Annotated in this window: 48 protein-coding genes (1 of these 48 cut by a window edge); 30 read left to right on the top strand and 18 right to left on the bottom strand. The window is 32.3% G+C overall.

Annotated elements, in window-relative coordinates:
• On the bottom strand, positions 1–597 hold the 5' portion of the coding sequence (locus D1815_RS15380) for a proprotein convertase P-domain-containing protein (protein WP_118388031.1). The gene continues 2,367 nt to the left of window position 1, outside the view; 597 of the gene's 2,964 nt are visible here — the first part of the coding sequence; the start codon lies at positions 595–597; its stop codon lies beyond the left edge, outside the window.
• Between the two features lie 295 nt (positions 598–892).
• Here D1815_RS15380 and D1815_RS15375 point away from each other — a divergent pair, with 295 nt between their 5' ends.
• Complete coding sequence (locus D1815_RS15375; RefSeq protein WP_118388029.1) at positions 893–3,883, top strand: GEVED domain-containing protein; 2,991 nt, start codon at positions 893–895, stop codon at positions 3,881–3,883.
• Here D1815_RS15375 and D1815_RS15370 read toward each other — a convergent pair.
• Positions 3,880–4,251: a hypothetical protein gene (locus D1815_RS15370; RefSeq protein ID WP_118388027.1), complete on the bottom strand. Its 372-nt coding sequence runs from the start codon at positions 4,249–4,251 to the stop codon at positions 3,880–3,882. The two genes, D1815_RS15375 and D1815_RS15370, sit on opposite strands and share 4 nt — an antisense overlap.
• Before the next feature lie 65 nt (positions 4,252–4,316).
• Positions 4,317–7,733 (bottom strand): hypothetical protein, encoded by a 3,417-nt coding sequence (locus D1815_RS15365; protein WP_118388025.1) that lies wholly within the window; start codon positions 7,731–7,733, stop codon positions 4,317–4,319.
• Positions 7,734–7,893: 160 nt separating this feature from the next.
• Here D1815_RS15365 and D1815_RS15360 point away from each other — a divergent pair, with 160 nt between their 5' ends.
• From D1815_RS15360 to D1815_RS15350, 3 genes are all read left to right on the top strand, one after another.
• Positions 7,894–8,322, top strand: coding sequence for a cytochrome c oxidase assembly factor Coa1 family protein (locus tag D1815_RS15360; protein ID WP_118388023.1), 429 nt, complete (start codon positions 7,894–7,896; stop codon positions 8,320–8,322).
• A gap of 113 nt (positions 8,323–8,435) precedes the next feature.
• Positions 8,436–9,200, top strand: coding sequence for an exodeoxyribonuclease III (locus D1815_RS15355; RefSeq protein WP_118388021.1), 765 nt, complete (start codon positions 8,436–8,438; stop codon positions 9,198–9,200).
• A 42-nt stretch (positions 9,201–9,242) separates the two neighbouring features.
• Positions 9,243–10,202, top strand: a complete 960-nt coding sequence (locus tag D1815_RS15350; protein WP_108804802.1) for an OmpA family protein — start codon at positions 9,243–9,245, stop codon at positions 10,200–10,202.
• 62 nt (positions 10,203–10,264) lie between these two features.
• Here the strand turns inward: D1815_RS15350 and D1815_RS15345 are convergent, their stop codons facing one another.
• A complete protein-coding gene (locus tag D1815_RS15345; protein WP_118388019.1) occupies positions 10,265–10,669 on the bottom strand; it encodes a hypothetical protein in 405 nt (134 codons plus the stop codon).
• A gap of 282 nt (positions 10,670–10,951) precedes the next feature.
• Here D1815_RS15345 and D1815_RS15340 point away from each other — a divergent pair, with 282 nt between their 5' ends.
• Together D1815_RS15340 and D1815_RS15335 are read left to right on the top strand one after the other, a co-directional pair.
• Positions 10,952–11,485 (top strand): hypothetical protein, encoded by a 534-nt coding sequence (locus tag D1815_RS15340; protein WP_108804803.1) that lies wholly within the window; start codon positions 10,952–10,954, stop codon positions 11,483–11,485.
• 106 nt (positions 11,486–11,591) lie between these two features.
• A complete protein-coding gene (locus D1815_RS15335) occupies positions 11,592–11,888 on the top strand; it encodes a hypothetical protein (RefSeq protein ID WP_211059837.1) in 297 nt (98 codons plus the stop codon).
• A gap of 334 nt (positions 11,889–12,222) precedes the next feature.
• Here D1815_RS15335 and D1815_RS15330 read toward each other — a convergent pair whose 3' ends face one another.
• Positions 12,223–12,441 (bottom strand): hypothetical protein, encoded by a 219-nt coding sequence (locus tag D1815_RS15330; RefSeq protein ID WP_027394753.1) that lies wholly within the window; start codon positions 12,439–12,441, stop codon positions 12,223–12,225.
• A 514-nt stretch (positions 12,442–12,955) separates the two neighbouring features.
• Here D1815_RS15330 and D1815_RS15325 point away from each other — a divergent pair.
• Positions 12,956–13,987: an aldo/keto reductase gene (locus D1815_RS15325; protein ID WP_118388017.1), complete on the top strand. Its 1,032-nt coding sequence runs from the start codon at positions 12,956–12,958 to the stop codon at positions 13,985–13,987.
• 10 nt (positions 13,988–13,997) lie between these two features.
• On the opposite strand, the gene radA is transcribed toward D1815_RS15325, so the two are convergent.
• The 5 genes from radA to panC form a co-directional block, all read right to left on the bottom strand.
• The gene (radA, locus tag D1815_RS15320; protein WP_118388015.1) at positions 13,998–15,365 is read right to left on the bottom strand and encodes a DNA repair protein RadA; all 1,368 of its coding nucleotides are present in this window, start codon (positions 15,363–15,365) and stop codon (positions 13,998–14,000) included.
• Between the two features lie 121 nt (positions 15,366–15,486).
• Complete coding sequence (locus D1815_RS15315; protein WP_118388013.1) at positions 15,487–16,635, bottom strand: alpha/beta hydrolase; 1,149 nt, start codon at positions 16,633–16,635, stop codon at positions 15,487–15,489.
• A 115-nt stretch (positions 16,636–16,750) separates the two neighbouring features.
• Positions 16,751–17,728, bottom strand: coding sequence for a lysylphosphatidylglycerol synthase transmembrane domain-containing protein (locus tag D1815_RS15310; RefSeq protein ID WP_255420140.1), 978 nt, complete (start codon positions 17,726–17,728; stop codon positions 16,751–16,753).
• A gap of 4 nt (positions 17,729–17,732) precedes the next feature.
• Positions 17,733–18,083 carry an aspartate 1-decarboxylase gene (gene panD, locus D1815_RS15305; RefSeq protein WP_118388009.1) on the bottom strand — a complete coding sequence of 117 codons (351 nt, stop codon included), beginning with the start codon at positions 18,081–18,083 and terminating at the stop codon, positions 17,733–17,735.
• A 19-nt stretch (positions 18,084–18,102) separates the two neighbouring features.
• Positions 18,103–18,951, bottom strand: coding sequence for a pantoate--beta-alanine ligase (gene panC / locus D1815_RS15300; RefSeq protein ID WP_027394759.1), 849 nt, complete (start codon positions 18,949–18,951; stop codon positions 18,103–18,105).
• A gap of 108 nt (positions 18,952–19,059) precedes the next feature.
• Here panC and D1815_RS15295 point away from each other — a divergent pair, with 108 nt between their 5' ends.
• The 6 genes from D1815_RS15295 (at position 19,060) to D1815_RS15270 (ending at position 31,050) form a co-directional block, all read left to right on the top strand.
• Positions 19,060–19,869 (top strand): glycogen/starch synthase, encoded by an 810-nt coding sequence (locus D1815_RS15295; RefSeq protein WP_118388007.1) that lies wholly within the window; start codon positions 19,060–19,062, stop codon positions 19,867–19,869.
• 14 nt (positions 19,870–19,883) lie between these two features.
• Positions 19,884–21,587, top strand: a complete 1,704-nt coding sequence (locus D1815_RS15290; RefSeq protein ID WP_027394761.1) for a DUF4270 domain-containing protein — start codon at positions 19,884–19,886, stop codon at positions 21,585–21,587.
• 19 nt (positions 21,588–21,606) lie between these two features.
• Entirely contained in the window at positions 21,607–23,454 is a 1,848-nt protein-coding gene (gene glmS, locus D1815_RS15285) for a glutamine--fructose-6-phosphate transaminase (isomerizing) (RefSeq protein WP_118388005.1), read from the top strand.
• A gap of 202 nt (positions 23,455–23,656) precedes the next feature.
• A complete protein-coding gene (locus D1815_RS15280; RefSeq protein ID WP_118388003.1) occupies positions 23,657–26,332 on the top strand; it encodes a TonB-dependent receptor in 2,676 nt (891 codons plus the stop codon).
• 332 nt (positions 26,333–26,664) lie between these two features.
• Positions 26,665–29,430, top strand: a complete 2,766-nt coding sequence (locus D1815_RS15275; RefSeq protein WP_118388001.1) for a TonB-dependent receptor domain-containing protein — start codon at positions 26,665–26,667, stop codon at positions 29,428–29,430.
• A gap of 33 nt (positions 29,431–29,463) precedes the next feature.
• Positions 29,464–31,050, top strand: coding sequence for a G-D-S-L family lipolytic protein (locus D1815_RS15270; RefSeq protein ID WP_118387999.1), 1,587 nt, complete (start codon positions 29,464–29,466; stop codon positions 31,048–31,050).
• A gap of 57 nt (positions 31,051–31,107) precedes the next feature.
• Here D1815_RS15270 and D1815_RS15265 read toward each other — a convergent pair whose 3' ends face one another.
• Complete coding sequence (locus tag D1815_RS15265) at positions 31,108–32,382, bottom strand: sterol desaturase family protein (protein WP_118387997.1); 1,275 nt, start codon at positions 32,380–32,382, stop codon at positions 31,108–31,110.
• Positions 32,383–32,646: 264 nt separating this feature from the next.
• Between D1815_RS15265 and atpD the strand changes: the two genes are divergently transcribed.
• The 6 genes from atpD (at position 32,647) to D1815_RS15235 (ending at position 40,578) form a co-directional block, all read left to right on the top strand.
• Positions 32,647–34,155, top strand: coding sequence for a F0F1 ATP synthase subunit beta (atpD, locus tag D1815_RS15260; protein ID WP_118387995.1), 1,509 nt, complete (start codon positions 32,647–32,649; stop codon positions 34,153–34,155).
• Between the two features lie 86 nt (positions 34,156–34,241).
• A complete protein-coding gene (locus tag D1815_RS15255; protein ID WP_027394768.1) occupies positions 34,242–34,517 on the top strand; it encodes a F0F1 ATP synthase subunit epsilon in 276 nt (91 codons plus the stop codon).
• Positions 34,518–34,593: 76 nt separating this feature from the next.
• On the top strand, positions 34,594–35,406 hold the full coding sequence (locus tag D1815_RS15250; RefSeq protein ID WP_118387993.1) for a LytTR family DNA-binding domain-containing protein: 813 nt from the start codon (positions 34,594–34,596) through the stop codon (positions 35,404–35,406).
• A gap of 130 nt (positions 35,407–35,536) precedes the next feature.
• Positions 35,537–36,394, top strand: a complete 858-nt coding sequence (locus D1815_RS15245) for an alpha/beta hydrolase (protein WP_118387991.1) — start codon at positions 35,537–35,539, stop codon at positions 36,392–36,394.
• Positions 36,395–36,546: 152 nt separating this feature from the next.
• Positions 36,547–37,548 (top strand): hypothetical protein, encoded by a 1,002-nt coding sequence (locus tag D1815_RS15240; protein WP_118387989.1) that lies wholly within the window; start codon positions 36,547–36,549, stop codon positions 37,546–37,548.
• Between the two features lie 177 nt (positions 37,549–37,725).
• Positions 37,726–40,578 carry a S9 family peptidase gene (locus D1815_RS15235; protein ID WP_118387987.1) on the top strand — a complete coding sequence of 951 codons (2,853 nt, stop codon included), beginning with the start codon at positions 37,726–37,728 and terminating at the stop codon, positions 40,576–40,578.
• On the opposite strand, the gene D1815_RS15230 is transcribed toward D1815_RS15235, so the two are convergent.
• Entirely contained in the window at positions 40,556–41,104 is a 549-nt protein-coding gene (locus D1815_RS15230; RefSeq protein ID WP_118387985.1) for a GNAT family N-acetyltransferase, read from the bottom strand. The genes D1815_RS15235 and D1815_RS15230 overlap by 23 nt on opposite strands.
• Before the next feature lie 66 nt (positions 41,105–41,170).
• Between D1815_RS15230 and D1815_RS15225 the strand changes: the two genes are divergently transcribed.
• Entirely contained in the window at positions 41,171–42,511 is a 1,341-nt protein-coding gene (locus D1815_RS15225) for a DEAD/DEAH box helicase (protein WP_118387983.1), read from the top strand.
• Between the two features lie 154 nt (positions 42,512–42,665).
• Here D1815_RS15225 and D1815_RS15220 read toward each other — a convergent pair whose 3' ends face one another.
• The 4 genes from D1815_RS15220 to D1815_RS15205 form a co-directional block, all read right to left on the bottom strand.
• Positions 42,666–43,979 (bottom strand): metallophosphoesterase, encoded by a 1,314-nt coding sequence (locus tag D1815_RS15220; RefSeq protein ID WP_118387981.1) that lies wholly within the window; start codon positions 43,977–43,979, stop codon positions 42,666–42,668.
• 188 nt (positions 43,980–44,167) lie between these two features.
• On the bottom strand, positions 44,168–44,371 hold the full coding sequence (locus D1815_RS15215; protein ID WP_027394774.1) for a helix-turn-helix transcriptional regulator: 204 nt from the start codon (positions 44,369–44,371) through the stop codon (positions 44,168–44,170).
• 2 nt (positions 44,372–44,373) lie between these two features.
• The gene (locus D1815_RS15210; RefSeq protein ID WP_035086146.1) at positions 44,374–44,892 is read right to left on the bottom strand and encodes a DUF2975 domain-containing protein; all 519 of its coding nucleotides are present in this window, start codon (positions 44,890–44,892) and stop codon (positions 44,374–44,376) included.
• Between the two features lie 2 nt (positions 44,893–44,894).
• Entirely contained in the window at positions 44,895–45,416 is a 522-nt protein-coding gene (locus D1815_RS15205; protein WP_118387979.1) for a DUF2975 domain-containing protein, read from the bottom strand.
• Between the two features lie 150 nt (positions 45,417–45,566).
• On the opposite strand from D1815_RS15205, the gene D1815_RS15200 reads away from it, so the two are divergent.
• The 4 genes from D1815_RS15200 to D1815_RS15185 all read left to right on the top strand — a co-directional run bounded on the left by D1815_RS15200 (position 45,567) and on the right by D1815_RS15185 (position 49,526).
• Positions 45,567–46,730 (top strand): pyridoxal phosphate-dependent aminotransferase family protein, encoded by a 1,164-nt coding sequence (locus D1815_RS15200; RefSeq protein ID WP_118387977.1) that lies wholly within the window; start codon positions 45,567–45,569, stop codon positions 46,728–46,730.
• A gap of 14 nt (positions 46,731–46,744) precedes the next feature.
• Positions 46,745–47,386 (top strand): dethiobiotin synthase, encoded by a 642-nt coding sequence (gene bioD / locus D1815_RS15195; protein ID WP_118387974.1) that lies wholly within the window; start codon positions 46,745–46,747, stop codon positions 47,384–47,386.
• Entirely contained in the window at positions 47,383–48,648 is a 1,266-nt protein-coding gene (bioA, locus tag D1815_RS15190; protein WP_118387972.1) for an adenosylmethionine--8-amino-7-oxononanoate transaminase, read from the top strand. The genes bioD and bioA overlap by 4 nt, the downstream gene beginning before the upstream one ends.
• A gap of 116 nt (positions 48,649–48,764) precedes the next feature.
• Positions 48,765–49,526 (top strand): hypothetical protein, encoded by a 762-nt coding sequence (locus D1815_RS15185; protein ID WP_118387970.1) that lies wholly within the window; start codon positions 48,765–48,767, stop codon positions 49,524–49,526.
• Between the two features lie 77 nt (positions 49,527–49,603).
• On the opposite strand, the gene D1815_RS15180 is transcribed toward D1815_RS15185, so the two are convergent.
• Positions 49,604–50,041 (bottom strand): cytochrome c oxidase assembly factor Coa1 family protein, encoded by a 438-nt coding sequence (locus tag D1815_RS15180; RefSeq protein WP_118387968.1) that lies wholly within the window; start codon positions 50,039–50,041, stop codon positions 49,604–49,606.
• Positions 50,042–50,104: 63 nt separating this feature from the next.
• Complete coding sequence (locus D1815_RS15175) at positions 50,105–51,052, bottom strand: hypothetical protein (protein ID WP_199726750.1); 948 nt, start codon at positions 51,050–51,052, stop codon at positions 50,105–50,107.
• 118 nt (positions 51,053–51,170) lie between these two features.
• Between D1815_RS15175 and D1815_RS15170 the strand changes: the two genes are divergently transcribed.
• From D1815_RS15170 to D1815_RS15145, 6 genes are all read left to right on the top strand, one after another.
• Positions 51,171–52,352, top strand: coding sequence for a sensor histidine kinase (locus tag D1815_RS15170; RefSeq protein WP_233557611.1), 1,182 nt, complete (start codon positions 51,171–51,173; stop codon positions 52,350–52,352).
• Complete coding sequence (locus D1815_RS15165) at positions 52,342–53,052, top strand: LytTR family DNA-binding domain-containing protein (RefSeq protein WP_118387964.1); 711 nt, start codon at positions 52,342–52,344, stop codon at positions 53,050–53,052. Before D1815_RS15170 ends, D1815_RS15165 begins: the two co-directional genes overlap by 11 nt.
• An 86-nt stretch (positions 53,053–53,138) precedes the next feature.
• Complete coding sequence (locus D1815_RS15160; RefSeq protein WP_027394785.1) at positions 53,139–54,299, top strand: beta-ketoacyl synthase N-terminal-like domain-containing protein; 1,161 nt, start codon at positions 53,139–53,141, stop codon at positions 54,297–54,299.
• Between the two features lie 102 nt (positions 54,300–54,401).
• Positions 54,402–55,505, top strand: a complete 1,104-nt coding sequence (gene bioB, locus D1815_RS15155; protein ID WP_118387962.1) for a biotin synthase BioB — start codon at positions 54,402–54,404, stop codon at positions 55,503–55,505.
• Between the two features lie 54 nt (positions 55,506–55,559).
• Positions 55,560–56,426 (top strand): cupin-like domain-containing protein, encoded by an 867-nt coding sequence (locus tag D1815_RS15150; protein ID WP_027394787.1) that lies wholly within the window; start codon positions 55,560–55,562, stop codon positions 56,424–56,426.
• Positions 56,427–56,494: 68 nt separating this feature from the next.
• Positions 56,495–57,634 (top strand): AraC family transcriptional regulator, encoded by a 1,140-nt coding sequence (locus D1815_RS15145; protein ID WP_118387960.1) that lies wholly within the window; start codon positions 56,495–56,497, stop codon positions 57,632–57,634.
• Positions 57,635–57,671: the final 37 nt, after the last annotated feature.

The following is a 57,671-nucleotide window of genomic DNA, read 5'->3' as shown; positions in this document are numbered from 1 at the left end:
AATAGGATCTGGTCCTTGAGATACAGCGACTTCTACTGATCCATCAAAAAATAATATAGACATAACCCATCGATCAGCTGCGTTGTCATAGGATATAGTAAGGTCACAACAAACATTAGCTGCTGTAAAAATATTATTAGAAGATAAGTTACCTGTAAGTGGATTACCATCTTTATCAAAAATTCGATAACCAGTATTAAATACAGCAAGTACATGATTAGGTCCAACTGCTAGAGATGGGTCTGTAGGTTGACTATTTTGTTCTGTGGTATCAAAAACAATCTCAGGATCAAATCCAGGAACACGGGTTGTGTTGGATTTTTGTGCTTTAGCTAAGATGTCATCTCCTGTAGATCCTTTACCGATAATGATTTTACCTTTAGAAGATCTGTTATCCTTGGAATATCTACCATCTCTAATCTCTTCATTTGAGTCTTTAGCTGGGATAAGTGTTTTTTTTGATCCAATAGGGGACACCACTCTCATAGAGGTGGATTTTGAATAAAAGTTAGGTTTTGCACTAGGTTTTGTTTGTGCAAAAGTCCCAAAACTAAAAAGTACGAGTAATGGGATTAATAAGAGTGAATTTTTAAACATGATTTATATTTCGTTTGATTTGTTATATAATAAACACGTATGTTGTTAAAATCCCTACCCTAGTTTTGGTTTTCATTGAAAAAATATTCTCATTCTATAATGTTTGATTATAATTATTAGGAATATGATTATTACGAGTTTTTTACATTGATAATTATAGGGTGTGGTGAAAATATTTGCACTAATGTATTCGTTAAATAAAATAGAGGCTTTATATTATTAATATCAAATATTGCAGTATTAGTTGTATTTTGACTTAAAAATTAGGATATTCCGTCATTCAAATCTTGTTATTATGCTATTGAAAAGGATCATTTTCTTTTCTTTTTTCTTTTTTTGTATAGTTGGTTTTTCTCAAAATAAAAAGACCGCTAAGGCAACTTTGGTTACTTCTTCTAATTATATGAAAGAAGTAGAGCCTTTGATTGGTAAAAAACTAATTCCTGAGATACCAAGAGAAGGAGAAGTAAATCCTAAGAGAACGGATGCGAATAAAATTGTACCCGGTAAAGGACTTCCAAAAGGACAAGACGCGCTAATAGTAAACCAAAAAAGTGCAAGTAATACTAGAAGTAATAGATCACCTTCATTGGTTTTTGAAACCAATTCTAGTACAACTTCACCATCAGATCCTACGGGAGCAATCGGTCCTAATCATTATATAAGTGCTAAAAATTCTGCTTTTGCTATTCATGATAGAAATGGAAATGTATTAGTACCTTCTACTTCTTTAGCAAATATTTTTCCAGGAGAATCACTGGGAGATCCAATAGTATTTTATGATAATTTTGCCGATCGATTCGTTATTACTCAGTTTAGTGATACACCTAATGGTTTTTTGGTTGCTGTATGTAGAGGGTCAGATCCAGTAAATGATGGTTGGTATACCTATCGTTTTAATACCGGTAGCTTTCCTGATTACACGAAATTTTCAATTTGGTCTGATGGATATTATATAACTGCTAATAAAGATCAAGGTCAGCAAATGACAAGTGAAGTAGTATATGTTATAGATAGAGAACAAATGCTTGCTGGAGTTGATACGGCACAAATGGTTGGATTTCCTCTTCCAGGAGCAAGAATAGGTGGTTTTTATAGTCCGGCGTCATTCAATGCCATAGGAAGCACACTTCCTCCAGTTGGAGATGCTAGAATTATTTATTTTCAGGATGATGATTGGCAAGGAGTAAATGAAGATGCATTAAAGTTATGGACTATTAATGTGGATTGGATTAATCCACAACAATCTACAATCTCAGAGGCCGAAGAGTTAACAGTAAGTAATGGTAATATCACTTCTTTTGATTCTACATTTGATGGAGGTTCCTTTGCAAATCTTCCACAACCAGGATCAGATGGTCAAAATATTGATGTATTACAGGGAACTGTAATGTTTGCTACTAATTACAGAAGATTTTGTGATTATAATTCAGTAGTATTAAATTTTCCAGTAGATATTGATAGTCGTCAGGATTCAGATAATATAGCTGCGATCAGATGGTATGAACTTCGCCAGAGTGGTGATAATCAACCATGGTCTGTTTTTCAAGAAGGAACCTATACTTCACCTGATGGGAAAAGTGCTTGGTGTGCGAGTATGGCGATGGATATTTTTGGAAATATTGGAATGGGATATACTACTATGGGGACCATAGATAATGGAGCAAGCCAAAATAGTTTTGCTTCTATCAGGTATACTGGTCGATTGGCAGATGATCCTTTGGGAACCATGACTTTTGCCGAAGAAACAATTGCCATAGGTACCGATGTTGATAGAACGACAAGAAATCGTTATGGGGATTATGCACAGATGACTGTGGATCCATTAGATGATCAAACCTTTTGGCATATTGCAGAGTATTTTGAGAATTCAGGAAATAATGCAAGAAATATTGTAGGGGTTTTTAAAATTGCAGATAATATACCAAATGATGTCGGAGTTGTTAGTATTGATGCTCCAGAAGATGCTACTTTTACAACATCTGAAGTTATTACAATTACAATTAAAAATTTTGGGACAACAGCACAAAGTAATATTCCAGTAAGTTATTCGGTTAACGGAGGAAGTACAGTGGATGAAATTTTTACAGGATCTATTGCAGCAGGACAAACTGCATCATTTACATTTAGTGCTACGGCCGATTTAACAGTAGGAAATAGTTCTTTTATTTCTGCAGAAACGAATCAAGTGGGTGATGTAACTCCAGAAAACGATTGTACAACTAAAGAGGTTTCTAATTTGTTTTTGAATGATGTAGGAGTGATAAGTTTGGTTTCTCCTGTATCAGGAGGAGGTCTTTCTTCTACAGAAACTGTTACGGTTTTAATAAGAAACTATGGAGGTTCTCCGCAATCTAATATTCCTGTTTTTTATGCACTTGATGGAGGGACTCCCGTTGATGAGGTTTTCACCGGAACTATTGCAGTAGGAGAATCGGCAGAATATACGTTTACAGTTACCGCTGATTTGTCAGAATTTTCAAATTATTCATTTGAAATTGGTACTGCTTTAACTACAGATGAGGATACTCTTAATGATGCCATTACAAGAGAAGTTGTTCATCAACTATGCTCACCAACATCAGATTGCTTGAGATTTGGAGATGGTTTGTCTTCTTTCGAGCTTTCTAATATATCAAACCAGAATATTGAATGTGGAGATGGTTATGAAGATTTTACCAGTATGGTAATTAATCTTGATAAGTCTATCGGTGTATACGCGCTTACTGTTCAAGCAGGTTTTGCAGAAGGTGATGCAGAACAATTATCGTTATGGATAGATTTTGATGATGATACGGTTTTTGAAGATGAAGAATTAGTAATTAGTAATCAAGTGATTTCTGAAGAAAATGTAAATCAGACTTTTCTTTTTTCATTAAATAATGACGCGCCATTAGGCACCCATTTATTAAGAGTTAGAGCTGGAGATACGAATACAAATAATGGATCTGATCTTAATGATCCTTGTGGTTCTATGCAGTTTGGTACAACTCATGACTATACTGTAGAAATAGGAGAAAATACAAACCCAAATTCTGATCTTATAGTGATTAGTCAGCCTAATAATCAATTTTTGATTACGATGAGTGATGTTAATGCGGATGATATCCTTAGGCTGAGTATTTTTACAATTACAGGAAAAACAATTGCTTCTAATCTAGTAGAAAAAGATGCTAATAGCAGATTTACATATTTATTGGATATGTCATATGCTAGCACGGGTATTTACTTTGTTAGATTAGGAGGTGGCAAAACTGGAAAGTCCGCCAAGTTTTCTGTAAACTAATCAGTACGCTTACTTATTTCCTGTATTGATACAGGTCTTGCTTCCTTACATCTGCTTTTCATTCTTAGATCACTATATTTAACCCATACTTTTTCTGGCATGTCGTCGGTTTTAAAGAAATCTTGAATATTAATTGGATCTAACTTATCCGCATATTTTTCTACTGTAAGAATATATGAGCAGTCTTTTGATTTATTGATAGACAATGTTCCTTTGATAAAACCTTTTTCAATCATTTCTTTAGAATCTATAATTTGAGCACTTTCTTTTCCATCTTCACCTTTTTTTCCATCTGCTCCTTGAGTTGTAACGCAGCTATACGAAAGTAATGAAATTAACACGACACAAATTTTAAGAATATTTTTCATTGTTAAGTGGTTTTAGTTTTAAGAATTACAAATTAGATTTTTTTATTTAAAAGATGAACAAAAAATTAGAAATATGCTCTAAGTTGCACGCTTCCTGTATGAATTGTACTGGTTGTTTCACTTTTTCTACCTAAATAAGATATGTTAAGATCGAGATATTTAGTTAATTTTTTTTGGGCTAACATAGACCAGGTGTAATTATCTCCCGGTTGCAAACCATTAAGTAATTGATAGCCCACCGGAGAGAAAGCATTTCCTGTAAAATCATTATTAAAATAGTTAAATTCACCAGAAATGGATATCTGTTGTTTATTTGCATATGCAAAAGAAACACCTAGTTTTTGTTGGGTCAGTACTTCTTCTCCAGAATTGTTTTCTTGATCATTTAAAAGATAAAAAATGCTAAACTGTGTTTGGGGAGATAATAAGTAGGATAATTTGGGTTCTATTTTATAACCTTCTAGAAGGTAGTTTCTATTGATAAAATTTTCTGAGATACTTTCGGTTTTAACAAGTTCATTTTTTAAATCAAAAAGCCAAGTCTTTGCCATTTTATGTGCAAATGTTAGTTGGTGACTATCTATAATATTTTCCTGAAGTCCGGTAACCTGTAAATTAGTGTTTTTAGTAGAAAGAAAAGTGTATGAAGTTGTGTAACGTTGTTTTCCTCGATTAAAGAACAAGGTATTTCTAAAACTTAGGTTTAATGCTAATTCGTTATCATTTTTTTTAAATGGGTTGAGATCAAAAGAACTGTCATCTCGAAGGTTTTTTCGATCAATGATATAAGATGTTTGATTATAAAAATGTGATAATAACTTCTTTGTTTTGTTATCTGATCCAGACCAAGAAAGAGGATTTAGAGTTATAATCTGGCTTAGTCGATTTTGGTGAGTTTTTATAAAGAGCTGGTTGGGGAGTAATACTCTTAGGTAAATGGCTTCATCTGTAAACTGAGCAATTTCAAACTCTTCTAATTCTTGTATGCCATTATTGTTGTAATCATTCCACGTATACGTTCCTTGTCCTGGATCAACTTGGACATATGTAAATTCTTGCTGAGGTAAAGTTCCGCTATTTGTTTCAAAAACCGTATTCCAATTTACTTTACCATTAAAAAATTTCTGATTGTATAATAATCTCGAGTTTAGAGACTCTTCATTTTCTCTATTTTGATCTTCATTATTTAATGTTCTATAGTTAATAAATAAAGATAATTGAGTATTTGTTGTATTTAGTAAGTTGGATTTAAGAAAATAGGTGTTAGAGGTACTTACTTTATTTAAAAGATTATTTCTAACACTATCATTAATACGATGCCTATATCCAATTTCTGTATATATTTTTGTGCTATCGCCTACTCCACTGTAGATCTCATATGATTTAAACCGTTGCGTATTTAATGTAAAAGTTTGATCACTTAGATTGATTTCTTTATTTTCCTCGATTCCTATTTTGGTTCCGATCCAATTTTTTGGAAAGCTATAGGTTAGAATATTATAGATTCTGAAGAATCTTGAATCTAAGTTCGAATTCTTACTATTTAATAAACTAGAATATAAAGAAACACCAAGTTTATTTAATTTTAGTTCTGTACTTAGTAAATGTCGATTTCCATTATAGTTTTCAGAAAAATTAAGATGCTGAAATGAGTATCGAGTAAACCCTTTTTGGGGATGAAGTAGCTCCAAACCAGATGTAAAAAACTGCTGGTCTCCTAGAGGGTTGTTTAAATTCCAATCACGGTTAAATTCTACATTATAAATTCTTTCTATACTCTTAAACTCTTTCTGGATATAATCTCCATTTGCAAACGCATTCATGGTCCAGCTACTATCTCTAGAAAAAATATTTTGCCTTAGTTGTAATCTCCCTGCTACTCCATCATTATCATTATCATCAATATCAGAAAATAGATTCAAATCATTTTTACTTCCTGAAATTTCAAATGCTACAGATGTTTTTTCGTTTGGAGTATAAGAACCTTGAACCACAGCTGTTTGAAGTTTGGTAGGAGCGACTAATTGAATTATTGGTGCATAATTACCTTGACGTATTCCATTAACAGGTGCAACGTATTCAAAAATTCTACTAATTGTGGTTACATCTCCTACAATATAATCACCTTGATTATCTCCAACCAAAGAGAACCTAACATTAAATAATTCATCCTCTGGATTACTAGAAAATACAAAAACTTCTTGACCGTTTATCATATCCCTTCTATAAAGAATTTTGTTTTCACTAAAAACATCTGGAACAGCAGATGGTGAAATCATTTGAGAAGTGTCATCACCAGCATTGGATAGCGTTTCTTTTTGTTCATCGCTTAAGTTTTGCTGTAGTGGTTGGTTTTTAGCATCATTTTCTGAGTATACAAAAGCCCCAATTTTTAGTTTGTCACTTTTGTGTTCGCCTCCACCATAAACGATGATTCTAGAGTAATTACGTTCTGTGGTCTGATATTCTATAGATATTCTCATATCTGATGTAATAGGATATGTAGGATTAAATCGAACTTCTCCGGCATTGTAATCAATAATATAATCTTTATTCTCACCTCTTTCTAAGAGTAATCCATTTACATATACACGTTCACTTCCAGAGACTATGAGAATAAATAATTCTCCATTAGGACCAGTTAATTTATAAGGTCCTTGATTACCTTCTTGGCCAGTAAATTGACTTCTGGTAAAAACACCTCGTACCAAAGCTCCAGAGGCAAATAAATCGGTCTTAGATTCGGGATGATTTAAAGTTCCATTAATGGATATACCTTGTACGTTTTTAGTGAATCTATTAAAATAACTCGTGGTGTTTTGCAGTTGCACATCACCTGCTCTTACATTCCAATTTTTGCTATATAATTCTATAAAAACTTGATCAAATTCATCTAAATTTTGTGAATATCCACTTTGCTGTACTGGTACGTTTGCGTCTTGTATTGATGCACGTAAGGATATATTATCACTTATTTTACCAGAAATCTGTAAATCTAGTTCAGAGTTTAAAACGGTATTTTGATTACTACCTACGGTAACACCTCTTGATATACTTCCGTTGGTGGTAAGTCCATCAAAAGGAGTAAACTCTTTCTTGTTATTGGCTTCCGATAAGCTATATAACTTTTGAAGATTACCATTTTCTTCAACAATAATAGATGGATCAAATTCAAAATATTTTTTGGTCAAAAAATCAGGGTAACGAAAGTATTGTATGGTAATTGAATCGTTTTGTGATTTTAGCTGTGGTGATAATATAACAGAGGCATTCTCATAATTCACTTTATATAGCGTACTATCAATAGCTACCCCTTGTTTGGAAAGTAATTTAAATTTAAAAGAATTAATACTTACAGAGTCAATACGGATAGTATCAGTAACATGTACTTTTTTACTTCTGAAATTACCAAAAGTATCTTGACCTAGTAAACTACTGGTGCTAAAGAATAATAAAAAACCTAAAACCGTAAAAATACGCATCGATACAAAACTAAAGTTTTTCACTTACAGAGACTTGCTAAGCTTCTTAAATTACTATGATTTATGCAACAACTATTGATTGGAAAGGTTTTTATAATAGCAATAACGATAAAAGTAAGATTAAGTTTTATTAGTCCGAAATAATTTAAATAAAAAATTTATGACTGATTATATAGATAAAAAAAGTTGGTGGCATAAGAATAGAAGTTGGTTTTTAGGGCTTTTAGCATTGATTAGTGGATTTGTCCTGACCTTATTGGTGCTTTTAGGGAAACCAATAGGTGATTTTACCAAAGCTATGGTAGATCCATCTGTATATGATAATGCTTTTGATATGGTACAAGATGACGAACGTGTTATTGCACTCTTGGGAGAAGTACAGCCAATTAGTGTTTTTGAGCTTCTGGAAGGGGAAGTTCGATATGCCGAAGAAGGTAAAGCGATTATAACGGTTGGGATAAAAGGATCTAAGCAAAAAGGAAAAATGGATGTCGTAGCAAATAAAAGAAATGATGGTTGGCAATACCAAACGATCAGAATACGAACTAAAAAACCAAAGAAGACTATTGAGGTGTTGGATGTCTATTAATAAGAAGTCTATTTTGTAGTTTTTAATATATGTTAGAATCTATATTTGTGTAGGTATCATTACCATAAAAAGTAATTTTAAAATATCTTAGCTAATGTTTTTTAAAATATACTATGAAAATAATATCATACAACGTAAACGGAATCCGTGCAGCGCTAAAAAAAGGATTTATAGAATGGTTGATACAAGCAGATCCGGATGTGATTTGTTTACAAGAAATCAAGGCAAATAAGGAACAATTAGATCTCGATGTTTTTGCAGATGCAGGATACAAATATAATTATTGGTATAGCGCACAGAAAAAAGGATATAGTGGTGTCGCTATTTTATCTAAAACAGAACCAGATCATATAGAGTACGGAACAGGTATCGATTATATGGATCATGAAGGTCGTAATCTTAGAGCCGATTTTAATGGTGTTTCTATTATGAGTTTATATCTACCAAGTGGAACGAATATAGAACGTGTAGACCATAAACTTAAGTTTATGGATGACTTTCAGGAATATATTAATGAGTTAAAGAAATCACATCCTAATCTAGTAATTCTAGGAGATTATAATATTTGTCATCAAGCAATTGATATTCATGATCCGGTACGTAATAAAAACGTGTCAGGGTTTTTGCCAGTAGAGAGAGAATGGATTGGTAATTTTATAGAAAGTGGATTTATAGATTCTTTTAGGCATTTTAATACCGAACCTCATAATTATTCGTGGTGGAGTTATAGAGCGAATGCTAGAGCTAATAATAAGGGTTGGCGTTTAGATTATGGTATGGTCGCGCAATCATTGCAAGATAAATTAGAAAGAGCCGTTATTTTATCAGAAGCAAAGCATAGCGATCATTGTCCGATTATGGTAGAATTGAATATGTAATAGGTGTACTTTGCCTTAGTAGACATTAATAAAATAAGAATTATGATAAAAAGAATTGCGATACTAATATGTATAGGAACATTTGCTACTTCGTGTGTTTCTTCTAAAGTACATAAGGAATTAGAAGGTAAATATGCTCGATTAAAAAGAGATAATAGAAAGTTGCAGGATACTTATAAAGCTTTACAAAAAACTAGTGATGCGGATAAATTGGCATTGGATCGGCTCAATAAGGAGTATGAAAAGACAAGGGTAGAAAGAGATGAATTACGAACTAAATATGATGCGCTTTCTACGAATTATGAAAATCTAAAAAACTCCTATGATGCATTAGGAAAAAATAGTGCAGAAGCTCTAAATGCAAATAATAAGAGAAATAGAGAATTATTAGCGCAACTAGAAGAAAAAGAAAAAACCTTAGCTGCAGAACGAAATCGATTAGAAAAACTGCAGAGAGATTTAGAGAGTCGTTCTAAAAGAGTAGATGAATTAGAAGGATTGATTGCAGCAAAGGATGCTAAAATGCAAGCTCTAAAAAGTGCTATTTCTAAAGCTTTACGAAATTTTGAAGGAAAGGGATTAACGGTCGAAGAACGAAATGGTAAAGTGTATATCTCTATGGAAAATAAACTGTTATTTGCTTCAGGTAGTTGGGCGGTAGGAACGCAGGGAAGACAGGCGGTAAAACAATTAGGATCTGTTTTAGGAGAAAATAATGATATCGCTGTGCTTATAGAAGGTCATACGGATAATGTACCATATACGGGTAATGGCCAGTTAAAAGGAAACTGGGATTTATCTACCAAGAGAGCAACGGCTATTGTAAACCTTTTATTAGAGAATCCACAAATAGATGCACAGAATCTCACCGCTGCAGGAAGAGGAGAGTTCTCGCCAGTAGCATCTAATGAAACATCAACAGGTAAGGCAAAGAACAGAAGGATAGAAGTAATCTTAACTCCTAAGTTAGATGAAATATCTAAATTGTTAAACGATATATAATAGTAAATAGAACGTATAAAAAAAGCGCTCATTTGAGCGCTTTTTTAATTTTTTAAATACCATTAGAATAAGCTATCTAGTAACTCTTCTACATTTTTGTCCTGATTTTCAGCAAGTGACTCTTTTAACTGTAAAAGCTTCAATTGAAATTTTTCTAGGGTTCTGTGAGCATTCATTTGTCTTAATGGAATTTCCTTTCCTGTTGACGATAACAGAAAATATTCATAATGCTTTATATTTTCTGGTTTTGTCTTATCACGTCTTTGTTCCAGAGTAACTGTTCCTTTACTAGTAGTTATAGAAATTGCACTTCCTTTAGCAACAACTTTATCTGTTTGTTTTCCAAGTTCAGTTGCTACATGATAAATATCGGGGAAAACTTCAGTTCCAAGTTGTTCCCAAGTTTTTTGCGCTTGAGTAGTTAATCCTGCGCCTACCATAAGTAAAAGTAGAAATAATTTTTTCATAATATTTGGGTGTTATAATAATTTAGTATCAAAACTACGTATTTGATTTCACGTATTCCAAAACGGAATAAATATAAATTTAGTATTAAAGTTATCTTAAAAACTGCTTTAAAATAACTATTTTAATTTGAAGTTTCCAAAAAGTATGCCACGAATTTAGGAAACAAAAATAAAATCCTTAATTATGCATATAGTAAAATTCTTAAAAATAAAGGAGATAGATAACAAAAGAACATTCTCAGACGTTTATAATACCCAAATTAATTTAAAACCATACAGCAAATGAAGAGGTTATCCATTTTTATAATAGTAGTGTTATCTGTGATTAAAGGTGTGAGTCAGGAAAGCGAAGAAGAATACTACGAGGAAGAAGAAACGCAAAGTGATGAGTACTCAGAAGATGGTGAAGAGGAGGAAGAAGACCAAGGCACTTATTTTGATTTTTACAAATATTTTGATTTCACCAATGATCAGTATTCCAATGTTTTGGATAAAGTGAGTGATATGGATTCTGAAGAAGAGAATTTATTATATGAATTTGTGGTAGCGGTTAATCAAGATAAAGTACTAAAAGGTCGTTTATTTGGCGAATTGGTTACGAAGCCTAAAAAAAAGAGTCATTATAAAGGTAAAGACAGTCCTGGTTTTATTTGTGTTTTACGTGGTCTTATAGAAAATAAAACCGTGTATGATGCAATAATTAATGATGGCCGAGCCTCTGAGAATCAGGCAAGAAATGCAGCGGCACTTTCCGAAAGAACGGTTCGCAGAAAATGCGGTGTAACCAAAAAAGTAAATGAAGTAGAAGAGCAATAAGGATTATTAAAAAACACCTATCTTTGTGATGTACTTAGGTACATGTTCTTTGTAAAGCCATACTCCATAGTTTTTGAATTAAATATTAATTTTTAAAACTATGATTATGAATTGGAAAATTCAAAAGCTATTGAATGGAGAGACGATTGTCTCCAAAGAACCAGGTAATTCTATGTTACCAATCTTACGATCAAAACAACCCGTTGTATTGGAACCCGTAAACTGGGAAGATTGCGAAGCGGGAGACATTGTTTTCTGTAAAGTAAGAGGAAATTGTTTTACACATTTAGTCAAAGGCAAAAATGTAAAACGAGGATTATTGATCGGTAACAATCGAGGTCGCATCAACGGATGGACCAAAAATGTATATGGTAAAGTAATAGAGATATTACCGATATCATAAGAGCAGCGCGGTAAGCGCTTTTTTTGTTTGTAAAAACAACCTCTATAAAATATCCTAAAAGTCATTTTCAATTAAAATTAGAGTTTGATTGTTTTCTAAAATCGATTTTAGAAATACTAGCTTCTTTTCACTACGACATATATTACTGCATAATAAAACTGACTATTTCCCTAATTAAAAGCCTTGCTTCCCTCATTATTGCTTTTATCAATCACAGAAAGACAATACTTTTATATCAATCTAAAGAATAATAAGTGTTGGATGTGTGAGGAATTAATTTTTAGGTTGGTTAGTTGTGAAACGGATGTAGTAATGGGGTAACTGCATCCGTTTTTTATTTTGCTAAGAGATGTTCTTTGCGTATTTCGCGAATAAGTTTCTGGTAAGAATTACGATTAATTACAATTCTGTTTTGTTGTATTTCCATTAAGGGGTTATAACGTTGTAATACTTTTTGAACTATTTTTGTGGTAAAGAGTGTTTTAGCGGCAATTCTGTGGACTGCAAACTGTTTGTTTTCTTCACTAAGATCCTTATAATGAGTGTTTAACATGAATTTGTATTAATGATTATGCATGAGTTGTGTTAAAATGTATATAAAAATATACAAAACGCAATTAAATATATATAAAAATATATGATTTTTTAAGCTAAGAATGATTTTATATAAAAAAAAGAGCTCCTATTATAGAAGCTCTTTTTCCGGTTAAAAAAGTATAGGGTGACAAAAATGGACCCTTATTTTGAGGTTGTCAATAAACCTCCTTTTGGTTGGTGTAAATTTGTAGTTGTTTTGTTCATCATCTCAAGAATTTACTGCTTTCTTGGATATATAATCTACTGGAATAATTATACCACAAAACAAAATTTAGCATAAGTATTTAATAATCAATATGTTGATTATTTACAAAGTGTTTTTTGACTTATAATTATGTAGATGTTTTAAATCACTACTGTGGATAATGTTCTCGCATTACAGTTTTATTAAGATAATTTTTTGAATAACTAAAAAGAGAGTTTTTATTTTTGAGTCTTTATGTATCTAGAAAATTAGCCACAATTAGAGAATGAAGTATACAACGTTACCAAATACAGATATTAAAGTTAGTAAAATATGTTTAGGCTCTATGACTTGGGGCGAGCAAAACACCGAGTTAGAAGGTCATCAGCAAATAGACTACGCAATTAATCAAGGAGTAAATTTTATAGATACTGCTGAGCTTTATTCTGTACCTGCCAAAAAAGAAACTCAAGGAAGTACTGAACGAATAATTGGTAGTTGGTTAAAAAAATCAGGAAAAAGGGATAAGGTAGTAATAGCTTCAAAAATTGTTGGTCCTGCGGATTTTTCTAAACATATTAGGAATAAAGGTTTTACTAAAGAAGAAATTAGAGATGCAGTTCATAAGAGTTTAGGAAGATTACAAACTGATTATATTGATTTGTACCAGTTGCATTGGCCAGAAAGACATACTAATTATTTTGGGCAACTCGGATATACACATGATGAAGAAGATGCTTGGAAAGATAATTTTGCTACAATTTTAGAGAGCCTTAATGATTTTATAACAGAAGGTAAGATAAGAAATATTGGTGTTTCTAATGAGACTGCGTATGGTATGATGCGTTATACCGAAGAAGCTAGAAAAGGAGCATCTAAAATGATTACAATACAAAATCCATATAACTTATTAAATAGAAAAGATGAAATAGGACTTGTAGAAGTTTTACATCGCGAAAATGTAGGACATCTACCGTATTCTCCACTAGGATTCGGGATGCTTACAGGTAAATATCTAGAGGAAATACCTAAAAACTCTAGAGTAGACCTTTTTCCTAACTATAATCGATATATGAATGAGAATAGTTATAAGGCAACTAGATTGTATAATGAGATTGCTAAAAAACATAATATTAGTCTGACACAATTATCACTAGCATTTGTGAATCAGCAACCTTTTGTAACTAGTAATATTATTGGTGCAACTTCTATCGAGCAACTAACCGAAAATATTAATAGCATCGATGTGATTTTATCAAACGAAATAATCAGTGAAATTAATGAAGTTCACGCGCAAATACCCAATCCAGCTCCTTAGTGGTTGGATTTTAACCAAATAAATACTCAACTACATCTTCAATTTTGGCAACAAGTTGAATGTTGATTGCGGTATTTTGATTAGAAATTTTATTGTATTTAGAAACGAAAATGGTCGCAAAACCTAATTTCTCCGCTTCCTGAATTCTTTGTTCTACTTTATTTATAGGTCTAATTTCTCCTGCTAACCCTACCTCTGCTGCAAAGCAAAAATCTTTAGCTATCGGAATATCTTCATTAGAAGATAATATGGCTGCAACTACAGCTAAATCAATTGCTGGATCATCTACAGAAATACCACCAGTTATATTTAAGAATACATCCTTGGCTCCTAATCTAAATCCTGCACGCTTTTCTAATACTGCAAGTATCATGTTTAAACGTTTCAGATTATAACCTGTAGCACTTCTTTGCGGTGTTCCATAAACTGCTGTGCTAACTAGTGCTTGTATTTCTATCATTAATGGTCTCATGCCTTCGACTGTAGCGGCGATTGCAGTTCCGCTTAGCTCTTCTTCTTTTTTAGAGATCAGAATTTCACTAGGATTGGAAACTTCTCTTAACCCACTTCCTAGCATTTCATAAATTCCTAATTCGGATGTAGATCCAAAACGGTTTTTTAGAGCTCTTAAAATTCTGTACACGTGATTTCGATCCCCTTCAAACTGAAGTACAGTATCTACCATATGTTCGAGAATTTTAGGTCCTGCAATATTTCCGTCTTTTGTGATGTGACCAATTAGGATAACAGGAGTAGCAGTTTCTTTAGCAAACTTTATTAGTTCTGTGGTACATTCTCTAATTTGTGAAATACTCCCAGCACTGCTTTCTATATAGTCGCTATGTAGTGTTTGGATTGAATCTATAATTACGATATCCGGTTCAGTAGCTTCAATCTGTCTAAAGATATTCTGAGTTTTAGTTTCAGTAAGAATTAAACAATTATCTGTTTTAGATTGAATCCGTTCTGCACGCATCTTAATTTGTTTCTGACTTTCTTCTCCCGAAACATATAAAGTTTTATATGGTAGTTTTAAACTAATCTGTAATAATAATGTGCTTTTTCCTATACCAGGCTCTCCTCCCAATAAAGTAAGTGAACCAGGTACAATCCCGCCACCAAGAACCCTATTCAGCTCTAAGTCATCAGTATTATATCTTGCTTCATGACTAGTATCAATTTCTGAAATTTTTAATGGTTTAGAAATTCTATTTTCTTTGGAAGATGTGTTAGGGTCTTTCCAGTCATTTTTTGAAGCTTTCTGCACTACTTCCTCTGCGATGGTATTCCATTCTTTACATGATGTGCATTGCCCTTGCCATTTGGCATATTGAGCACCACAATTTTGACAGAAAAAAACAGTTTTAGTTTTTGCCATAGCTTATTAATTGGAGTAAAAATACTATTATTTAAATTGGTTTTCTAACGATGTAGAAAACAAAAAGATCCTAGTTTAAGGATCTTTTCTAAGATATTTTTAAAAAAAGAAGGTATCTTAATTAGTAACCAAAATCTTCTTTAATTTTATTCACTTTTTCCAGCATATAGTCTTTAGTAAGAAAAGCTATTTCATTTAATAAGAATCCATTCTCGTATGCTCTCATTGCTTTTTTAGGTTCTCCAAGTTGTTCGTATCCTAAACCAAGATAATAGTATCCTAGCATAGTTTCTGGATGTTCTTTGATAGCTAATTTTCCTAAAGGTTCTAACTCCTCCCATAATTCCTTTTTTTCTATCGCGGTAGAAATAGCGATAAAATCATTTACTCTTATCTGTCGTTTAAACCCGTATAATTTTTCTGTAGTATCGTATATATCTACTAGATAATCATAGAGCGATGTTTCTAAAGTAAGAATGTCTTCTTTATAAGTTTTCTTACTAATCGGGCGGTACATTTCGAAAATTGTTTCTAATGCCTTTGGAATAGCACTACCTACTAGAGTATAATGAGAGGATTCGTTAAAGTTATCAAAGAAATAATTAACTTCTGGATTTTCAATAGTAGCTAATTTCTCGTCTACAGCTATCAGGTTTTTCTTAATATTATCGGCATCATTTGTAGCTGTGGCTAGGTAGTACCATACATCTGATTTTGCATTGCTAAGTACATTAAAAATTCGCTCTTCCATTGGAGGGGTTAATTCTGGACTTAGATTTATATATGCTTGAAAAATCGGGTTATCTTTAAATAAGAAGTAATTAATAAAATTAGAAGTATAATCGTGACCAACGATCATTTTAAGTTGAGCTGTTCTATATGTCTCGTCAATATATGGTAATAATTCTTGGCCAATAAACTCAAAAAACGCAGCTCCTTTTCCTTCAGGTAGGTAGCTAGCTAAGTCATATCTGCAATCATCCTCTCTTGTTTTTCTTTGTAAAACTCCTACTACGATTGATTCTGGCATGTCTTCCCAATAGGAAAAATAATCAACATTACCTGCTACGGGTTCAAATAAATGATCTCCATCTAAAACAATGATAACAGGATATATTTTATCCTCATTTTTCTCATAATTTCGAGGTAGTTGGATTTTTAAATCGCGGTTTTGATCTAACTTTATAGATCTAAATGTTTCGTATTTTACCTGGCCAAACGATATGGAGGTAAAGAAGGATATAAGAATTAAAAATATACTTTTCTTCATAAGTAGTAAGATTAAGGTTAAGCGAGTGACAATATATAAATTATTTTAAACCTTTAAAATTTGATAACAATAAACAATTAATACATTGTTTATAAAGGATTTAATATTTTTCTTTTTATGTTGTTTTTCCTCTGTTTAAAAGGGGGAGGAATAAAAACGATAACGCTCCAACAATAATATTTATTGCTGTTTGCGAGCCCCAAAGAATCCATCCAAAAGCTTCTCCATCACTTTTTTCGAAGCTAAAAAAAACGAAAACAGCACCAACTACAATTGGAAATGGTAAAATACCAATCCCGCCATTAGTAGTAGACATCGAAAAAGAACCAACTACAAATGCTACTAGAATTACTCCTAAGGAAGCACTGTGTAAATTAGGGACAGCAAATTTTACTACATAAAACATTAATATATATAGGAACCATATTAATAGTGTATGAAATAGAAAAGCCCATTTTTGTTTCATTTTGAATATACTTTTCATTCCGTCTAATAAACCCATACCAAAATCTCTAATTTTAACTATCCACTTATTAGATGATTTATGAAGGATCTTAAGTCCTAAAATTCCTAAAAGAATTAATCCTAATATGATTCCTAGAGTAAGTAAAGGATTAATATTTTTCTCTTCTAGAAAATTAAGTAAATACTCAGTTTGCAAAATACCAGCTCCAGTGGTTACAATAATTAGCATGATAAGGTCTATTATTCTTTCGGAGACGATGGTTCCAAATGCTTTTTCGAAAGGAATTTTTTCATAAGTTGATACAGTAAAACCTCGTAGTACTTCTCCTGATCTAGGTACGCCTAAGTTCGCTAAGTACCCAGCCATTATTGCCATAAAACTATTGTACAGTTTTGGGTTGTACCCTAATGGATTTAATAGAAACTTCCAACGATACGCTCTGGAAATATGGGAAATAATACCAAGTCCGAGAGATAATAATACCCAAATTGGATCAGCATTCTTTATGTTTTCCAATAATTCTTTTCTGTACTCTGGTGTTGCAGAGCTTAGAAAATACCATATTAAAAAAACTCCCAACATAAATGGGAGTATTATTTTTAAGATTTTTATAAATTTAGGGTTCACTCTTTTACTTTAGTAAATTATTTTCCTCATTAGGAAATAAAAGAGATGGTTTAAATTTTTTAGCTTCTTCGATATCCATCATTGCATAAGTAATAAGGATTAATATATCTCCTTTAGCTACTTTTCTGGCAGCAGCTCCGTTAAGTGTTATTTCTCCACTGTTTCTGGGTCCTGGAATTGCATAGGTTTCTAGTCGTTCGCCATTGTTATTATTGACGATCTGGACTTTTTCACCTTCTACTATATTAGCAGCATCCATTAAATCTTCATCAATGGTTATGCTTCCTATATAATTTAGGTCTGCGCCAGTTACCTTGACGCGGTGAATTTTTGATTTTACAACGTGTACAAACATGTTACAAATTTAGTTATTTTTAATTTAGGGCTATGTTATCAATAAGTCTAACTTCTCCTGCAAAAACTGCTATAAAAGCTCGATATTTAGTGTTCTTCCGTTTTCTTCGGATTGATTTCAGGTCAGAAACTTTAGCGATCTCAAAATATTCTAGTTCTAGAAGATCATTGTTTTTAAATTGTTTCGAAACCCAATCTGTTAATTCCTTTACACTTTTTGTGCCAAAATCATTTTTGACTTGACTTAATGTTTTGTAAATCAAAGGAGATGTTAGAAGTTGTTCCTGGGTTAGTCTTTTGTTTCTAGAACTTAACGCTAAACCACTTTCTTCTCTATAAATTGGACAACCTATAATTTCTAATGACATTTTTTCGATTGCAACTAATTTTCTGACAATTTGTAGTTGCTGAAAATCTTTTTCGCCAAAATAGGCTCTAGTTGGTGAAATGATAGTGAAAAAATGTTTAAGTACGGTTCCTACTCCATCAAAATGACCTGGTCTAAATTTACCTTCCATTTCATTTTCTAACCCTTTAAAATCATAATTAATGGATTTTGTTTCCTCTCCGTATATTTCTTTCGGTAGAGGAGCAAACACAATAATATCATCAGATACTTGAGATAAAAGTGCTATATCAGACTCCAAAGTACGTGGATAATTTATTAAATCTTCAGAATTATTAAATTGAGTAGGATTAACAAATATGCTGACTACTACAATTTGATTTTCATCAATTGCTTTTTTTACTAGAGCAAGGTGGCCAAGGTGTAAAGCTCCCATTGTGGGGACAAAACCAATGCTTTTTTTTTGTTTATGTAAGTCTGCAACATCTTGTTCAACGTCCAGTCTTTTCTCGTATACCCGCATTTATCTAAAAGTTAAAGGCGTGCAAAAATAAGATATTACTGGCAGACTACATAAATTTTCGTAATTTTGCAAAAATTTATTCCGAAGGAGACGAGAAAAGTAGATCATATGAAAGACAAGAGGATATTGTACGTATCATCAGAAGTAATACCTTACCTACCAGAGACAGAGATTTCATCTATGTCTTTTGAAGCACCACGAATGGTAAATAGTAAAGGCGGGCAAATTAGAATTTTTATGCCTAGATATGGAAATATTAATGAACGAAGACACCAGTTACACGAAGTAATTCGTTTATCTGGGATGAATCTAGTCATTAATGACCTAGATATGCCTTTAATTATCAAAGTTGCTTCTATTCCTAAAGAAAGGATGCAGGTTTATTTTATTGATAATGAAGATTATTTTAAAAGAAAGGCAACGCTAACTGATGAAGAAGGAAACTTGTTCCCTGATAATGATGAACGAGCAATATTCTTTGCAAAAGGTGTAATTGAAACAGTTAAGAAATTAAATTGGTCGCCAGATGTAATTCATGTTCATGGATGGCTAGCGTCAATGCTGCCTCTATATCTTAGAAACTATTATGCGAATGAACCTTTGTTTAATGATAGTAAGATTGTAACTTCTGTTTATGATCATGGATATAAAGGAACATTGGATAAAAACATGCTGGAGAAAGTAAAATTTGATGGTATTGATGAAAATAAGATCACTGATTTAGCAAAACCAACGTATAACAATGTTATGAAAGTTGCGATTGATAATTCTGATGCGATTATTATTGGGTCTGAAGAAATTCCAGCAGAACTTTCTAAACATTTAGAAACTATCGACCAACCTGTATTAGAATATAAAAAACCAGATGAATTTGCAGATGCCTATGAAGCCTTCTATCAGACAGAGGTGTTGGTATAGCAATAGGAACTATTATGAATTTGAAAAATGTATTGATCAAAATAACAGTTATAGTAACTGTTATTTTTACTATTGTATCTTGTGACGATGATTTTAATTCGGTTGGAAGTGAGGTGATTGGAGATGTGAACTTCGAGGATAATGAGTATAATGCGGTTCCTGTAGCCTACAGTAAGAGATTCGAAAGAGTACAAACCAGTGGTTTGCCTAACTATTTACTAGGTGTTTACAATGATCCGATATACGGACAATCTACATACAATGTGTTATCACAGGTATTGCCTGCTAGAGTAAGTCCTACTTTTGGAGATAATGCAGTTTTAGATAGTGTAGTACTTAGACTGCCTTATTTTAGTGAGTTAGTAGAGACAGTTACAGATGATGATGGAGAAGTAACGAATACATTTGAAGTTGATTCTATTTATGGATCAGGAACTGTGAATTTATCACTTTATAGGTCTGAATATTTTCTAAGAGATTTTGATTTAGAAGAAGGATCGGAACAAAGACAAGTATATTATTCTAATGATATAAGAGAAAATTTTGGGCCAACCGTAGAGGGTAGATTGTTGTTTGAAATCAATGATTTCAGACCAGATGAAAATGAAGTTTCGCTTCTTACAGAGGATAACGATACAGATGAGGATACAGATCCTCAAGTAAGTACTACAATACCAGCATTAAGACAAGTGTTAATTTCTGATGCAGCTGCCTTCGAGGCGACAGAGCTAAATCCAAGTAATGCTAGAGTCGGTAATCAAGAGCTTATAGATTATTTTACTACTGTATTTTTGGATATGGAGGGTAGTATCGAGTTAAGTAATGTGAATAATTTTAATAATTATTTTAGAGGTGTTTATTTTAAGGCAGAATTAAATAGTCTCGACGGAAGTCTTGTGTTTTTTGATATAGCTGATGCGAATATTACACTTCATTATTCTTTTGATAAAGTTGATACTTTAGACGAAGATGAGGATGATGATACAACTGATATAGTTCGAGATTCAGAAGAACTGGAATTAGGTTTTTTTAATAATATTGTTAATGGTATTGAAACAAGTTTTAATACTACAATAGAAGACGAATTAGATGACCAAGATGTTATTAATGGTGAAGAAAATTTATATCTTAAGGGTGGAGAAGGATCTTATGCTGTTATAGACTTGTTTTCAGGTCTAATAGTAAATGAAGATGGAGAGCAGGAAAATGAGCTGGATTTTTTAAGAAGGCAGAATTGGCTTATTAATGAAGTAAGTATGAAATTTTATATAAATCAAGATGAAGTATCTTCTGGAGATACTGAGCCAGAAAGAATTTATATATTTAATTTGGATACAGGTGAGGTTCTTTTGGATTATACATTTGATCCTACATCCAATTCGACAAACCCAACTATTTCTGTTACCGAACATTTGGGTGTGATAACAAGAGATAACGACGAAAATGGTGAGTTTTATAAAATTAGATTAACAAGGCATATTACAGGTGTTTTGAATGAGGGTGATGATAATGTTAAATTAGGATTGTCAGTTTCTCAAAATGTTAATATTACGGCAAATGCCGAAGGATTTACCCCCACTAATACTGAAGATGAAATTATCCCCTTTTCATCTATAATATCCCATGAAGGAACAATTCTTTATGGAAATGGAACCAATGTTCCAGAAGAAAAGCGTTTAAAGCTTGATATTTTTTATACAGAATCAATAAGTAATTAACTGACAAAAAAATTAAACCATGTGTGGAATAGTAGGGTATATAGGTCATAGGGAGGCTTATCCAATTGTATTAAAAGGATTAAAGAGATTAGAATATAGAGGGTACGATTCAGCAGGAATCGCTCTGTACGATGGAAAGGATATTAAATTATCTAAAACCAAAGGTAAAGTAGCCGATCTGGAAGAAAGGTTAGTGAATGAAATTTCTACTAGTGGGAGTGTTGGTATTGGTCATACTAGATGGGCTACTCATGGAGTGCCAAATGATGTGAATTCTCATCCGCATTATTCCAATTCTGGTGATTTGGTAATCATTCATAATGGTATTATTGAAAATTATGAATCTCTTAGAAAGGAATTAATAAATAGAGGATATACTTTTACATCAGAAACAGATACAGAAGTATTAGTAAATCTGATAGAAGATGTAAAAACTAAAGAAGATGTAAAGTTAGGAAAGGCAGTTCAGATTGCTTTAAACCAAACAGTGGGGGCGTATGCAATTGCTGTTTTTGATAAAAGAAAACCAGACGAAATTGTTGTGGCTAGATTAGGAAGTCCCTTAGCTATAGGAGTTGGAGAAGATGAGTTTTTCATTGCATCGGATGCATCCCCATTTATAGAGTATACAAACAATGCTATATATCTTGAAGATGGCGAGATGGCAATAGTTCGTAGAAAAAAAGGTATAAAAGTAAGAAAAATAAAGGATGATAGTCTAGTTGATCCTTATCTTCAGGAGTTGCAAATTAATTTAGAGCAAATTGAAAAAGGTGGTTACGATCATTTTATGCTTAAAGAGATTTATGAGCAACCAAGTGCAATTAGCGACACATATAGAGGTAGGATAAGAGTTGCTGAAGGGATTATTAAAATGGCAGGAATTGATGATAATTTGGCTAAATTATTAAATGCCAAACGTATTATTATCATTGCATGCGGAACCTCATGGCATGCTGGTCTTGTAGCGGAATATATTTTCGAAGAGTTAGTACGAATTCCAGTGGAGGTAGAATACGCTTCTGAGTTTAGATATAGAAATCCAGTAATCCATCAAGATGATGTTGTTATAGCAATATCCCAAAGTGGAGAAACAGCTGATACTATGGCTGCTATTAAATTAGCCAAAGAAAGAGGGGCTTTTGTTTTTGGAGTTTGTAATGTGGTAGGATCTTCTATTTCTAGAGAGACCCATGCAGGTGCATATACTCATGCAGGACCTGAGATAGGTGTTGCTTCCACAAAAGCATTTACCACTCAGATTACCGTACTTTCTTTAATTGCGCTAAAATTAGCAGAAAGAAAAGGAACTATTTCTAATAGTGACTTCCATTATTATCTTCAGGAGTTAGAGCGCGTTCCAGAAAAAGTAAAGATTGCTTTAGAGTCCAATGAACATATAAAATTAATTGCAGATACGTACAAAGACGCTAAGAATTTCTTGTATTTAGGAAGAGGATATAATTTTCCAGTAGCTTTAGAAGGTGCTTTGAAATTAAAAGAAATTTCATATATCCACGCAGAGGGATATCCTGCTGCAGAAATGAAACACGGTCCTATAGCATTAATTGATGAGCAGATGCCAGTGGTAGTGATTGCAACTAAAAAAGGGCATTATGATAAGGTTGTTAGTAATATTCAAGAAATTAAATCTAGAAAAGGAAAGATTATTGGAATCGTAACTGAGGGTGATGAGACTGTAAAAGGACTTGCGGATCATGTAATTGAGATACCAGAAACTATTGAGTTTTTGACTCCCTTACTGACTACAATACCACTTCAATTATTGTCATATCATATTGCAGTTATGTTGGATAAGAATGTAGATCAGCCAAGAAATTTGGCAAAATCTGTAACCGTAGAGTAGTAGATGTAAATAGACGAAATACATATTTTAAATGCAAAAAAGTACGATATATCGTACTTTTTTGCATTTAATCGATAAAAACTAATGCAAAAATTGTTATTTGACAACTTTTTTTAGTAGTTTCGCGGCCGAAATTATAAAGATTTCGTTTTTACAAATTTAAGTTGCCCCAACAAACTTAAGCCTTAAAAATAACCTATTTATGAAAAAAATTACTTTTATAATAGCGCTATTTACATGTGTTATTAGTAATGCTCAAACTGCAATTAGCGGTAGAGTAGTTGATGAATTTAATCAACCAATTCCAGGAGCCAATATCTCGTTGAAAGGAGATGCAATAGGAACAGTTACAGATTTTGACGGCCTTTTTACGTTAAAAGTAACAAAAAAACCACCTTTTACAATTATAGCAAGTAGTATTGGATATGAAGCTAGTTCTGTAGAGGTAACTTCAGAATCAGAAGAAGTGGTTATAGTTCTAACGGAAGGTAACGTTCTTGATTTGATAGTAATATCGGCTTCCAGAGCACCAGAACGTTTATTTGAATCACCAGTAAGTATTGAAAGATTTGGTGTTAAAGAAATTAAAAACACACCATCTGTTGATTTCTATGATGGTTTGGAGAATTTAAAAGGAGTAGATGTAAATACAAATAGTTTAACTTTTAAGTCTATTAATACCAGAGGTTTTGCTTCTTTTACGAATACTCGTTTTGTTCAATTAATTGATGGAATGGATAATACTTCTCCATCGTTAAATTTCGCATTAGGAAACCTTATCGGAATGAATGAGTTGGATGTGGAAAATGTCGAGCTTCTTCCTGGAGCCTCTTCTGCATTATATGGAGCGAATGCCTTTAACGGTATTTTATTTATGACTAGTAAAAGTCCTTTCGAGAAGCAAGGTATTAGTGCTTATGCTAAAGGAGGTATTACATCTCAGGATGCTGCGGGTAATAATGAATTTTATGATGTAGGTGTAAGAGTAGCTCATGCTTTTACAGATAATTTTGCAGCTAAGGCAAACTTTTCATATTTAAATGGTACAGATTGGTTTGCAGTAAGTCGAGATAATATAGAAAACCCGGGATTAAGTAGAGAATTAGATCCTGCTTATAATGGATTAAATGTATATGGTGATGAGGTAAGAGCACTTCTTCCTGGAGCAGGAGTTGTTACCAGAACTGGATATAATGAATCTGATCTTACTGATTACAACGCTGAAAGTATTAAGTTTGACGGAGCGGTTCATTACAAACCTTTTAATGATGATTTTGAGATTATTTATGCAGGTAAATTAGGAAAAGGACAAACGATTTTTCAAGATTCAAACAGGTTTTCTTTAAAAGATTTCTTTTTTCAGCAACATAAATTAGAGGTAAGAAATGATAACTTCTTTGTAAGAGGATATATTTCTGCAGAAGATGCTGGAGATACTTACGATTTAAGATTTACTGGTATTAATATTAACAGAAGCTGGAAAAGCGATGAAGATTGGTTCGGAGAGTACGCGACTACATTCGCAACGGCAGTAGGTACAGATCAGGAAAGACATCAAGCTGCAAGAGCTTTTGCAGATAGAGATCGATTAGAGCCTGGCTCGGTTGGTTTTGAAAGTGCTTTTAATGAAGTAACTAGTACTCCAGATTTTCAAACGGGATCAAGATTTAAATCTAAAACGGAGTTAAGACATGTAGATGCTAATTATAATTTAGGTCATATCACAAATAATTTTGCTGATATCCAAGTTGGGGGATCGTTTAGAGAGTATTCCTTAAACTCTGCTGGTACGTTTTATACTGATTTTGATGGAGCAATTAACTACTCAGAAATTGGTGTGTATTCACAAATTCAGAAAAAATTATTAGACGATAGATTAAAGTTAACAGGGTCGGTTCGTTATGATAAGTCACAATTATTTGATGGTAACTTCTCTCCAAGATTTTCAATAGGATATACGCTTGGTAAGAATAGAAATCGTAATCTTCGTGCTTCTATCCAAACAGGTTTTAGAAATCCAACTACTCAGGATTTATATTTGGGACTTGATATTGGTGAGGGAGCAATTGTAGGTTCTGCACCGGATAATTTAGATCGTTTTACAAGGACAATAAATGGTACGGCGATAACAGGTCGTGCAGCTTATGAAAATTCGTATACCGCAGAATCTGTAGAAGCATTTATCAGGTCTGGTGGAACTGCAGATTTAGAAATCGCTAATCCAGATATTGTACAGCCAGAAAGAGTAACAGCTATTGAAATAGGATATAGAGCGGATTTTGGTAAATTTTTATTAGATCTAAGTGGTTACTATAATATGTATGAAGATTTTATTTCTACAATTGATGTAGTTAGCCCTTTAGCTGGGGACGTAGGTACTCCAGAAGCTGAAGGAGCAATCGGAACAGGAAACTTCGCAGGTTTTCAAGCGATTACTAATTCTGATGTAGATATTAACTCTTATGGTGCTGTATTAGGTGTTAGTGCTAAAGTATTTGGAGATTTTGATTTAGGTGCAAGTTATACCTATGCTAAACAAGATTTTGATCAAAATGAAGATCCAGGTTTTAGAACGAATTTTAACACACCTGAGCATAAGGTGAAATTAAATTTCGGACATGATAATTTATTTAGAAATTTTGGTTTCAATACAGCTGTTAAATGGAGTGAAGAGTATGTTTGGGAATCTGCATTTGCTGTAGGTGATGTTCCATCATTTACTGTTTTTGATGCGCAGGTTAATTATAGAATACCATCATTAAAAACTACTCTTAAGCTTGGTGGAACTAATATAGGAGGTAGTGAGTATTTTACTGCGGTGGGAACTGCTCCAATTGGTTCACTATATTACCTTGGATTGACAATTAATAATTTCTAGTTCAAATGAATATATTAGTGATAATAATGTAATTGACTTTTGATAAAGCATCTGTAAATCAGTTGTTTGTTAATTAAAAATAAGATTATTAGGAAGCCTGTCTTGATTTTAAGACAGGCTTTTTTGTGGATAAAAACAAAATAACATCATTAAATAACAGAGCACTATTTAATGATGTTATTTTATTTGAAAATCAATTATTAAAGAAACAAATAATGAAATAATCAAAATATGAGTATTAAGTTTATGAAAAACACATGATTTTAACTTTTTTTTAAAGAATTGACAAAAAAACGTATATTGTTGTCATAACATAAAAACTAATTTAGGATATGAGGACAATTACGTTAGTGATAATGCTTTTTTTAGGCATTATTTCTACTGCACAAACAACAATTAGTGGAAAGGTCGTTGATAATAATAATCAACCAATTCCTGGAGCGAACATTGCTTTACAAGGGGCTTCTGTAGGTACTGTTACCGATTTTGATGGATTATTTACATTAACACTGGAGGAAACCCCTCCTTTTACTATTATAGTAAGTAGTGTTGGTTTTGAGTCTATAAATGTAGATATTACATCTAGCTCAAATGATTTAACGATTACTTTAAAAGAAGGAACAGAATTAGATGAAGTTATTATCTCTGCTTCTAGAACACCCGAAAGAGTGTTTGAATCTCCAGTGAGCGTAGAGCGTTTTGGTATTAAGAAAATAAAAACTACACCAGCTGCTGATTTTTATGACGGTTTAGAGAATTTAAAAGGTGTTGATATTAATACTAATAGTCTGACGTTTAAATCTGTAAATACTAGGGGATTTGCTGATTTTGCTAATACTAGGTTTGTTCAGTTGGTAGATGGAATGGATAATTCTGCTCCTGCATTAAATTTTGTTCTTGGTAATCTATTAGGGATGACAGAATTGGATGTAAATAGTATAGAATTACTTCCTGGGGCATCTTCTGCATTATATGGAGCGAACGCTTTTAATGGAATATTGTTTATGACCAGTAAAAATCCTTTTGATCATCAAGGAATAAGTGCATATTTTAAAGGAGGTATTACTTCTCAAGATGCTTCAGGGGATAACGAGTATTATGATTATGGAATTAGAATTGCGCACGCATTTTCTGATAAGTTTGCTGCAAAAGCTAATTTCTCGTACTTAAGAGGTACAGATTGGTTTGCAACGAGTGAAGTAAGTGTGTCGGATGATAATATTACAGGTACTAGATTAGATCCTAATTATGATGGGCTTAATGTTTATGGAGATGAAGTAAGTACTAATATCAGAGGAGTTGGTGTGGCTTTAGTAAATCTTGGAGTGTTACCAGCTGGAGCAGAGAATTTATTACCTAATGAAGAAGTAAGTAGAACTGGTTATTTAGAAAGTGATCTAAATAATTACAACGCGGAAAGTATCAAGTTTGATGCGGCTTTACATTATCGTCCTTTTGCAGATGATCTCGAAATTATTTATTTAGGAAAAGTTGGTCGGGGAACGACGATTTACCAAGGAGCAAACAGGTACTCTATTCGTAATTTTTTCTTACAACAACATAAATTAGAGATCAAAAATGATAACTTTTTTATTAGAGGATATATTACAGATGAAGATGCAGGAGATTCCTATGATTCTAGATTTACAGGAATTAATATAAATAGACTATGGAAAGATGACTTAACTTGGTTTGGAGAATATGCGGGGGCATTTGCCCAAGCAACTCTTGCTGGTCAGTTGCCAGAACAAGCGCATTTAATCGCTAGACAAACGGCAGACACAGGAAGATTATTACCGGGAACACCAGAATTTGAAAGTGCATTTAATACAGTGACTACAGACCCTGATCTTGCTACAGGATCTAAATTTCAGGATGAGAGTCAATTGAGACATGTAGACGTTAATTACAATTTTAGTCATATTACAAAGAGCTTTGCAGACATTCAAGTAGGAGGGTCATTTAGAGAGTATAAGTTGAATTCTGCAGGTACTATATTTACCGATTTCGATGGTCCAATTCGTTATTCGGAATTTGGAGTTTATACACAGATCCAAAAGAAGTTAATTGATGATAGATTAAAAATAACAGGATCAATAAGATATGATAAATCCGAACTATTCGACGGAAACTTTTCTCCAAGATTATCTTTAGGATATACTGCTGGTGCTGATAGAAATCATAATATTCGTCTATCTGCGCAAACTGGTTTTAGAAATCCAACAACGCAGGATTTGTTTATAGGACTTAATGTTGGGAGAGCAATTCTTGTAGGATCTGCTTCGGAAAACTTGGATAGAGATGTTAGAACTTTTGATCTAAGTGGTGATGGTCAGTTATTAACTGGAAGTAGCACTGCAGACGTAGTTGGAAGGCAAGCTTATGAGAATTCATTTTCTTTAAACTCTGTGTTAGCAGGCACTCCTACAGTTTCAAATGTTGATTTAGTAGAGCCTGAAAAAGTTGTTGCGGTAGAGCTTGGATACCGAGGTAAGATTGATAAGTTTATAATTGATTTAAGTGGTTATTACAACCTTTACACTGATTTTATTTCTACAGAGAATGTCTTAGTTCCTCTTTATGGAGAGGTAGGAGATGGAACATTATCTCTTGCGGCTCTACAAAATGGCGATACAGAGGTATATCAGGCGTACACTAATTCTGATGTAGATATTAAGTCATTTGGAGGAACCATTGGAGTCGATACTAAGGTATTTGGTAATTTTGATATAGGTGTTAATTATACATTTACAAAGCAAGATTTTGATGAAAATGAAGATCCTGATTTTAGAACAAATTTTAATACTCCAGAACATAAAGTAAAGGCATCTTTTGGTAATACGAGATTATTTAAAAATTTTGGATTCAATACTAGTTGGACTTGGAGTGATTCTTATTTCTGGGAAGCTTCTTTTGGTGACGGAGATGTTCCGTCTTTTAATGTTGTGAATGCACAAATTAATTATACTATTCCTAAATTAAAAGCAACAATAAAAGGAGGTGCTACCAATATCCTAGGAGACGAGTACTTTACTGCTTTTGGTACTGGATTTATTGGATCTCAATATTATATCGGGGTATCTATAAATAATTTGTAAAATAATATAAACGATTTTAAGAAATAATAGATTATGAATATTCAATATAAATGGTTATTAATCTTAATAGTTTTTGGGATTATAGCTTGCGAATCAGATGATGATTCTGCAACCACAGAAGAAGTGGTACTGACTTCTGGAACAGCCGATTTTTCTACCTATGTTGCACTAGGAAACTCCTTGACTGCTGGCTTTACAGATGGAGCTTTATTTATTGAGGCACAAGAAAATTCTATGCCCAATATTCTGGCGCAACAATTTGCGTTGGTAGGAGGAGGAACATTTACCCAACCTTTAATGAGTGATAATATTGGTGGCTTTCTTTTTGGTGGTATGCCAATGGCGAATGGTAGTTTTGGACCTAGATTATATTTTTATAGTGATGTTAATCCAGATGATGACTTTGGTTCTGGACCTTATCCTTTGGGTATTGTTCCTGATATGTTAGACTTTACACCAGAAACGCCAGGAACAGAGGCTACAACAAATCTTGGTTCGAGCTTTAACAATATGGGAGTTCCTGGGGCTAAAAGTTTTCATTTATTAGCTAATGGATATGGTAATGCAGCTGGTTTAGCTTTAAACCCACCACTTGCGAATCCGTATTTTGTACGTATGGCATCAGAGCCAAATGCATCTGTAATAGAAGATGCGATGGATCAAAACCCTACGTTTTTCTCTTTATGGATCGGAAATAATGATGTTTTAGGATATGCATTAAGTGGAGGGGATGGAACAGATCCTATTACAGATAGCGGTACATTTGATGGTGCATATAATGCATTGATAGCTAGCTTGACATCTGGCGGAGCAAAAGGTGTCATAGCGAATATTCCTGACGTAACCTCTATTGCTCACTTTACTACAGTACCACATAATCCAGTTCCATTAGATGCGGCAACTGCTGGTTTTTTAAATAGTGCTGGTGCTTATGGGGCATATAATGGTGGATTAGATGCAACTTTAGCTTTTTTAACTGCTAACCCAGCAACTCTAGGTGCTCTTTTTCCTCCTACCTCAGATATGACTTCTTTAGAATTAGCAACAGCTGAAGTAGCGAGAAGAAAAATTACCTTCAGTGAAGGTGAAGGCAATGCCGTTGTAATTATAGATGAAGATTTAACTGATTTAACGTCTATAAACGCAGCTCTTACGAATATGCGTCAAGCAACCGCGGAAGATTTATTAGTTTTAACTGCATCTTCTTTTATTGGTACAGAAGCTATTCCTGGAAATCCACAAACAGTAAATGGAGTAGCAATTCCTTTAGCGGATAGATGGGTGTTGACTCCAGAAGAACAAGAGACGATAGCTATAGCAACAGCAGGGTTTAACAATACAATTTCTGCTGCTGCGACACAAGCAGGACTGGCATTGGTAGATGCTAATGCTTTATTGGTAGAGGTTGCTTCTACAGGAATTACTTTTGATGATTTTCTTATACAGGATGATCTAGTATTTGGTGGAGCATTTTCATTAGATGGAGTGCATCCTACAGCTCGTGGATATGCTCTCCTTGCGAATGAAACTATGAAAGCAATTAATGCAACTTATGGTTCTAATTTGCCAATGGTAAAAGCGGTAGATTATCCTACGTTTTATTCGCCGATGTTACAATAGAATTCAAATGTTTTAAATAGAAAGCCAATAAAGAAGAATATTTCTTTATTGGCTTCTTTACATTGTGGATTTACTTGTTCTAGTAACATACTTTCTTTCGATAAATTGAAAGTAAGTTGATATTATAAATGATGAAATAATATATATGAATATTATAGTTGTCATTCCTGATAGTATTGCATCAATTCCAAACCAATTACCTTCTTTAGCAATGAAATATATCCCAAGGCTAAGTTTTATAAATTCTACGTAAATAGAAATAATGTTTCTGTCCATTAAGGAAGTATATGCGAATATCGAAACAACTAAAAAGATTGCGTAGTTTATAATTTCAATAAAGTCAAGATCACCAAAGCTTATTAATAAGTAATATAGTAGCGCTATGGTAATTATTAATTGTATCCAAGACCATATTTTTAATAATAACGAGCTCTCTGTTTGATACTTTTCTCTTGTATAAGGGTCAGTAATGATTTTAATAGGATATTTTTCTTTAACATCTTCTGGTCTCCAACCAGTTGGCATATACCAAATTCTAATTTTATCAAAAACATTTTTAGTTCTCCAAGAATCTTTAAGTATGCCCCAAACATGTATGAAATTAATTAGAAACGGATTCCAAGTATTTACTTGTTTTTTGACACCATATACTGGTGGTTTCTCAGGAATCTCTTCTTGAAATGTTCCGAAAATCTTATCCCAAAAAATAAAAATTTGAGAATAATTCTTGTCAAGATACTCATCATTTATTGCGTGGTGAACTCTATGGTGTGATGGGGTAACAATGATATGTTCTAAAAGGCCCATTTTATTTATTAAGCGAGTATGATACCAAAATTGTGCAAATAAATGTATCGGAGCAACAAGAGCCACAACGCTTGCAGGGATACCTAATAAGGCTAATGGTATATAGAGAAAGAAATAAATAGAAACTATAGCAGAAATACTTTGACGAAGCGCACATGCCAAGTTAAATTCTTCACTACTATGATGTATAATGTGTCTATTCCAAAATAGATTTATAGTGTGATTAAAACGGTGAGACCAATACCCTACAAAATCTAACCCTATAAATGTTAAGATATAGACCAAAAGAGAAGATTCGATCTTAATTAATGCAATATGAGCTACCATCCAATCATAACTAATAATAATTACTGCTAGACCTGTTAAACTTCTTAAACTATCCGTAATACCAGAACTAATACTAGAAATAGTGTCCATAGATTGGTTTACCTGAACTCCTTTCCATCTACCGATTAAATACTCTATAAAAATTAGAACTATGAAACCTGGAATAGCATAAGTTAACGCTTCGGCATATGTTTCCATAGTTTAAAAAAATTAGAAATAGACTTTATGTTTGTAGGAAAATTACAATTTTATGATTTTAAAATCAAATAAAACGGTACTAAAATCAATACTTTTTAGACGGTATATAAACTTTAGATTTCAACATTGAAAAAACAAAATAAAAGAGGCTATTTTATTCATTTTAAAAGCCTATATTTGCAGCCTGAAAAAAGGTCGTATTCGATACATTCGGAAAAAGGGTCTTTTTAAATAGTTAAATACTAAACATTAAATAGTTATATAATGTCTCAAGTTACGGGTAAAGTATCACAAATTGTAGGTCCGGTTATAGACGTAGCATTCGCTGCCGGTACTGAATTACCAAAAATTTACGATTCGTTAGAAATTAATAAAGTAGACGGTACCAAGTTGGTGTTAGAGATTCAGTCTCACATTGGTGAAGATACTGTTCGTACTATTGCGATGGATTCCAGTGATGGATTAAGCAGAGGAATGGAAGCTGTTGGAACAGGAGCTCCAATTCAGATGCCTATCGGAGGAGATGTATACGGACGTCTATTTAATGTAATCGGTGACGCAATTGATGGGCTTGGAGATCTTCCTAAATCAGGAGATAGTGGTCTTCCTATCCACCGTCAAGCACCAAAATTTGAAGATTTATCAACTTCTACAGAAGTTTTATTTACAGGTATTAAAGTAATTGATCTTATAGAGCCTTATGCAAAAGGAGGTAAGATTGGATTATTTGGAGGTGCTGGAGTAGGTAAAACAGTATTGATCCAAGAGTTGATTAACAATATAGCTAAAGGTCACGGTGGTCTTTCTGTATTCGCTGGAGTAGGAGAAAGAACTCGTGAAGGAAATGATTTACTTCGTGAAATGTTAGAGTCAGGAATTATCAAATATGGTGATGACTTTATGCATTCTATGGAAGAAGGAGGATGGGATCTTTCTAAGGTTGATAAAGAAGTAATGAAAGAATCTAAAGCTACTTTCGTATTCGGACAGATGAATGAGCCACCAGGAGCACGTGCTCGTGTTGCACTTTCTGGTCTTACGATAGCAGAATATTTCCGTGATGGAGCTGGAGATGGACAAGGAAAAGATGTACTTTTCTTCGTAGATAACATCTTCCGTTTTACACAAGCAGGTTCTGAGGTGTCAGCACTTCTAGGTCGTATGCCATCAGCTGTAGGATATCAGCCAACACTAGCTACAGAGATGGGTGTGATGCAGGAGCGTATTACTTCTACTAAGAAAGGGTCTATTACATCTGTACAGGCAGTTTATGTACCTGCAGATGATTTAACGGATCCAGCACCGGCAACAACATTTGCTCACTTAGATGCAACAACGGTATTATCTCGTAAGATTGCTGAGCTTGGTATTTACCCAGCGGTAGATCCATTAGATTCTACATCAAGAATTCTTACAGCCGATATATTAGGTGATGAACACTATAATTGTGCACAAAGAGTAAAAGAGCTTTTACAACGTTATAAAGAATTACAAGATATTATTGCTATCCTTGGTATGGAAGAATTATCTGAAGAAGATAAGTTAGCGGTAGGACGTGCACGTCGTGTACAACGTTTCTTATCTCAGCCGTTCCACGTAGCAGAACAGTTTACAGGTATCCCAGGATGTTTAGTAGATATTAAAGATACTATTAAGGCATTTACGATGATTATGGACGGTGAATTAGATCACTTACCAGAAGCAGCGTTTAACCTTAAAGGAACAATCGAAGAAGCTATCGAAGCTGGTGAGAAAATGTTAGCTGAAGCATAAATTAGTATAGAGAAGTTAGTACTGAAGTAGTGAGAGTGATTTTTCTCTTTATGTGCTAATTACTCAATACTCAATACTTATAAAATATGTATTTAGAAATAGTAACTCCAGAAGCAGTTTTATTTAGTGGCGAGGTAACTTCTGTTGCTGTGCCAGGTGTGAACGGAGAATTTCAGATGTTGGATAATCACGCACCAATAGTTTCTTTATTAGGAAAAGGAAATGTAAAAGTGTATGGAGATATGAATCTAGAAGAAGAAGTAGCAGAGAAGTTTTCTAAAGAAAATGGAGTTACACTTCTTTCTATCAATTCTGGAACTATCGAAATGAAAGATAACAAAGTAATCGTTTTAGCTGACTAAATGTATTTTTATTAGTTATTACAATTCTAAAGATTATTATATTTAATCCCTGTTATATACTAACAGGGATTTTTTTATGTTTTTTAATAAGTCTTTTCCATATTCTACGTCCTTTAGGGATCATTTACTGATTGCGACTATTTTAAGTTTTCTGGTAGTTTTTATACTAATTTTTTTACAGCCTTTTGGAGCAGGTAATTTTAATAACCCATATAAGAATCTTTATTTTATAGGATATGGTATTATCTCGTTGATAGTCTATATTGCTCTTTATTTTTCATCAAGTTGGTACTACGTTAGTAATAAAACATGGAAATGGAAAGAGGAGTTAGTATTTAGTTTTCTCTACGTTTCATTAGCTATTATTATTGCTTTTTTCTATACAGAACTATTTATAAATAAGAAACCAGAACATATTTATCTTGATTTTTTTGTGACTTGGTTTAGATTAATGTTTTTTGGTTTTGGAATAATTTTATCTATAGTATCTATGTTTGTAAGAAACTACTATGGAAAAACTAATGAGAGTGAAAAAGAAATTAATAAGGATTCTGATAAAGCAGTCTTGCTAAAAAGCTCTTTGAAAAAGGAATCTTTTTTGGTGGTATTAGTAAAAGTTATTTATGTTAAGTCAGAAGATAATTACGTAAATATTTATTACGAAGAAGGACAAGAGATAAAGAAGAAAGTAATGCGTAATACACTTTCTTCGGTATTTGATCAATTAGAAAGTATGATTAGAGTACACAGATCATATATTATTAATCCTCGTTATATTTCTTCATTAGAAGGTAATGCGCAGAATGGTAAAGTGCGTTTGGATAATATAGAAGAAGTCATTCCTGTATCTAAAACTTATTTTGATGAGGTAAAATCTCATACGAATTGACCCCAGAAAAGTAAAATTTCACCACAAAAAATATTTCTCTACCACAGAAAGTATGTAATCATCACATTCTTTTTTTTGTGTGTAGTATAGCACGTTTATTTGAATCATTAAACGATTAGAAATATTACAAATGAAGACATTTATTAAAGCGGTAAAGATAATTATCGCAGCAACAATTCTCTTAATAGTTGGGAGTACACTATACATCAGATTTTCTAGATATACTGATCCAATGATTTATCACACCAATGGATTAGAATATGAAAATTTTGAAACCTCTATGAATCATTCAGAGTACTATTTTGAAATTGATCAGAATACTCAATTACATGGAGTTCTTTTTAAACCGAAGACTCAAGATCCAATAGCTACTATTATTCATTATTCTGGTAAGGGTATGCATTTAATGGCATCTCAAAAGTATTATGAGATTTTAACGAAAAAAGGATTTCAAGTATTTAGTTTCGAACGTAGGGATTTTGGAAGATCTACTGGAGTGGCTGATAATTCATTAACGCTTGAAGAAGATGTTTTATATGTATTTGATAAGATCATAGTTGATGAGAATATGACAGAAAAACCAATAGTGATTTGGGGGCAATCATTGGGAGGATCATTTGCTATAATGAATGCGGCAGAGCGCAGTGATAAAATAGCTGGAGTAATTGTAGAGGGTACGTTTAATTCGTTTCCTGATATAGGAAAAGTATATGCCAAAGCAATAAACTTAGAAAACTTTAAATGGATGATACCATTATTAATGAATAATGATTTTCCTGCCGAAAAAGAAATAAAAAAGATAAGTAAGCCAATAGTTATTATTCATAGTGATGCGGATGAACAGGTTCCTTATGAACTAGGGAAGAAACTTTATGAAGCTTCAGATAAAGCCAACACAGAGTTTTGGAAAATACAAGGAAAACATATTAGAGGAATATTCGATTATGAAGAACAATATGTTCAAAAGTTTATAGATATAATAGATTAATTAATTTTTCATTGTTAAGTAATTTTTAAAGAATGATAACATTCATAACTTTTGATCAATGTTAGTTTCATAAAGTCTTAAAGTTGAGCTAAACCAAGCTAAGAACAGCAATATTAATTTTAGTGTTTAACTAACTTTTAAATTATCAAAACATGAAAAAAATTCTTGCACTTTTAGTTTTAATTACAATCTTTTGTGGATGTGAGTCAAATGAGGATATCTACCTTTTTGACGAGAAATTACCAGAAAGTAAAAATTCTAGTTTCTATTTGGATCTAGCTTATCAGCACGCTCCGGTACATTATCAAGATGTAGATCGCACAGGTTCTCATGGTTTAAGTGGAAAAGCAGATTATATTACTCGTTATGACTTCGATGGTGACCTTAATGCTAAAAATAATTGGGATAATATAGCTAATTCTTCCAGAAAAGGAAATGCTGTGGGATATTATTCTGTGGTAGAAACAAGTACGCATTACTTTATTACGTATGCTTTTTTTCACCCTAGAGATTGGACGGATATATGGTTTTTGTATCATTTTGATGAACATGAAAATGATCTGGAAGGAGTGCTTACTATAGTTAAAAAAGATAATTCTACTTATGGTAAAGCGATTGGAGCTGTAACGGTATTTCACTCCGATTTTTATTCTTATATGGCATCTAATTCTGGTTTGACTAATGGAAATGAAGATATAGATGGTACTTTAACTGCACAAAATCATAACGGAATTAATCGTTTTAAAACTTCTGCCGAGGCAAAAGGTCATGGTATCAAAGCGCACGCAAAACAACAACCAGGAGGAAGCGATTATGTAGTATATTTTCCAAGTAAAACTACTAGCGAATACCCATCCGATATTTATGATAGAAACGTAAAATATAAATTAGTTAATATATTTGAAAATGGAGGTATGTGGGATCAGCGTTTTAATACTAATCTTTTTAGTAATGCTAAATCATTTCAGAAATCCTATGGTAATGGAAGCGCCAATGCACCTTGGAATTGGGATGATAAAAATGACGGAGGCAATCAAGGTTTATTAGCAGGAGGTATTGCATATTATCCTGCGCATTTAGTGGATGAATATTTTAATGGACTAGGAAGTTTTAGTAAAACTTATATCTACAATCCATACTTGGGGATAGAATAATCAAAAATAATGTTGAATGTATATAGAGGAGCCAAAGCATAGATGTACTTGGCTCCTTTTTTATATTATAATTGATTAAAAATTAGATTATAGTAAGAATTTTGTATAAAATTATGTTAAAGAGATATTTGTAGGTAAAACGTTTTATACATTTCGGGGAAAACATAGCTAAACGTAATGATTAAGAACATAATTGCTCTATTTTTTTTCAGTTTTACAACATTGATTTTTGCTCAGAAACGATCTTTGACCCATGATGATTATGATTTATGGAAGAGTATTACTGATACCAAAATTTCTAATTCAGGAAAATTAATAGTTTCCGTGATTGAGACCGCTACAAAAAGAGGAGATGGCTATATAGAGATTTATAATACAGAAAGTAATAAAAAATTCACTTTTTTTAACGGATATGATTCTTCGATCACAGAGGATGAGAGTTATGTAGTTTTTAAACGAAAACCGAAGTATGAAACTGTACGAAAAGAGAAAAAGAAAAAATTAAAAAAAGATAAAACTACAAAAGATGATCTTTTTGTTTACGATGTAAAAGCCAATAAAATTTATGACTCTATTACAAGAGTAAGCTCTTATAAAGTTCCAGATGATTCTAATGGTTGGCTGGTAATAGAAAAATTTAAGAATAAGAAACCAGAAAAAAAGAAAAAGGATACGCTAAAGTCTAAAGCAAAAGATACAGTAAAACTTAAATTAGGAAAGGCATTTAAACAGAATTATGCGCTGGTATATGATCTAAAGACTAAGGAGCGAGACACTATTTTGCAGATCAAAGATTTTGTTCTTTCAGAGAAGGGAAAAAAGTTCTACTATACAAAGAAAGATGAAAAGAAAAAGAAAAAAGATATAGGAGTATTTGAATATGATATTGTTTCTAAATCCAAGTTTTTGATAGATTCTACTAGATATATTTATAATAAGTTGTCGGTTGATAAGAGTGGAGAACATTTTTCATTTATAGCTGCTAAAGATTCCACTCATGTAGATTCTTTGCAGTATGAGTTATTCTATTATAAAAACCAAAAGCTAACAGACTTAGTAGATGTTTTAGGAAAAAATCTGAGAAACAATTGGGAGTTAGAAGATGGCCAGACATCCTTCTTTTCTGAAAATGGCAGTAGACTTTATTTTTATTCTAAACCTAAAGTAGAATTTAATCAGGATACGACACTTTTAGAAGATGAAATTCCGCAAGTAGATGTGTGGAACTGGAAAGATAAAATGATACAGCCTGAGCAAAATGCACGGTTTGAGGAATTAAAAAAAAGAGCGTTTATATCATATTATGACACAGAGAAATCGTCTGTAGTACATATACAGGATGATACATTTGAGGATCTTATTTTCGATAAAGATCAACAGCAAAAATACATATTAGGAGCTACAGGAACCCCTTATGATAGTGAACGTTCTTGGTTGTTGCCTTGGACCAGAGATTTTTATGTTATAGATACATATACAGGTCAAAAACGTTTAGGACTTACCAAAACTGCTTTACGACCTTTTTTGTCCCCAGATGGGAGGTATGCATTATATTACGATATTTTTAAGAAGCATTGGTTTTCCTTGGAATTATCTACTCTAAAGAAAGTTAATCTTACCGAAAAAGTAAAAGTTGCTTTTTATGACGAAGATGACGATCATCCAATGCTACCCTATCCTTATGGTTTTGGAGGTTTTGATAAAGACGGGAATGGATTAATTTATGATAAATTTGATATTTGGAAGGTTTCTATGTCTGGAGAAACTAAGCCTATTAATATTACTGCCATTGGTAGGAAAAAGAACATAGAATATAGAACAGAAAGGTTAGATTCTGAAAATCGAGATAATGCATCTTATTCTGGTCAAGATTTATTGATTACAAGTTTTGATAAGACTACTAAATCCTCTGGGTTATATGTTTTGAGAGATAATAAATTAGTTGAAAAAATTAAACCTACTGAGTTCTTTTTAGATGAATACAACAAAGCAAAAAAAGGAGAAGTTATTACTTTTAGGAAACAAAATTTTAATACGTTTCAAGATCTACATTATACCAATAATAATTTTGAAAATATAACCCAAATAACAAAGGCTAATCCTCAGAAAGAAGAATTTAAATGGGGTACTGCAGAGCTTTTTAGTTGGAAAGCTTATGATGGTGCCAAACTAGATGGAATTATTTATAAACCAGAAGATTTTGATCCCTCTAAAAAGTATCCTCTTATTACTTATTTTTATGAAAAGAGGTCCGATAGTTATAGAACATATTATACACCTAGACCAAGTGCTTCTATCGTAAATCCATCATATTTAGTAAGTAATGATTATATCATGTTTGTACCAGATATTGTGTATGAGGATGGAAAACCTGGTCCAAGTTCGTATAACTGTGTAGTCTCTGGAGTAGAAGCTTTAGAGAAATTAGGCTATGTAGATAGTGAGAACATAGGAATTCAAGGTCAGAGTTGGGGTGGATATCAGGTGGCATATTTAGTAACTGTTACTAATAAGTTTAAAGCGGCAATGGCAGGAGCTCCAGTAAGTAATATGACATCTGCATACGGAGGAATTCGATGGCAATCTGGACTGAGTAGGGCGTTCCAGTATGAAAGATCTCAGAGTAGAATTGGAAAGAATTTATGGGACGGGTTTGATTTATATATTGAAAACTCTCCGTTATTTGGAATTCCTAAAATAGAAACCCCTTTGCTTATGATGCATAATGATAAGGATGGAGCAGTTCCTTATTATCAGGGTATAGAAATGTTTATGGGTATGCGTAGATTAGGAAAACCTGCTTGGTTGTTGGTATATAATGATGAAGCACATAATCTTAGAAAAGAAAAGAATAGACAGGATTTATCTATTAGAATGATGCAATTCTTCGATTATTATTTACAAGATAAACCAGTGCCAACATGGATGACAAAAGGTGTTCCTAGGATTGATAAAGGAAAAAATCTTGGGTATGATTTAGATAAAAAACCTGTGGAGGTAGAAAAAATTACTCCCAGTTCCAATAGATAATATGCCAAGATATCTGGTCAGCTTCATAAATTAGGAGTGTTTTGAAACCTATAGCATTGTGAGCGTTTAAGGAGCGTATGTTGTCTGAAGCTACTTCAGTAATTAAAAGATCGTATGTATTCTGTAATTTGGTTTTCATATGTTGATATAAACCTCTAAAAACACCTTGGCCACGATACTCTTTATCAACACAAACTTGTCCCATTACGATATATTTGTTTGGTTGATCTAATGAGTTTTCTATTTTTTTGAACATAGGTTTGAGAACTTCAATATCATTCCCAAAGTCCGAAGTCATACATAACGCATAACCAATAACTTTACCGTGATCTTTAGCAATAATATGAGGTTGTTGGTCATTCATCTTTTTTAAGATTTCAAAATCATGTTCTACCGTAACAAAACCTTCTTTTTTCTTCTCTTCTGAGGAAATTGAAGTAGTTAGATTTTTTTGTTGAAGGAGAAGGATTTGTTCTAATTCTTCGTGAGATGTTACAGTCGTATATTTTAGATGTTGAATAGTCATCTTTTTAACTTTAGAATTTAGATATAAAGATAGTATTATACACCTATCTTTGACCAAAATATTTTTATGTCAAATCAGTTTTTAAATCTAGGAGTTGCTGCTCCTTTGCAAAAGAGTTTAGAAGACTTAAAATTTTCTACTCCTACAGATATTCAGGAGAAATCAATTCCTGTTTTGTTACAAAAGAAAGATGATTTTGTAGGATTAGCAAAGACAGGAACAGGGAAAACAGCAGCTTTTGGTTTGCCTTTATTACAATTAATTGATTTAGATACTCCAAAAGTTCAGGCGGTAATCCTTGCTCCAACAAGAGAATTAGGACAACAGATTTATGATAATTTAGTGTCCTTTTCTACCTATTTACCTACCATGTCGATCGCTTCTATATGTGGAGGAATTTCTATTAAACCACAAATAGAACGTTTAAAAAACACCACTCATATCGTAGTGGCAACCCCTGGACGTTTAATTGATTTAATAAAGCGTGATAAAATTGATATCACAGCTGCTGATTATTTGATTCTTGATGAGGCTGATGAAATGATTAGCTCCTTAAAAGATGGATTAGATGAAATCGTTGCAGTCTTACCAAAAAAAAGAAGGACTATTTTGTTTACTGCAACAATGCCAGGAACGATAAAGCAATTGATTCAGAATTATATGTCTAAACATGTGATTCAGGTGACTGCAGATATGGAAACGGTTGGTCATCAAGGAATCGATCATCAATATGTGGTTGTAGAGCCTATAGAAAAATTAGAAGTTCTCATGCATTTTCTTAGTTCTAAAGAAGGAGAACGTGGGATTATTTTCTGTAAAACGAAAGCAGCAGTTAATAAATTAGCAAAAAACCTAGCAATCAATAAATTCTCTTCTGGAGCACTTCATGGAAGTTTATCACAGCCTATACGTGATAGGATAATGGGGCAATTTAGAGAAGGTCATATTAATATTCTTGTCGCTACAGACTTAGCTGCTAGAGGAATCGATGTAAAAGAGATATCCTATGTGGTGAATTACCATTTACCAGATGTGTATGATACCTATGTACATCGTAGTGGACGAACGGCAAGAGCTGGAGCCAAAGGGCTTTCATTAACAGTATTGCAAAAAGAAGAAGTTGAGGATTTAGCCGAATTTACAGAAGAATTAGGAATTACATTTAAGGAATTCAAAAAGGCAGATCCGCAAAGTATAGAAGAGAATAATACACTTTTGTGGGCTAAGAAAATATTTAAAACTAAGCCCAATCATGATGTGTCAGCTGAGTTTAAAGAAAAAATTAAAACTGTTTTCCATCATCTTACAAAAGAAGAATTGATCGAGAAAATACTAGCTAATCATTTGAAAGAAAAAATGAATATTGTTTCTCTAAAAGAAGAAACTCCTAAAAAGAAAAGGAGATAGTTATATGTAATATCTTATTGATAATTATTAGAGGATAAAAAAGAAACTGTAATTGTATAGCTTGTCTATACAATTACAGTTTCTTTTTATAATTATAATGTAATATGAACCTAACCTTTCATGCGGAGAGATCAAAGGAAATACTGTCTAAATTTTAATACGGATGACTAATTGAAGAGAGTCTAATAATATTTCCTATTGTAGATGTTACCATTTTCCAATCGTTTATTTTACCAAAAGAAAAATCTCTATGATACATATTGTGAGTATTTTCTTGTTTAATAATACCAATATCAACGACGTTTAATGAGCCGTTTTCAAAAACTAAAGCTTCAGAAGATGTCTCGATAGCATTAATATCATATATCTTTCCATTATAAAGAGGTTTGATTTTCGCAACATTTGTATGTCCAACTATGATTTGGGATGCATTATAGGTATCAAGAATAGTATCGATTTGTTGTGGAGTTGCTTTTTTAACTTCATCGTTTTGTCTAACGTAACCTCTGTATTGCGTAACACCTGTTTTTCCTAAAATAACCTCTTTTAGGTTATCATCTACTGATTTGTTTTCCCAATAATCCCACATTGCTTGATTAATTTGCTGTAAACTAAAGTTTTTGTTAGCTGTATCTGGACTTATTCCGCCATGGGTAATAATCATAGAACCAATTTTAACAATAACGGGTCGAGTTCTTAGCCATTTTCCTAAATAGGTTTTATCAGAAAAAGCATCTTTAAAAGACATCATTTGTTGTATTGCGTATAGGTTAAGAGGATCTACTCGACTAAAATTTCCTTTAAGAATATATTGTTCGTGATTTCCAATAAGATAATGTATCATACCGCCAGCTTCTCTTGCTTGTTCTGATAGAGCAACTATTTTCCATAAGACTTTACTAACTTCATTACCACGGTCAACCATATCGCCTGCAATTACTAAATGGTTTTTATTAAAGTTCCAATTTCCTTCAGAATTAATAACATTTAGATTCTTTAGCGTACAATCCATGTATGTATAATCTCCGTGAATATCACTTATAAATGCAATTTTATCAGGAGCATTGTTTATTTCAATTGCAGGTTTGTTGATTTTTGGTAACATAAAATCTAGTTGTTTATCTCCTGTATATATGCTAAAATTTTTAATACTGTTATTGTAATTTTTGTGGTGTACAGTACCATTAAAAAACCAATCCACTGATATGTCCTGATTTTTATCATAAGTAACTATAGGTCCTTCTATAAAATCCTTAGTAAAACTGGTAGAATCAGCGGTACCTGATAAGTTGATATTGATATCTATAAATTTTTCTTTTATTGGCACTTGAAGTGAGGTGTATATTCCATTTTCAGAAAAGAAAACAGAACTTTGATTGAGCTTATACAAGATAAGAGTAAGCATAATTAGAATTATACCTAAAACTGGATAAAAAATGAATACGCGTATTTTTTTTGATTTTTTCATGAGTTTAATTTTTAAAATGAGACAAAGGAGTGACCTATCGAGGCTTTTTGTGAGCTCAATAAATTGATAGTTAGAATCCTTGGAATTCTATAGAATTTTAGTAATGGAAAGGGTTTTTACATAAAAGTATCTAAGAATAGGCTAAGTAATAATGCGATTGATTTCATTTGATTGATTGGTTTAAAAAATTAAGGTTGGTATTCCAGAATATCAGATGGTTGACATTCTAATGCTTCACAGATTGCTTCTAAAGTAGAAAAACGTATAGCTTTAGCTTTTCCTGATTTTAGAATAGATAAGTTGGCCGTAGTTATGCCTATTTTTTCTGCCAACTCTTTACTTTTCATTTTTCGCTTAGCGAGCATAACATCTAGATTTATAATTATTGGCATAGCTATATTGTTAGTTCGTTTTCTTCTTGTAGTGTAAAACCTAATTTGAATATGGTAGCAATAAATGCTGCAAAAATACCTAATCCCAAGTGTAGCAGTCCAGGAGTTATATCGTTAAAAACAATTTTGTTGCTTATCAGAATTCCTATAATTACATAAGCTATGGGTAAAATTAGATTTAATATGGTAAACCATCTTAAGTATTTTATAGCTTCTTCTGTAAAAAGTTTTTCAGCACTAAATGTTTTAAAAATCAAAGATAGTACTAAGAAAAACGCTGAATACAGTATTAGAAAACAGAAAACACCTATAAATGTAATTGTATTATAACCTCCTTTTATCATAGAAGTCGTAAAAGGGATGTATATCTGCAATTCATCTGATTCCGTGATAATAAAATTATTACTTACTAAGGATACTATTAGAAATAGTAGAAAAGCTCCATACCCCATCATTATTAATCGTGTACTATAGAATAATACAGTTGACAGGGATTTTTTTCCAAACATTTTTAGCTCCATAATTATACAGTTAATTGGTTTTCGGATTGAATTTCTACTCCTCTTTTAAAGATGAATGCAATAATAAAAATAATTCCAGCCATGAAAAGGAATTCAGAACTTCCCCAGTCTAATTCAAATATAAATCCCTTTTTTTGTAACCACTTGCAATAGTGATTTGCTATATATGCTAATAAACCTGTCCATAAGGATACATAACTAATAGAAGAAATTAATCTGGCTACAGCTTTGGTAAAGGGTTTATCAAAGTCAATTATTGAAAAAATCTTAATTACTAAATAGAACAAATAAGCTTTTAGAGCAGTTACTGAAATAATTAATGATAATACAAAAGTATAATACTTAACAGAAGACTCGTAAAGATTAGACAAGTCTATATTTAGATATAGGTTTTCTGTTGCTTCTGGGTTTATTAATAGACTAATTCCTCCAGATATTAGTAAGGCTCCTAGTTTGATACATAAGCCAATAAATAATATCCAGGATACTATTTTCATTAATGTTATAATTCGTTTTGTTTCCATAATTATTATCGTTTTACGATAACAAATATATAAAAATTATTGAAAAACAATAATTTTTTATCAAAAAAGAATACTTAATTGTTGTTTTTCAAAATTACAAGTATAAGCTAGAATAATTCTAATGGTTCCATTTTATTGTATTTTTACGGCATGAATGGTTTTCCAAAAAAACTTGAGAAAAGACTTAAGGATAGAGAAGATAATATGGCATTACGCAGCCTTTCTGAACAAGCTGCGGTAATAGATTTTGCATCGAATGATTATATAGGTTTTTCTTCTTCTAAGTTAATTTTTGATAATACTCATAAATCATTAATAGAAAAAGGGATTCATCAAAATGGCGCTACAGGTTCTAGATTATTGTCTGGGAACCACCCATTATATGTTGAAACAGAAACAATGCTTACCACTTTTCATAATGCCGAAGCTGCTTTGATTTTTAATTCTGGATATGACGCAAATGTTGGTTTTTTTTCATCTGTTCCGCAAAGAGGCGATATCATTTTATACGATGAATTTATACATGCTTCTATTCGAGATGGAATAAAGATGAGTAATGCTAGGTCTTATAAATTTAATCATAATGATATAGATGACTTAAAACAAAGGCTTCAACAAACTAGGGAGAATAAAAAAAGTAGTAGCGAACCTTTAGAAGTGTATGTTGTTACAGAATCAGTGTTTTCCATGGATGGAGATACACCTGATCTAGGAGCTTTTAGTACATTTTGTAAAGAGAATAAGTGTCAGCTTATAATTGACGAAGCTCACGCTACAGGAGTTTTTGGAGATAATGGTGTTGGTCTTGTCCAACAATTAGGATTGGAAGATAACGTATTTGCTCGTATACATACATTCGGTAAAGCGATGGGTTGTCATGGTGCAGCTATATTGGGATCTTCTGAGTTGAAAAGCTATTTGGTAAATTTTGCCAGAAGTTTTATTTATACTACTGGATTACCTCCTCATTCTTTAGTTACAATTCAGACTGCTTTGATAGAACTCCAGACAACATTGGAAATTGAAAAGTTAAAACAGAACATTTTATTTTTTCAGCAAAAATTAGAGGAAACAAAACAGCGATCTCTTTTTATAGAAAGTAATTCAGCAATTCATTGTTGTGTTATTTCTGGTAATGAGAGGATAAAAAAGATTGCATCGCAAATACAGGAAAAGGGTTTTGATGTTAAGCCGATTATGTCGCCTACAGTTCCTGATGGAAAAGAACGATTACGATTTTGTCTGCATAGTTATAATACAAAAGAAGAACTTGCTGAAGTTTTAGAGTTGTTAGCTACCTTTACCAAAAATTAAAAACACATCATATCATGTCTAGTAATTCTGAGACAAAGTCAAAAAAAATATTCATTACTGGTATTGGAACCGATGTCGGAAAAACGATTGTGTCGGCTATAGTCGTAGAGGCATTAGAAGCAGATTATTTTAAACCAGTTCAAGCAGGAGATCTTACATATTCAGATACAGATAAAGTAAAAGAATTAGTGTCTAATACTACTTCAAAATTTCATCCAAATAGTTATGCATTGCAAACTCCAATGAGTCCTCACGCAGCAGCAGAAATTGATGAGGTTACAATAGATTTAAAAACAGTAAAATTGCCGGAAACTAATAATGATATTGTTGTTGAAGGAGCGGGAGGATTATTAGTTCCTCTTAATGAAGAAGAAACTATTCTAGATCTTATAAGTTCTGATTATAAGATAATAGTTGTTTCTAGACATTATTTGGGCAGTATAAATCACACATTGCTAACAGTAAAATTATTACAAGAAAAAGGATTTGATCCGGTAATTATTTTTAGCGGAGAAGAGCACGTAACTACAGAAGATATTATTCAGAAAATGACAGGTGTTCGAGTTATAGGTAGAATAGATAATGAACCTTATTTTGATACTATGGTGGTAAAAGAGTATGCATCCGTTTTTAAAGATAAATTAGAAGCTTTATGAATTTAAAAGAAAGAGATAAGAAACATCTTTGGCACCCATTAACACAGCATAAAATTCATCCAGATGCATTGCCAATAATAAAAGCAGAAGGAGCTTTGCTATATGACGATCAAGGGAAAGAATATATTGATGGGATAGCTTCTTGGTATACCGCTATGTATGGACATTGTAATCCATATATTTTGAAAAAAGTAGAGGAACAAATGCGTAGGTTAGATCAGATTGTTTTTGCAGGGTTTACGCATGAGCCTGCAATTAAGCTTTCTGAAGAACTGATTGATATATTGCCAAATAATCAGGAAAAGATATTTTTCTCTGATAATGGATCTACAGCAAATGAAGTAGGGATTAAAATGGCATTGCAATATCATTTTAATAAAGGAGAAAAAAGAAATACGATTATTGCTTTTCAGGATGGATTTCATGGAGATACATTTGGAGCTATGTCTGCATCAGGATTATCTGTTTATAATGGTCCTTTTGAGGATTTTTTTATTGATGTACAACGAATTCCAACACCAAACAAAGAAAATTTTGATGAGGTAATAAAACAATTACTAGGGATTATCAATTCATACAATGTAGCTGCTTTTATCTATGAACCTCTTGTACAAGGAGCTAATGCTATGCATATGTTTGATGCAGAGTGTCTTAATGAAATTCTAAAAATTTGTGCAACGAATAATATCATTACCATTGCTGATGAGGTGATGACCGGTTTTGGTAAGACGGGAAAACACTTTGCCTCAGAATATATAGAAACCAAGCCTGATATTATTTCTATGTCTAAAGCTTTAACTGCCGGTTTTGTGCCTATGGCCGTTACTAGTTGTACTCAAAATATATATGATGCATTTTTAGACGATTCTATTGGTAAAGCATTCTTTCATGCACATACATACTCTGCGAACCCAATAGCGTGTTCTGTTGCAATAGCCGGAATAGAACTTTTGAAATCCCAAGAAATTCAAAATAACATTAATACTATTATTAAATCACATCAGAATTTTGATGCCATCATACGAAACCATTCTAAGGTAAAAACTACCAGACAAAAAGGAGTTATTTATGCGTTAGATTTGGATATAGAGATGGATCGTTATGGCAAAAAAAGATATGAGATATTTGATCATTTTATGAAAAATGGGGTTTGTCTTCGTCCGTTAGGAAAAACAATCTATCTATTACCGCCTTATGTTATTAAGAAAGATCAGTTAGATAAAATTTATGATACAATTATTTCTGTTTTAAACTCTTTGTAAACAGATAGCTATAAAATAACTATAAAATTTGATCAAATTTTAGGGTAACAAATATCGCTTTTAAGACACTAACTATCGACTTCGTGTATAGCGAGGATAATTAAACCCATTTAATAATGAAAAAACTTTTATTTCTATCTGCGATTACAATTTTTGCAAGTTGTGATAGTGATTCTGTCTCTGATGAATTTGATAATGCCAACGGGGATACTGCAAAAAAATTAATAGAAAGCGTTGAATTTAACCCTGCGCAAGTTGACGAAGAAGATCAAGTGTTTACAGTGAACTACGATGCCAATAATAAAGTAACAAGTGCATCTAACGGAATCGAAACCGCTGTTTTAGTACACGAAAACGATGAGTTGTCAACGATTACAGGAGATGGTGATCCTTTTAGTTTAAGTGAATTATATCAAGATCCATATGATGCATTTGAAACAGGAGATGTATTGGAATATGATACTAGTGGAAATCCGATTTCTATTAGTGTACTAGAGGAGTATTATGAGTATAATCAAACTACAGGAGAATATGAAGAAACTATAGAAGAGTATATTGCAACAATAACATATGATGCTACACCAAACCCTTATTTCTATACGTTTGAAGCTGCCGGTTTAATTGAAGTTTTAGATAAAGTTCAATTAAACTTTAGTATGATGCCGCAAAGTCCCGAAATTGTTAGAGCGCGTGCACTATTTCCTTTAAATAATATTAAATCTATTGTTTACAAGGATGAAGACGGTGAAGTTGTTGGTGAACTTAAAATTGAATACGTATATGATGTAGATAATTATCCGACTTCTGCAACATTAACTGTGATTGATGAAGACGAGTTGTCTTCAGTATATACAATAACATATATTTATAAGCAATAATCTTGTATAAACTACTCAAAAAAAATAAGAGGACTTCTTGAAAAAGAGTCCTCTTATTTTTTATAATACTTTTTGGGTTAATTTTCTTCGGATCCTTTTCCCCACAATAAATCGACTTGTTCGTTTGTTTCTTCTAGTATTACATATAGTTCAGAATATGTCCAAGTGTCATTTTGCTTAGTACCAACAATGTATATTCTAGCTTCTCCATTAGGACCTTTGATCGGGATAGAAATATCGGCAGAACCTTCTTCATTTTCAAATTTTAAGCTACCATTCATTATACCATTAGTTTCTATTGGTTCTCCTAACATTTGTACGACATACTCATCTTGTTGTGCTTTTAAAAGGCCGTCTTGATAAGGTCCAGAGTTTGTAAAAGCTTTAGAAACTCCGAAGACAACTGAGCCTAGGAATACAAAAAAAATAACGATTAAAGTAAAACAACCTCCTACAGGTACTACCCAAGGCCAATTTCTGCTAAACCAACTTTTTTTAGATGTTTGTTCTTCCATAGTATAAAGTGCTTTTTGGTTACTCTATAGGTAGGAATTTCTGTTGTTTTGTTACAGATATATTTATTCATAAAGATAGTTTCCTGCCGCGTTGCCCATTTTTCTCATATTATGACCAACATTGGGAATTACTTTTAGTTCCCAATTAAATAGATACCCCATTTCTTCGGCTTTTGATTTGGCTACTTTAAAAAAGTACTTTGCTCTTGCTAATCTATGTAATCCTTGTTTGTCTACAGTTTTGGAACGCAGTAAAATTCCGCCAGTTTCATTTTCATTATCTAATTCGCCAACAAAAATTACTAGTTTTTGAGAAAAAGCTTTTTTTAAATCTTGTTTTGAAAGGTTAAGAGCTTCTATGCCAAACGGATATTTTGTGTCAAAATCGGTTAATGTATAGCTACCAGAGTTTGCAGCAATTATTTTATTTGCTTTCGATTTGGTATGCAAAATAGCAAATCGATGTAATATCTGCCCTCCTGCGGAATGTCCGAATATATCATAACTTTTTTGAGAACTATTTAGAGCAGCTATTGCTGATTCAAATATGGTATCGAAATCATGATATATCCATGTTGTTTTATCTAAATTTAGTCGAATAGAAGTTTTGTCTTCATCAAGAAAGACCTGATTTGTATTTTCGATGAAAGATATGCTTTCGCGGGTATTTACATCTTTGACAATTCCTCCTAGATGATAATCCTCATACTGATATTCTATTTCAGGATAACTGGGAGATAAGATTAGAATATTGTGCTTTTCAGATTCCTCAATCCAGCTATCTCGATAACTATCACCATTTCTGCCAGACCCAGGAATCACTAATAAGACCTTTGATGAAGGATTAAATTTTTTTGGTTTGTAATAATGAACCGTAATGATTTTGTTTTCATTCCCTTTACCTCCTTTAATGGTAAATATTCCGGGGCCTTCTTGGATAGATATTTTTTTATTTTGACCAAATGTAAAAGATACACAAGCTAAAATTATAAGGTATACTATTCGTTTCATTTTGATATAAATTTTAATGTTTTATCAAAAATTGGAAATTTATAACCTATTATTTTTTGATATCGATTACTTAGATAAGTAAGCGCCTAGAAAAGTGGTTTTCAAAGACCTATTGTATTTGTCATTAAAACTCGATGATTCATTAGTTTTATGGAGTTATTCGTCGATAATTAAAAATAATCTAGACATATTTATTACTTTAGATTATATGGCTTTTGATTGGATCTTTTTAGAAAAACTAATAGTAAGACTACAGAAAAAGGAATGGACAAGGCATTTGATTTTTTGGGTTGTAGTAGTCTTAAGCTTTATCGCAAGGGATCGAATTCTTGATGAGCATACTTTGTATACATCTTGGGTTCGTCAGATATGTCTTTTAATTCCGCAACTAATCGGATCCTATTTTTTAGCATATTATTGGATTCCAAAATATATCGTTAGTAGTAAGAAGTTCCTTTATATATTATTTCTGTTTCTGATTGTATACGTTACTATTGTTTTAGCAAGATATTTAATTATTCATGTTTCAGAAACCCTTACTAGAACGTTGCCTTATAGACAAGAATCTTTAGTAGAAATAGTATTGGATTGGAAGAAATTATTATCAGAATACTTCACTCCTATTTATGCTGTGGTACTAGGGTTTCTTTTTATAAAATTCTTTATTCATTATATGGAGACTAAACAAAAAACGTTACAAATCGATAAAGAAAAAATTGAGACAGAATTAAATTTATTAAAAGCACAACTAAACCCACATTTTTTGTTTAACACTTTGAATAATATTTACCTTTTAGCATTAGAAAATTCTTCAAAAACAGCTTATTCTATTGAAAAATTATCTGAGATTCTAGATTACATTTTATATAGATGTACTGATAAATATGGTTCTTTAAAAGGTGAGGTAAAGATGTTAGAAAACTATATAGAATTAGAAAAGTTGAGGTATGATGATCGATTACAGGTGACTCTAGAAAAGCATATAGAAAAAGATATAAATATAGCACCACTGATTCTACTCTCTTTTGTAGAAAATGCTTTTAAGCATGGTGCTGGAGAAGATAGTGGTTCTCCTAAGATCGATATTTTGATTAGTTATACTAACGGATTATTTATATTTAATATCTCTAATACCGTTGATGCTGTCCCAGATGATAGTCAAAAAAAGAAAATTGGACTTGCCAATATCAAAAAGCAGTTAGATTTATTATATAATAACCAATATAAATTAGAAATAAATAGCAACCAGAAAAACTTGTTTGTGGTCGAGTTGAAAATAAAAATTACTAATGAAAACTAGATGTTTACTTGTAGATGATGAACCACTGGCAATACGGCTGCTAGAAAACCATATTTCTAAAATAGATTCTTTAGAGATAGTTGCTACTTGCAATAACGCAATCAAAGCGCTAGAGATTTTAAAAAAAGAGAAGGTTGATTTATTATTTTTAGATATAAAAATGCCAAATATTACAGGGTTAGAATTTTTAAAAACCATAAAAACTCCTCCAAAAACTATTATTACTACTGCATATAGAGAATATGCGCTAGAGGGATATGATTTAGATATTTTAGATTATTTACTGAAGCCCATTACGTTTGAAAGATTTTTTAGAGCAATAGAACGTTTTTTTAGAAATGAACAAGAGACGATTTCGTTTTCTGAAAAGAATAAGGAATCTACAGAAGAATGTTTACTTGTAAAAACTGGAAATAAATATCATAAAATACATCCTGATGATATTATGTATGTAGAAAGTCTAAAGGATTATATAAAAATATATACGAATACAAAAGAGATACAAACGAAATATAAAATCAGTGATTTTGAAAAAGTACTCCCCGAAAAATCATTTTTAAGAATTCATAGATCTTTCATCATTAATTTGGATAAAATAACGGCCTATACCCAGCATGATATAGAACTTGGTCTTATAGAAATTCCTATTGGAATTAGTTATAAGGAAAAAGTATATTCTCATCTAAAAATCAAAAAGTAATTTGATAATTATGATCCTATATCAATTAATAAATTAACAGTTGAACATGCGAGAACAAACCCCTACATTTGTTCAAAAATTAAGTGTTGCAAAACCCAATATCGATAACTGGAATTTCATCTATATCCCCTCTAGGAATTTCGTCTGAGGAGATCTGGAACTTATATAAACAATCATCACATCGGATTACTTTTGAAGACTTTGCTGGAAGTATAGCGCCAGTTGCAAAATTAAATTCAATATCAAGAAAAGAAATAGAAAAACTGAAGGAAAAGAATTCTCAATATGCTTCTTTGGATGATTCTGTTTTGTTTGCTTTATTAGCAGCAAGAAATGCTGTAAAAGATGCGAACTGGGGAGATGAAGTAGATTTTGGAATTAATGTTGGATCTTCTAGAGGAGCAACGAGTCTTTTTGAAAAATATCATAAAGAATTTATAGAAACTAATCAATCCTCTACATTAAGTTCGCCAACAACTACATTGGGTAATGTATCTTCTTGGATTGCTCAGGATTTAGGATCTAATGGCCCGGATATAAGTCATTCTATTACCTGTTCTACTGCTCTGCACGCAGTATTAAATGGTGTTGCTTGGTTACAATCTGGTTTAAGTAATAAGTTTTTAGTTGGTGGTAGCGAAGCTCCTTTAACTCCTTTTACTATCGCCCAAATGAAGGCTTTAAAAATTTATGCATCAGAATCTAAAGATCCTTATCCTTGTCAGGCAATGAATTGGGATAAAACTAGTAATACAATGTTTTTGGGAGAAGGTGCTGGAGTGGCTTGTTTGGAAAATGGAATTTTAGAAAACGCTATTGCGTTGATTACAGGAATTGGATATGCTACTGAATCATTAACACATAATATATCCATATCTACAAATGCGGATTGTTTCCAGAAATCAATGAAGATGGCCTTAGGAACTACGAAGGTAGAAGCTGTTGATGCAGTGGTTTTACACGCTCCTGGAACTGTAAAAGGAGATCAAGCGGAATATAATGCAATTAAGGCTGTTTTTGGAGAAGCTGTTCCTGCGTTAACAACCAATAAATGGAAAATAGGTCACACATTTGGAGCTAGTGGAATTTTAAGCATGGAATTGGCTGTTTTAATGATGAAACATCAGGAATTTATATCAGTCCCTTATATAAAGCATAATGTAATTCCTAAAAAATTGAATAAAATTATGGTAAACGCTGTCGGATTTGGAGGAAATGCGGTTAGTATTCTGTTAGAACTACCATGAAAGTTAATATAGATTGTTATTAAAACTATCGAATTTGATAAAGCTAATTTGTGTTTTTTGATTTTAAACAATTACTTTTGAAAATTCACATACCATTGATTTATGAGCGTTATTAGACACGATTGGACATCACAGGAAATATTAGATATATACAATAAACCATTAATGGAGTTGCTTTATGAAGCGGCATCTGTACATCGTGAATATCACGATCCTAATACAGTTCAAGTTTCTACATTACTATCTATTAAAACAGGAGGTTGTCCAGAAGATTGTGGGTATTGCCCTCAAGCTGCAAGATATCATACTGATATAGAAGGTAATGATTTAATGAGTGTACAACAAGTTAAAGCACAAGCGCTTCGAGCTAAAGCATCTGGGAGTTCTAGAGTATGTATGGGAGCTGCCTGGCGTAATGTAAAGGATGGACCAGAGTTTGATAACGTATTAGAGATGGTGAGAACTATCAATAAGTTAGAGATGGAGGTTTGTTGTACATTAGGTATGATAACAGAAAATCAAGCTCAGAGATTGGCAGAAGCGGGATTATATGCTTATAATCATAATCTAGATACATCAGAAGAATATTATAAAGAAGTGATTTCTACCCGAGGTTATGAAGACCGTCTTCAGACTATTGATAATGTGCGTAAAACTAACGTTACTGTTTGTAGTGGAGGAATCATTGGAATGGGTGAAAAGGCTGAAGATCGTGCTGGGATGTTAGTAGCTTTAGCAAAATTAAGTCCACAGCCAGAATCTGTTCCTATTAATGCACTTGTAGCAGTTGATGGTACACCAATGGAAGATCAAACACCTGTTGAAATTTGGGATATGATTAGAATGGTAGCTACAACTAGAATTGTAATGCCACAGACACAAGTAAGACTTTCGGCAGGGAGAACAGAAATGAGTAGAGAAGGACAAGCTATGTGCTTTTTTGCAGGAGCAAATTCAATTTTTGCAGGGGATAAATTATTGACAACTCCTAATCCAGATGTTAATCAGGATATGGAAATGTTTAAAAAATTAGGATTGAACCCACAAAAACCTTTTGTTAAGAAAGCACAACCCGATACAGTTGAAGCTGAGAATTCTAAGTTTGAAGCTAAAGGAGAAAAACCTAAATGGTCTAGGCCTGAGCATGTCATTGAAAAGAATGAACTTGCTAAACAAAAGGGGAAAGAAGCTTTACTTAATAAATAATTTTGAAGTTTATTAAACTTTGAAAAACAAGGTTTTAGAATTATTTTTTAGTTAGTGGGATTAAATTTAGAGCAAATATCAAGAGTAGAAACAATTACTAAAGAAGAATTTTTGAGGGATTATTTTATTCCTCAAAAACCTGTAGTAATTGAACGACTAATTGAAGATTGGCCGGCATATCAGAAATGGAATTTAGATTATATTAATGAAGTTGCTGGAGATAAAGAAGTGCCTTTGTTTGATGATAGACCGATAAATTCTGAGTTTAAGTTTAATGAACCTCATACTAGCATGAAAATGAGTGAGTATGTGGACCTCCTAAAAAAGAAACCTACCAATTATAGAATTTTCTTGTATAACTTGTTGAAAGAGGTGCCAAAACTTAGAGAGGATTATAAATATCCTGAAATAGGATTGAGACTACTAAAAAAAATGCCTTATTTGTTCTTTGGTGGTGGTGGTTCCAAAGTATTTATGCATTATGATATAGATTTAGGTAATATTCTTCACTTTCATTTTCATGGAGAAAAACAATGTATTCTGTTCCCTCCTTCGGAAACAAAGTATTTGTACAAGGTCCCTCATGCATTAATCGCCCATCAAGAAATTGATTTTACAAATCCCGATTTAGAAAAATGGCCTGCTCTTAAAAAAGCAAATGGATATATTGCAAATCTTACACATGGCGAAACGTTGTATATGCCAGAAGGATATTGGCATCAAATGACTTACCTTACTCCCGGATTTTCAATGAGCATTCGAGCAATGGCAACTAGATTTGGGAATATGAATAAAGCAGCATACAACATTCTTTTTATGCGCTATTTCGATAATGTTATGCGCAGGATTGGAGGTCAGAAATGGATGGATCATAAAAATGAGTTGGCTATTAAAAGAACCAATAAACGGAATAGCTTATAATTATAGAAAGCTTGCAACCTTTTTAATTTCTTTTTGTCTTTATTATTAGAAATTATAAATCTTTCTTGATGGAATTTGTGAATATTATTCTATTAATAAGTGTTTCGCAAGGATTTCTTTTTGGTTTTGCGATTTTGTTTTCTCCTTATTTTAAAAGTTCCACAAATAAATATTTAGGGTATTCAATCTTGATTTTAGCGTTTTTGATGTTTAATGTATATCTAGATACCTTAAATGTATATGAACAATATCCCGAGTTTTTAATCTTATATGATATAGAGTTGATATTCTTATTCCCTGTTTTTTTCTTCCTATATATATTAAAATCAATTGATCAAGATTTTGTAGTAGAGAGAAAATGGAATTGGTTGTACATTCCGTTTATGTTTTCTGTTATATTGAATGTAGTTTATAATTTAGAGCACATTTACAAATGGGAAATATCGTTTTTATCTGATCAAGCATTAATGTATGAATGGGCTTTTGGCCTGCAAGAATTCGGATATTATTTTTATAATTTTGTAATCGCTATTTGGGCTTATAATATTCTTAAGCATAACAAGTATACGAATCAAATGCATGGTAAATGGCTTAAAAAATTATGTATATATGAGGTTTCATTAGTTACTTGTTGGATCTTAATAGATGTTGCTGATATGATTTTTAATATAGGTTATGATATAGGCATCTCTATCATATGCACTATTACCTCATTTTTTATATTTTGGATTGTATATAATGGGATTTACTCTTTGAAAATAAGTAATTTCAAGAATAGTGATGTCAATTTTAATGAAGATACTCTAGAGCCTAAAAATCCTAAAGTTTCAACTCCGGAGCTTTCTTTTTCCAAAGACAATATATATTTCCAAAAGTTAGAAGGTTTATTGGAAAAAGATTATATCTATCGAAACCCTAATTTGAATCAAGAGATGGTCGCACAGACCTTAAATATAAGCTCAGGTTATCTTTCTCAGATCGTAAATGATGTTACTAAAAAGAATTTTACCGCCTATATAAATTCTTATCGTGTAAATGAAGTAAAGGAGATGATACTTAATGAAGAGTTTGATAAATATAGTTTACTGTCAATTGGTTTAGAAGCAGGTTTCAAAGCTAAGTCTACATTTTACACTTCTTTCAAAAAAGAAACTGGATTAACCCCCAACCAGTTTAAAATTGATCATAAAAAGGTACAGTTTTTTTAAATTTTAATAATTCCGAACACCATTTTTTTATTAGCTA

It is taken from the genome of Aquimarina sp. AD1, from assembly GCF_003443695.1.
Taxonomy (GTDB): domain Bacteria; phylum Bacteroidota; class Bacteroidia; order Flavobacteriales; family Flavobacteriaceae; genus Aquimarina; species Aquimarina latercula.
This window is presented reverse-complemented; position numbering and strand designations above follow the sequence as displayed.

Excerpts from the sequence above, each read along its gene's own strand:
- bioD (WP_118387974.1), top strand. The coding sequence starts at position 46,745 with ATGTCTAGTAATTCTGAGACAAAGTCAAAAAAAATATTCATTACTGGT.
- atpD (WP_118387995.1), top strand. The coding sequence starts at position 32,647 with ATGTCTCAAGTTACGGGTAAAGTATCACAAATTGTAGGTCCGGTTATA.
- D1815_RS15370 (WP_118388027.1), bottom strand. The coding sequence starts at position 4,251 with ATGAAAAATATTCTTAAAATTTGTGTCGTGTTAATTTCATTACTTTCG.
- D1815_RS15315 (WP_118388013.1), bottom strand. The coding sequence starts at position 16,635 with ATGAAGAAAAGTATATTTTTAATTCTTATATCCTTCTTTACCTCCATA.
- D1815_RS15330 (WP_027394753.1), bottom strand. The coding sequence starts at position 12,441 with ATGTTAAACACTCATTATAAGGATCTTAGTGAAGAAAACAAACAGTTT.
- D1815_RS15250 (WP_118387993.1), top strand. The coding sequence starts at position 34,594 with ATGTTTTTTAATAAGTCTTTTCCATATTCTACGTCCTTTAGGGATCAT.
- D1815_RS15235 (WP_118387987.1), top strand. The coding sequence starts at position 37,726 with ATGATTAAGAACATAATTGCTCTATTTTTTTTCAGTTTTACAACATTG.
- D1815_RS15230 (WP_118387985.1), bottom strand. The coding sequence starts at position 41,104 with ATGACTATTCAACATCTAAAATATACGACTGTAACATCTCACGAAGAA.
- D1815_RS15200 (WP_118387977.1), top strand. The coding sequence starts at position 45,567 with ATGAATGGTTTTCCAAAAAAACTTGAGAAAAGACTTAAGGATAGAGAA.
- D1815_RS15290 (WP_027394761.1), top strand. The coding sequence starts at position 19,884 with ATGAATTTGAAAAATGTATTGATCAAAATAACAGTTATAGTAACTGTT.
- D1815_RS15205 (WP_118387979.1), bottom strand. The coding sequence starts at position 45,416 with ATGGAAACAAAACGAATTATAACATTAATGAAAATAGTATCCTGGATA.
- D1815_RS15275 (WP_118388001.1), top strand. The coding sequence starts at position 26,665 with ATGAGGACAATTACGTTAGTGATAATGCTTTTTTTAGGCATTATTTCT.
- D1815_RS15325 (WP_118388017.1), top strand. The coding sequence starts at position 12,956 with ATGAAGTATACAACGTTACCAAATACAGATATTAAAGTTAGTAAAATA.
- D1815_RS15180 (WP_118387968.1), bottom strand. The coding sequence starts at position 50,041 with ATGGAAGAACAAACATCTAAAAAAAGTTGGTTTAGCAGAAATTGGCCT.
- D1815_RS15185 (WP_118387970.1), top strand. The coding sequence starts at position 48,765 with ATGAAAAAACTTTTATTTCTATCTGCGATTACAATTTTTGCAAGTTGT.
- D1815_RS15335 (WP_211059837.1), top strand. The coding sequence starts at position 11,592 with ATGAATTGGAAAATTCAAAAGCTATTGAATGGAGAGACGATTGTCTCC.
- D1815_RS15255 (WP_027394768.1), top strand. The coding sequence starts at position 34,242 with ATGTATTTAGAAATAGTAACTCCAGAAGCAGTTTTATTTAGTGGCGAG.
- D1815_RS15245 (WP_118387991.1), top strand. The coding sequence starts at position 35,537 with ATGAAGACATTTATTAAAGCGGTAAAGATAATTATCGCAGCAACAATT.
- D1815_RS15215 (WP_027394774.1), bottom strand. The coding sequence starts at position 44,371 with ATGCCAATAATTATAAATCTAGATGTTATGCTCGCTAAGCGAAAAATG.
- D1815_RS15375 (WP_118388029.1), top strand. The coding sequence starts at position 893 with ATGCTATTGAAAAGGATCATTTTCTTTTCTTTTTTCTTTTTTTGTATA.
- D1815_RS15295 (WP_118388007.1), top strand. The coding sequence starts at position 19,060 with ATGAAAGACAAGAGGATATTGTACGTATCATCAGAAGTAATACCTTAC.
- D1815_RS15345 (WP_118388019.1), bottom strand. The coding sequence starts at position 10,669 with ATGAAAAAATTATTTCTACTTTTACTTATGGTAGGCGCAGGATTAACT.
- D1815_RS15240 (WP_118387989.1), top strand. The coding sequence starts at position 36,547 with ATGAAAAAAATTCTTGCACTTTTAGTTTTAATTACAATCTTTTGTGGA.
- D1815_RS15360 (WP_118388023.1), top strand. The coding sequence starts at position 7,894 with ATGACTGATTATATAGATAAAAAAAGTTGGTGGCATAAGAATAGAAGT.
- D1815_RS15165 (WP_118387964.1), top strand. The coding sequence starts at position 52,342 with ATGAAAACTAGATGTTTACTTGTAGATGATGAACCACTGGCAATACGG.
- D1815_RS15350 (WP_108804802.1), top strand. The coding sequence starts at position 9,243 with ATGATAAAAAGAATTGCGATACTAATATGTATAGGAACATTTGCTACT.
- panC (WP_027394759.1), bottom strand. The coding sequence starts at position 18,951 with ATGCGGGTATACGAGAAAAGACTGGACGTTGAACAAGATGTTGCAGAC.
- D1815_RS15365 (WP_118388025.1), bottom strand. The coding sequence starts at position 7,733 with ATGCGTATTTTTACGGTTTTAGGTTTTTTATTATTCTTTAGCACCAGT.
- D1815_RS15220 (WP_118387981.1), bottom strand. The coding sequence starts at position 43,979 with ATGAAAAAATCAAAAAAAATACGCGTATTCATTTTTTATCCAGTTTTA.
- panD (WP_118388009.1), bottom strand. The coding sequence starts at position 18,083 with ATGTTTGTACACGTTGTAAAATCAAAAATTCACCGCGTCAAGGTAACT.
- D1815_RS15270 (WP_118387999.1), top strand. The coding sequence starts at position 29,464 with ATGAATATTCAATATAAATGGTTATTAATCTTAATAGTTTTTGGGATT.
- D1815_RS15340 (WP_108804803.1), top strand. The coding sequence starts at position 10,952 with ATGAAGAGGTTATCCATTTTTATAATAGTAGTGTTATCTGTGATTAAA.
- D1815_RS15175 (WP_199726750.1), bottom strand. The coding sequence starts at position 51,052 with ATGAAACGAATAGTATACCTTATAATTTTAGCTTGTGTATCTTTTACA.
- radA (WP_118388015.1), bottom strand. The coding sequence starts at position 15,365 with ATGGCAAAAACTAAAACTGTTTTTTTCTGTCAAAATTGTGGTGCTCAA.
- D1815_RS15145 (WP_118387960.1), top strand. The coding sequence starts at position 56,495 with ATGGAATTTGTGAATATTATTCTATTAATAAGTGTTTCGCAAGGATTT.
- D1815_RS15280 (WP_118388003.1), top strand. The coding sequence starts at position 23,657 with ATGAAAAAAATTACTTTTATAATAGCGCTATTTACATGTGTTATTAGT.
- D1815_RS15210 (WP_035086146.1), bottom strand. The coding sequence starts at position 44,892 with ATGGAGCTAAAAATGTTTGGAAAAAAATCCCTGTCAACTGTATTATTC.
- bioA (WP_118387972.1), top strand. The coding sequence starts at position 47,383 with ATGAATTTAAAAGAAAGAGATAAGAAACATCTTTGGCACCCATTAACA.
- D1815_RS15355 (WP_118388021.1), top strand. The coding sequence starts at position 8,436 with ATGAAAATAATATCATACAACGTAAACGGAATCCGTGCAGCGCTAAAA.
- D1815_RS15265 (WP_118387997.1), bottom strand. The coding sequence starts at position 32,382 with ATGGAAACATATGCCGAAGCGTTAACTTATGCTATTCCAGGTTTCATA.
- glmS (WP_118388005.1), top strand. The coding sequence starts at position 21,607 with ATGTGTGGAATAGTAGGGTATATAGGTCATAGGGAGGCTTATCCAATT.
- D1815_RS15225 (WP_118387983.1), top strand. The coding sequence starts at position 41,171 with ATGTCAAATCAGTTTTTAAATCTAGGAGTTGCTGCTCCTTTGCAAAAG.
- bioB (WP_118387962.1), top strand. The coding sequence starts at position 54,402 with ATGAGCGTTATTAGACACGATTGGACATCACAGGAAATATTAGATATA.